52 protein-coding genes and 2 pseudogenes (1 of these 54 running past the window's edge) are annotated in these 56,531 nt (G+C 64.1%); 22 read left to right on the forward strand and 32 right to left on the reverse strand.

The annotated features are described in order from the left end of the window. Positions 1-119: 119 nt before the first annotated feature. From NKI96_RS25155 to NKI96_RS25190, 8 genes are all read right to left on the reverse strand, one after another. Entirely contained in the window at positions 120-1,064 is a 945-nt protein-coding gene (locus tag NKI96_RS25155; protein WP_023694455.1) for an ABC transporter permease, read from the reverse strand. After that, positions 1,061-2,116 (reverse strand): ABC transporter permease, encoded by a 1,056-nt coding sequence (locus NKI96_RS25160; RefSeq protein ID WP_023683937.1) that lies wholly within the window; start codon positions 2,114-2,116, stop codon positions 1,061-1,063. Before NKI96_RS25160 ends, NKI96_RS25155 begins: the two co-directional genes overlap by 4 nt. 281 nt (positions 2,117-2,397) lie before the next feature. Next, positions 2,398-3,909: an ABC transporter ATP-binding protein gene (locus NKI96_RS25165; RefSeq protein WP_352806777.1), complete on the reverse strand. Its 1,512-nt coding sequence runs from the start codon at positions 3,907-3,909 to the stop codon at positions 2,398-2,400. A gap of 173 nt (positions 3,910-4,082) precedes the next feature. Further along, positions 4,083-5,108 carry a BMP family protein gene (locus tag NKI96_RS25170; RefSeq protein WP_023694458.1) on the reverse strand — a complete coding sequence of 342 codons (1,026 nt, stop codon included), beginning with the start codon at positions 5,106-5,108 and terminating at the stop codon, positions 4,083-4,085. A gap of 128 nt (positions 5,109-5,236) precedes the next feature. After that, a complete protein-coding gene (locus NKI96_RS25175; protein WP_352806779.1) occupies positions 5,237-6,184 on the reverse strand; it encodes an ABC transporter permease in 948 nt (315 codons plus the stop codon). A 2-nt stretch (positions 6,185-6,186) separates the two neighbouring features. After that, positions 6,187-7,161, reverse strand: coding sequence for an ABC transporter permease (locus NKI96_RS25180; protein WP_352806782.1), 975 nt, complete (start codon positions 7,159-7,161; stop codon positions 6,187-6,189). Between the two features lies 1 nt (position 7,162). Then, entirely contained in the window at positions 7,163-8,680 is a 1,518-nt protein-coding gene (locus NKI96_RS25185; RefSeq protein ID WP_352806785.1) for a sugar ABC transporter ATP-binding protein, read from the reverse strand. A gap of 48 nt (positions 8,681-8,728) precedes the next feature. After that, on the reverse strand, positions 8,729-9,742 hold the full coding sequence (locus tag NKI96_RS25190) for an ABC transporter substrate-binding protein (RefSeq protein WP_023670464.1): 1,014 nt from the start codon (positions 9,740-9,742) through the stop codon (positions 8,729-8,731). Positions 9,743-9,946: 204 nt separating this feature from the next. On the opposite strand from NKI96_RS25190, the gene NKI96_RS25195 reads away from it, so the two are divergent. The 9 genes from NKI96_RS25195 to NKI96_RS25235 all read left to right on the forward strand — a co-directional run bounded on the left by NKI96_RS25195 (position 9,947) and on the right by NKI96_RS25235 (position 23,623). Further along, a complete protein-coding gene (locus tag NKI96_RS25195) occupies positions 9,947-12,367 on the forward strand; it encodes a glucan 1,4-alpha-glucosidase (protein ID WP_502900303.1) in 2,421 nt (806 codons plus the stop codon). A 42-nt stretch (positions 12,368-12,409) separates the two neighbouring features. Beyond that, the gene (gnd, locus tag NKI96_RS25200) at positions 12,410-13,423 is read left to right on the forward strand and encodes a phosphogluconate dehydrogenase (NAD(+)-dependent, decarboxylating) (protein WP_352806786.1); all 1,014 of its coding nucleotides are present in this window, start codon (positions 12,410-12,412) and stop codon (positions 13,421-13,423) included. Positions 13,424-13,446: 23 nt separating this feature from the next. Continuing rightward, a complete protein-coding gene (gene zwf, locus NKI96_RS25205; protein ID WP_352806789.1) occupies positions 13,447-14,820 on the forward strand; it encodes a glucose-6-phosphate dehydrogenase in 1,374 nt (457 codons plus the stop codon). Positions 14,821-14,937: 117 nt separating this feature from the next. Beyond that, positions 14,938-15,642, forward strand: coding sequence for an ROK family protein (locus NKI96_RS25210; protein ID WP_023737961.1), 705 nt, complete (start codon positions 14,938-14,940; stop codon positions 15,640-15,642). 214 nt (positions 15,643-15,856) lie between these two features. Next, on the forward strand, positions 15,857-16,321 hold the full coding sequence (locus NKI96_RS25215) for a Ros/MucR family transcriptional regulator (protein ID WP_023687743.1): 465 nt from the start codon (positions 15,857-15,859) through the stop codon (positions 16,319-16,321). A 133-nt stretch (positions 16,322-16,454) separates the two neighbouring features. Then, the gene (locus NKI96_RS25220) at positions 16,455-17,555 is read left to right on the forward strand and encodes an aminotransferase class I/II-fold pyridoxal phosphate-dependent enzyme (protein ID WP_023736801.1); all 1,101 of its coding nucleotides are present in this window, start codon (positions 16,455-16,457) and stop codon (positions 17,553-17,555) included. 158 nt (positions 17,556-17,713) lie between these two features. Then, positions 17,714-18,955 (forward strand): MFS transporter, encoded by a 1,242-nt coding sequence (locus NKI96_RS25225; RefSeq protein WP_023670472.1) that lies wholly within the window; start codon positions 17,714-17,716, stop codon positions 18,953-18,955. Between the two features lie 361 nt (positions 18,956-19,316). Next, positions 19,317-20,423 (forward strand): efflux RND transporter periplasmic adaptor subunit, encoded by a 1,107-nt coding sequence (locus NKI96_RS25230; protein ID WP_023687741.1) that lies wholly within the window; start codon positions 19,317-19,319, stop codon positions 20,421-20,423. Continuing rightward, on the forward strand, positions 20,420-23,623 hold the full coding sequence (locus NKI96_RS25235; RefSeq protein WP_352806791.1) for an efflux RND transporter permease subunit: 3,204 nt from the start codon (positions 20,420-20,422) through the stop codon (positions 23,621-23,623). The genes NKI96_RS25230 and NKI96_RS25235 overlap by 4 nt, the downstream gene beginning before the upstream one ends. 30 nt (positions 23,624-23,653) lie before the next feature. On the opposite strand, the pseudogene NKI96_RS25240 reads toward NKI96_RS25235, so the two are convergent. The 8 genes and pseudogenes from NKI96_RS25240 to hemC form a co-directional block, all read right to left on the reverse strand. Next, positions 23,654-24,288, reverse strand: a pseudogene (locus tag NKI96_RS25240) (LolA family protein). Positions 24,289-24,344: 56 nt separating this feature from the next. Next, positions 24,345-24,608, reverse strand: coding sequence for a YMGG-like glycine zipper-containing protein (locus tag NKI96_RS25245; RefSeq protein ID WP_023670477.1), 264 nt, complete (start codon positions 24,606-24,608; stop codon positions 24,345-24,347). 188 nt (positions 24,609-24,796) lie between these two features. Further along, on the reverse strand, positions 24,797-25,513 hold the full coding sequence (locus NKI96_RS25250) for a glutamine amidotransferase (RefSeq protein ID WP_023752685.1): 717 nt from the start codon (positions 25,511-25,513) through the stop codon (positions 24,797-24,799). Positions 25,514-25,527: 14 nt separating this feature from the next. Further along, positions 25,528-26,007 carry a tellurite resistance TerB family protein gene (locus NKI96_RS25255; RefSeq protein WP_023687738.1) on the reverse strand — a complete coding sequence of 160 codons (480 nt, stop codon included), beginning with the start codon at positions 26,005-26,007 and terminating at the stop codon, positions 25,528-25,530. Positions 26,008-26,082: 75 nt separating this feature from the next. Continuing rightward, complete coding sequence (locus NKI96_RS25260) at positions 26,083-27,684, reverse strand: heme biosynthesis protein HemY (protein WP_352806796.1); 1,602 nt, start codon at positions 27,682-27,684, stop codon at positions 26,083-26,085. 10 nt (positions 27,685-27,694) lie between these two features. Further along, entirely contained in the window at positions 27,695-29,185 is a 1,491-nt protein-coding gene (locus NKI96_RS25265; RefSeq protein WP_352806798.1) for a COG4223 family protein, read from the reverse strand. 112 nt (positions 29,186-29,297) lie between these two features. Then, complete coding sequence (locus tag NKI96_RS25270) at positions 29,298-30,011, reverse strand: uroporphyrinogen-III synthase (RefSeq protein ID WP_023687736.1); 714 nt, start codon at positions 30,009-30,011, stop codon at positions 29,298-29,300. 1 nt (position 30,012) lies between these two features. Beyond that, positions 30,013-30,936 carry a hydroxymethylbilane synthase gene (gene hemC, locus NKI96_RS25275; RefSeq protein ID WP_023694474.1) on the reverse strand — a complete coding sequence of 308 codons (924 nt, stop codon included), beginning with the start codon at positions 30,934-30,936 and terminating at the stop codon, positions 30,013-30,015. A gap of 118 nt (positions 30,937-31,054) precedes the next feature. On the opposite strand from hemC, the gene tsaD reads away from it, so the two are divergent. From tsaD to NKI96_RS25305, 6 genes are all read left to right on the forward strand, one after another. Beyond that, a complete protein-coding gene (gene tsaD / locus NKI96_RS25280; RefSeq protein WP_196814104.1) occupies positions 31,055-32,140 on the forward strand; it encodes a tRNA (adenosine(37)-N6)-threonylcarbamoyltransferase complex transferase subunit TsaD in 1,086 nt (361 codons plus the stop codon). Beyond that, on the forward strand, positions 32,137-33,153 hold the full coding sequence (locus NKI96_RS25285) for an NAD(P)H-dependent glycerol-3-phosphate dehydrogenase (protein WP_023694476.1): 1,017 nt from the start codon (positions 32,137-32,139) through the stop codon (positions 33,151-33,153). The genes tsaD and NKI96_RS25285 overlap by 4 nt, the downstream gene beginning before the upstream one ends. Positions 33,154-33,177: 24 nt before the next feature. After that, positions 33,178-33,474 (forward strand): YciI-like protein, encoded by a 297-nt coding sequence (locus NKI96_RS25290; RefSeq protein WP_023670486.1) that lies wholly within the window; start codon positions 33,178-33,180, stop codon positions 33,472-33,474. Between the two features lie 88 nt (positions 33,475-33,562). Then, positions 33,563-33,988 (forward strand): EVE domain-containing protein, encoded by a 426-nt coding sequence (locus NKI96_RS25295; protein WP_023683904.1) that lies wholly within the window; start codon positions 33,563-33,565, stop codon positions 33,986-33,988. After that, a complete protein-coding gene (locus tag NKI96_RS25300) occupies positions 33,943-34,641 on the forward strand; it encodes a class I SAM-dependent methyltransferase (RefSeq protein ID WP_023694477.1) in 699 nt (232 codons plus the stop codon). Before NKI96_RS25295 ends, NKI96_RS25300 begins: the two co-directional genes overlap by 46 nt. 105 nt (positions 34,642-34,746) lie before the next feature. Next, positions 34,747-35,166: a DUF1761 domain-containing protein gene (locus tag NKI96_RS25305; protein ID WP_023694478.1), complete on the forward strand. Its 420-nt coding sequence runs from the start codon at positions 34,747-34,749 to the stop codon at positions 35,164-35,166. Positions 35,167-35,181: 15 nt separating this feature from the next. Here the strand turns inward: NKI96_RS25305 and gcvA are convergent, their stop codons facing one another. Next, on the reverse strand, positions 35,182-36,102 hold the full coding sequence (gene gcvA / locus NKI96_RS25310) for a transcriptional regulator GcvA (protein ID WP_023694479.1): 921 nt from the start codon (positions 36,100-36,102) through the stop codon (positions 35,182-35,184). Positions 36,103-36,237: 135 nt separating this feature from the next. On the opposite strand from gcvA, the gene NKI96_RS25315 reads away from it, so the two are divergent. Next, on the forward strand, positions 36,238-36,477 hold the full coding sequence (locus NKI96_RS25315) for a hypothetical protein (RefSeq protein WP_023670491.1): 240 nt from the start codon (positions 36,238-36,240) through the stop codon (positions 36,475-36,477). Positions 36,478-36,597: 120 nt separating this feature from the next. Here the strand turns inward: NKI96_RS25315 and NKI96_RS25320 are convergent, their stop codons facing one another. Beyond that, entirely contained in the window at positions 36,598-37,134 is a 537-nt protein-coding gene (locus NKI96_RS25320) for a L,D-transpeptidase family protein (RefSeq protein WP_196813612.1), read from the reverse strand. A 145-nt stretch (positions 37,135-37,279) separates the two neighbouring features. On the opposite strand from NKI96_RS25320, the gene NKI96_RS25325 reads away from it, so the two are divergent. Both NKI96_RS25325 and NKI96_RS25330 read left to right on the forward strand, forming a co-directional pair. Next, positions 37,280-37,963, forward strand: coding sequence for a response regulator transcription factor (locus tag NKI96_RS25325; protein WP_023670493.1), 684 nt, complete (start codon positions 37,280-37,282; stop codon positions 37,961-37,963). Between the two features lie 177 nt (positions 37,964-38,140). Beyond that, complete coding sequence (locus NKI96_RS25330; RefSeq protein WP_023694482.1) at positions 38,141-38,596, forward strand: cyclic nucleotide-binding domain-containing protein; 456 nt, start codon at positions 38,141-38,143, stop codon at positions 38,594-38,596. A gap of 163 nt (positions 38,597-38,759) precedes the next feature. Here NKI96_RS25330 and xth read toward each other — a convergent pair whose 3' ends face one another. The 6 genes from xth to tesB form a co-directional block, all read right to left on the reverse strand. After that, a complete protein-coding gene (gene xth / locus NKI96_RS25335) occupies positions 38,760-39,566 on the reverse strand; it encodes an exodeoxyribonuclease III (protein WP_352806802.1) in 807 nt (268 codons plus the stop codon). A gap of 198 nt (positions 39,567-39,764) precedes the next feature. Next, positions 39,765-40,445 carry an outer-membrane lipoprotein carrier protein LolA gene (locus NKI96_RS25340; RefSeq protein WP_023670496.1) on the reverse strand — a complete coding sequence of 227 codons (681 nt, stop codon included), beginning with the start codon at positions 40,443-40,445 and terminating at the stop codon, positions 39,765-39,767. 138 nt (positions 40,446-40,583) lie between these two features. Further along, a complete protein-coding gene (locus NKI96_RS25345; protein ID WP_352806804.1) occupies positions 40,584-43,253 on the reverse strand; it encodes a DNA translocase FtsK in 2,670 nt (889 codons plus the stop codon). Between the two features lie 346 nt (positions 43,254-43,599). Then, positions 43,600-45,030 (reverse strand): ammonium transporter, encoded by a 1,431-nt coding sequence (locus NKI96_RS25350; RefSeq protein ID WP_023670498.1) that lies wholly within the window; start codon positions 45,028-45,030, stop codon positions 43,600-43,602. 31 nt (positions 45,031-45,061) lie between these two features. After that, on the reverse strand, positions 45,062-45,400 hold the full coding sequence (locus NKI96_RS25355; protein ID WP_023670499.1) for a P-II family nitrogen regulator: 339 nt from the start codon (positions 45,398-45,400) through the stop codon (positions 45,062-45,064). A gap of 218 nt (positions 45,401-45,618) precedes the next feature. Continuing rightward, positions 45,619-46,494, reverse strand: a complete 876-nt coding sequence (gene tesB, locus NKI96_RS25360; RefSeq protein ID WP_023687727.1) for an acyl-CoA thioesterase II — start codon at positions 46,492-46,494, stop codon at positions 45,619-45,621. Between the two features lie 112 nt (positions 46,495-46,606). Between tesB and NKI96_RS25365 the strand changes: the two genes are divergently transcribed. Continuing rightward, entirely contained in the window at positions 46,607-47,863 is a 1,257-nt protein-coding gene (locus tag NKI96_RS25365) for a ubiquinone biosynthesis hydroxylase (RefSeq protein ID WP_352806807.1), read from the forward strand. 22 nt (positions 47,864-47,885) lie between these two features. Here the strand turns inward: NKI96_RS25365 and plsY are convergent, their stop codons facing one another. Then, entirely contained in the window at positions 47,886-48,524 is a 639-nt protein-coding gene (gene plsY / locus NKI96_RS25370) for a glycerol-3-phosphate 1-O-acyltransferase PlsY (RefSeq protein ID WP_023670502.1), read from the reverse strand. Between the two features lie 16 nt (positions 48,525-48,540). Beyond that, positions 48,541-49,071 (reverse strand): hypothetical protein, encoded by a 531-nt coding sequence (locus NKI96_RS25375; protein WP_023670503.1) that lies wholly within the window; start codon positions 49,069-49,071, stop codon positions 48,541-48,543. 196 nt (positions 49,072-49,267) lie between these two features. Between NKI96_RS25375 and NKI96_RS25380 the strand changes: the two are divergent. Then, positions 49,268-49,858: pseudogene (locus NKI96_RS25380) on the forward strand (FGGY-family carbohydrate kinase); the annotation flags it as partial. Next, the gene (locus NKI96_RS25385) at positions 49,855-51,462 is read left to right on the forward strand and encodes a GMC family oxidoreductase (protein ID WP_023747371.1); all 1,608 of its coding nucleotides are present in this window, start codon (positions 49,855-49,857) and stop codon (positions 51,460-51,462) included. The pseudogene NKI96_RS25380 and the gene NKI96_RS25385, both read left to right, overlap by 4 nt. Positions 51,463-51,474: 12 nt before the next feature. Here NKI96_RS25385 and NKI96_RS25390 read toward each other — a convergent pair whose 3' ends face one another. Both NKI96_RS25390 and NKI96_RS25395 read right to left on the reverse strand, forming a co-directional pair. Continuing rightward, entirely contained in the window at positions 51,475-51,831 is a 357-nt protein-coding gene (locus tag NKI96_RS25390) for a YciI family protein (protein WP_023698373.1), read from the reverse strand. Then, a complete protein-coding gene (locus NKI96_RS25395; RefSeq protein WP_023698372.1) occupies positions 51,828-52,043 on the reverse strand; it encodes a hypothetical protein in 216 nt (71 codons plus the stop codon). The genes NKI96_RS25390 and NKI96_RS25395 overlap by 4 nt, the downstream gene beginning before the upstream one ends. Positions 52,044-52,262: 219 nt before the next feature. Between NKI96_RS25395 and NKI96_RS25400 the strand changes: the two genes are divergently transcribed. Beyond that, complete coding sequence (locus NKI96_RS25400; RefSeq protein WP_023670508.1) at positions 52,263-52,688, forward strand: OsmC family protein; 426 nt, start codon at positions 52,263-52,265, stop codon at positions 52,686-52,688. Positions 52,689-52,893: 205 nt separating this feature from the next. On the opposite strand, the gene NKI96_RS25405 is transcribed toward NKI96_RS25400, so the two are convergent. From NKI96_RS25405 to sdhA, 4 genes are all read right to left on the reverse strand, one after another. Beyond that, a complete protein-coding gene (locus tag NKI96_RS25405) occupies positions 52,894-53,526 on the reverse strand; it encodes a YceH family protein (protein WP_352741021.1) in 633 nt (210 codons plus the stop codon). After that, a complete protein-coding gene (locus NKI96_RS25410; RefSeq protein ID WP_023730237.1) occupies positions 53,523-54,269 on the reverse strand; it encodes a nucleotidyltransferase domain-containing protein in 747 nt (248 codons plus the stop codon). Before NKI96_RS25410 ends, NKI96_RS25405 begins: the two co-directional genes overlap by 4 nt. Positions 54,270-54,334: 65 nt before the next feature. After that, on the reverse strand, positions 54,335-55,114 hold the full coding sequence (locus NKI96_RS25415; RefSeq protein WP_023670510.1) for a succinate dehydrogenase iron-sulfur subunit: 780 nt from the start codon (positions 55,112-55,114) through the stop codon (positions 54,335-54,337). A 40-nt stretch (positions 55,115-55,154) separates the two neighbouring features. Then, positions 55,155-56,531, reverse strand: the 3' portion of a protein-coding gene (gene sdhA / locus NKI96_RS25420; RefSeq protein WP_352520158.1) for a succinate dehydrogenase flavoprotein subunit. The gene runs 453 nt beyond the window's last position; only the last 1,377 of its 1,830 coding nucleotides appear in the window; the start codon falls outside the window, past its right edge; it ends in the stop codon at positions 55,155-55,157.

Below are 56,531 nucleotides of genomic sequence, written 5' to 3' on the forward strand. Positions count from 1 at the left end.
GGTGGGTGGTTTTTTTTTTTTATATATAGTTTTTCTCGGTTTTTTTTACCCCCCGCGGGGGGCCCCCATCCCCCCCCCCGGTGGTGGGGTTCTGTTTTTGGGCGCCAAGTCCTACTCGCTTACCGCTCTTCTCGTCGAAACGGCTTCAGCAGCGCCGACGGCGCAACCGCGTTGCGTGACATCACGGCCATCGCGACGATGGTGAAAATGAACGGCAGCATCAAGAACGTCTCATAGGGAATATGCCCGAGGCCGCTCGCCTGCATGCGCAATTGTAGCGCATCGACGAAGGCGAACAGCAGCGCCGCGCCCGCAGAGCGCCACGGGTCCCAGCGGCCGAACACGACCAGCGCGATCGCCACCCAGCCACGGCCCGACACGACACCAAAGGTGAAGGCGTTGAACTGTGCCATGGTGAGGAAGGCGCCCGCAAGCCCCATCAGCGCACCGCCGAGGATGACCGCCTGGAAGCGCGTGGCGATGACGCTGACCCCAGCGGAATCAGCGGCGCGCGGGTTCTCGCCGACCATCCGCACCGACAGCCCCCAAGGCGTGCGGTAGAGCACGAAAGCAGCGAGCGGGATGGCAATGATTGCCAAGTAGACCAGCGCAAACTGGTTGAAAACCGCTGACCCCAGAACCGGAATATCCGACAGCAGCGGGATCGGCACCGTCTGAAAACCCTTGATGCTGGGCGGCACCGATTGCTGGCCGAAGGTCAGACGGTAGAGGAAATAGGCAAGGCCGGACGAGAACAAAGTAACGCCGATGCCGCAGACATGCTGGCTGAGGCCGAGCGCCACGGTGAACAGCGCATGCAGCGCACTCATCGCCATGCCGGTCAACACCGCGGCCAGCACGCCGAGCCACAGGCTGCCGCTGAGGCTGGCGGCGGTGAAGCCGGTCATCGCGCAGAGCAGCATGATGCCTTCGATACCGAGATTGAGCACGCCGGCCCGCTCGGAGAACATCTCGCCCAGCGTGGCAAATGCCAGCGGCGTGGCGATGCGGATAATGGCGGCGAGGAAGCCGACCTGAAAGATCTGTTCGAACACCGCGCTCATAAGGCGGCACCGACGCGGCGGATGCGATAGGCCGTGAACAGCAGCGCCACCAGCATGGCGAGCAGCGCCGTGCCCTGGATGACATCGCTGAGGAACGCCGGCACGCCGGTGGCGCGCGACATCGCTTCGGCGCCGGTCATCACGGCGGCCAGGAAGATCGCCGCCGGTACGACGCCGAGCGGATTGAGCCTGGCCAGCATGGCAACGACGATGCCGGAATAGCCATAGCCCGGCGAAATGTCGCTCATCACCTGGAAATGCACGCCGCCGACCTCGCCGACGCCGGCAAGCCCGGCCAGCGCGCCCGACAGCAGCGCCGTCGAGATCAGCACCCGCTCGACATGTATGCCGCCATAGCGGGCGGCTTCCGGGCTTTCGCCGGTGACCCTGATCCGGAAGCCGAGCGTGGTGCGCACGATCAGGAACCAGATCAACGGGGCCGCGATCAACGCGGCGATGACACCCAGATGCAGCCTTGTGCCTTCGAGCAGCACCGGGAAATTCGCCGAATCCTCGATCGGCGGCGAGATCGGATAGCCGCTGAACGAGTCCTTCCACGGCCCCTCGATCAGCGCCATCAGCGCATAGTAGATGACCGAGTTGAGCAGCAGCGAGCTGACGACGTCATCCACCTTGAATTTGACCCTGAGCGTCGCGGGCACCAGCGCTACCGCGGCACCGGCAGCAGCGCCCGCCAGCGCCATCGACAGGATCGCCAGCGCGCCCGGCATTGGGATGGCGCCGACGAAGCAGCTGGCCACGGCGCCGGCCAGCAATTGGCCCTCGGCGCCGATGTTCCAGAATTTGGCCCGGAAGGCGACGGCCACAGCCAGCCCGGTGAAGATCATCGGGGCGGCGCGCACCAGCGTTTCGGTGATGGCATAGCTGTCGCCGAACGAGGCCGACAGCATCACGCCATAGGCCTCAAGCACGCCGGCGCCTGCCAGCGCGATGAGGCCGCTGCACAGGACCAGCGCTGCGCCGATGGCCAGCAGCGGCAAAGCGAGATTGAACCAGGCGGGGGTGGAACTACGGGCTTCGAGGCGGAACATCAGCTATGCCCCTCCGCCGCCCAGACGGTCGCGCCGCCCTTCATCCGCCTGCCGGCACCTTCTCCCCGAATAGACACGGGGAGAAGGGATCCGGGCCCTATGCAACTCCCCTCTTGCAGCTGTGGTGATTGGCGAAACCATGGGTGAGAGCCCCTCTCCCCGTCTCTATACGGGGAGAGGATGCCGGCAGGCAGGTGAGGGGCAGCGCTGACGCTTAAAGTCAGCCAAAAGCGGGCAGTATTATTTGAGGTTTCTGCGAGGAACCGAGTGAGAAAGTCCATCTAGGCTCTGCCCTCCGCCCCGGTCATCAGCAGCCCAAGCCGCGCGATGGTCGCATCGGCGCTGTCCAGCGTGCCGGCGATGCGGCCCTCATACATCACCGCGATGCGGTCGCAGAGCACCAGCAGCTCTTCGAGATCCTCGCCGATGACGATGATCCCGCAGCCCTTGGCACGCATGTCGAGGAATTTTTCGTGGATGAAGCGGGCGGCACCGATGTCGAGGCCGCGCGTCGGCTGCGAGACGATCAGCACCTTCGGGTCGAAATCCAGTTCGCGCGCCAGCAGCGCCTTCTGCAGATTGCCGCCCGACAGCGCGCCGGCGCGGGTCATCGGCCCGGGGCACCTGATGTCATAGGCCTTGATCTGTTCTTCGGCGAAGGCGCGGATCGCATCTGGCTTGAGCAGGCCCCGGCTGCTGAAAGCCGCAGTACCAATGCGCGGCAACACCATGGAATCGGCGAGCGGCAGATTGGTGACCAGCCCGGTCGTCATACGGTCTTCCGGGATGCGGCCAAGGCCGAGCGCCTGCACCTCGCGCGGCGAGAACCGCGCAACAGGTTTGCCGGCTATCGTCATCGCGCCGGCGTCGGGCGCGCGCGTGCCGGAAATCACCTCGGCCAGCGCCCGCTGGCCATTGCCGGAGACCCCGGCAATGCCGAGGATTTCGCCCGCGCGAACGGCAAGCGATACGTCGCGCAGCGGCGTCCCCGAATGCCGTGAGGTGGAAATACCGTCGAGCGTCAGCACCGCCGCGCCTGGGGTCGAAGGTCCTCTTGCCGGCGGCACGATCTCATGGCCGCACATCAGCTGCGCCATTTCTGCCGATGTCGTGTTCGCCGGATCGTCGACACGGCCGGCGACGCGGCCATGCCGCAACACGGTGCAGCGATGGGTGAGCGCCCGCACCTCGTTCAATTTATGCGAGATGAAGATGATGCCGAGCCCCTGCGCCGCCATCGAGCGCAGCGCCGAAAACAGCCCGTCGACCTCGCTCGGCGCCAACACCGCCGTCGGCTCGTCGAGGATTAACAGCCTGGCGCCGCGAAACAGCGCCTTGACGATTTCGAGCCGCTGCTGCTCGCCGACCGACAGCGCGGAGACAGGCAGGTTGGGGTCCAGCGTCAGCCCATGCTGACGGCTGATGTCGGACAACCGGGCAAGTCCGCCGGCGCGGTCGATGCGGCCGGATTTGCCGGGAATGCCAATCAGAAGGTTTTCCAGGACCGTCAGCCTTGGCGCCAAATGAAAATGCTGGTGCACCATGCCGATGCCGGCGGCCAGCGCATCGGCCGAACTGGTGATCCGCACGGTCTTGCCCTGGATAAGAATTTCGCCGGCATCCGGCGCATAGGCGCCGAACAGCACATTCATCAGCGTCGTCTTGCCGGCGCCGTTTTCGCCCAGCAGGCCGAGGATCTCACCTGGGGCGACGCTTAGATCGACAGCCTCATTCGCCTTGACGGCGCCGAAGCTCTTGGTAATGGCGCGCATTTCGATGAGAGGGGCGGACAAAGGTGCTCCTGCGGAGATACCCCTCCCCCTCGAGGGGAGGGTGCCGAGCGAACCGAGGCGGGTGGGGTCACCTCAACTGCCTCAACCCATGACTTAGCAGGATGGAGCACTTCGCGGAGGACCCCACCCGGCCCTGCGGGCCACCCTCCCTCAAGGGGGAGGGGTACGCCGAGCTAATCCGAAACCGGCGTGTTCTCATCCACATCCACCCGGAAATTGCCTTCCAGGATCTCGGCCTTCTTCTTCTCGACCAGATCCTTCACATCCGCCGGCAGCGTCTTGTCGAATTTATGGTAGGGCGCCAGGAACGACCCGCCCTTGGCCATGCGCGAGAAATCGCCATAATCCTGCGCGGTGAAGACACCGGCCTTGACCAGCTTGATCGCCTGCTCGACCGTCGGATACATGTCCCAGACCGGCCCGGTTATGACCGTGTCGGGGCCGAGGCTCGACTGGTCGGACATATTGGAGATGGCGAGTATCTTCTTGTCCACCGCTGCCTCGATGACGCCGAAGCGCTCCGCATAGATGACATCGACGCCGGCATCGATCTGGGCGACCGCCGCTTCCTTGGCCTTGGGCGGATCGAAGAACGAGCCAATGAAGGCGACCTTCTTCTTGATGTTGGGATTGACCTCCTTGGCGCCGGCAAAGAAGGCGTTGACCAGCCGGTTCACTTCCGGAATGCCCATGGCCGCCACCGCGCCGATCGTGCCCGACTTCGACATCTTGCCGGCGATCATGCCGGAGAGATAGGCCGGCTCGTGGATCCAGTTGTCGAAGACGCCGAAATTGGGCTCGGCCGGGCCGGCGCCCGAGCCGAACAGCCATGCCGTCTTCGGGAACTGCTTTGCCGTGCGGCGCGATTCACGCTCGGCGGCGAAGGCGTCGCCCAGCACCAGCTGGTACCCGCCTTGCGCATATTCGCGCATGACGCGGCTGAAATCGGCGGTCTGCACCTTTTCCGACCATTTGTATTCGATACCGAGTTCCTTCTCGGCCTTCTGCAGGGCGACGTGGATCTGGTTGTCCCACGGCTCCTCGATCGGCGTGGCGAAGATCGCCGCCACCTTCAGCTTCTTGTCCTTGGCGAGGGCTGCACCCGGCAGCATGGCTGCGGCCAGGCCAAGTGCGCCGAGTTCCAGCACGTCGCGCCGCGACAGGCCGGTCGATTGCGATTTGTTTTTCCGGTTTTCCATCTAGTGCCCCTCTGTTTGACAGCCGTGTCGAGCCGACTGTTCCGAAATCAGACGCGGAACTATGGAACGGGTGCGGACTTTTGTCCACATGGTCAAATTTGGCGGGACTGCTGCCGGGCTCACGCCTTTTAGCGCAGCGCTTTCTCGCCGCCGGCTACGGTGATGACGCCGACGATGATCAGCCCGGTCAGCAACAGCCGAACGCCGGCGCTGACGCCGAACGTGTTGAGCATGGTCAGAAGCAGTACCAGGAACAGCGCCGCGCCCCAGACACCGGGAACATTGGCCTTGCCGCCGGCGACCGAGGTGCCGCCGATGACGACGACGGCGATCGAGGCCAGCAGGTACTCGTTGCCGATATCGACATTGGCGCCGCGGAAATAGCCGGCGAGCAGCGCCCCGTCCATGCCGCCGAGCGCGCCCGACAGCGTGTAAGTGAGGAAGCGGGTGCGGCCGACATTGACGCCGGCAAGCCACGCGGCGCGGATGTTCTGGCCGATCGCCAGCACCGAGCGGCCATAGATCATGCGCTGCAAGGCGATGGCCGCACCGATGGTGAACAATACGGCAAGGATCGCCAGCACTGGAATGCCCAGGATTTGCCAGTTGGCAAAATCGGCAAAGCCGGGCGGCGGCTTGATCTGCAGGCCACGCCCATAGCTGATGTCGATCGACTGGATGATGAAGCTGGCCGACAGAGTGGCGATGATCGGCGGGATCCTCAGCGCCCAGATCAGGAGATAGTTGACGGCACCGATGGCAGCGCCGCAGGCGAGCGCGGCGAGCAGCCCGACCACGATCATGGAATCGCTGCCGCCCATGACCTTCATGGCGACGGCGCTGGCGAGCCCGATATTGGCCGGCAGCGACAGGTCGACATTGCCTGGCCCGAGCGTGATGACGAACATTTGGCCGACGCCGACGATGACGGTGAACACGGCAAGCGAAAGTGCCGCCGTGATCATGCCGCCGCCGCCATAGCCGCCGGTGAAAGCGATGGTCGCCAGCCAGACGAACATCGCGCCGATAAACGACCAGATCCAGGGTTTGGCGACAAGCGATTTAACCAATGTCATCGCTACCTCTCCCTGCGGCTGATCAGGACGCGGGCCGCCAGCACGATGATCAGGATGGCGCCGTTGGCCGCGACCTGCCAATCCGGCGGGATGTGCATGAAGGTGAGCAGAGGCGATGCCGCCAGCGCCAGTGTCAGCGCGCCGAGCACGGCCCCTATGGGCGACACCCGGCCGCCGACGAACTCGCCACCGCCGAGGATGACGCCGGCGATCGCCAGCAGCGTGTAGCCATTGCCGATATTGGCGTCGGCCGAGGTGGTGATGCCGATCAGCGCCATGCCGGACAGAACGCCGAACAGGCCGGTCAGCGCAAACAGCACGATCTTGGTTCGAAGCAGCGACCAGCCAGCGCGCCTGAGCGCCGCCGGATTGCCGCCGGATCCCCGCAGGATGACGCCATAGGAGGTGCGCATCAGCCCAAAATGCACCACCGCTGCGATCGCCAGCGCGGCGATGATAGGGAACGGAATGAAGGGCGGCTTGAAGGCCATCAGCGACAAGAGCCAGTCCGGCGCCTTGCCACCGGGCTTGGGCAGCACCAGAATGGCAAGCCCCTGCCAGACGAAGCTCATGCCCAGCGTCACCACGATCGACGGCAGATTGCGCAGATGGATCAGTGCGCCGAGCAGCGCATAAACGCCTATGGAGCCGAGCAGGATGATCACGCCAAGCAGCGGCGCATCCTTCAGCCATGTGGCGGTGACGCAGCCGACAAAGCCGACGAATGTGCCGATCGACAGATCGAGCTCGTTGCCGGCGATGACGAACATCTGGGCGATCGTCGCCAGCGCGATCGGGATCGCCAGATTGAGCATCAGGCTGAAGCCGAAATAGCTGATGGCTCGCGGGTTGAGCCAGGCGATGGCGAGCAGCACCAGAGCCAGCGACAGCGCAGGTAACAGGCTGCGCAGCATACGGGCGCGGGCCGCGGCATTGCTGCGCGACGAGGAACTTGGGCCGGGAGCGATTGCCGTCATCTCAGGCCGCATCGCCGAATGAGGACTGGATGATCTTTTCCTCCGTCAGCTCGTCGCGCGTGAGATTGGCGACGATGCGGCCGTTCTTGAAGACATGGATGTAGTCGCAATTGTCGAGTTCTTCAGTCTCGGTGGTGTACCAGAGGAAGGTCCGGCCCTTGGCCGCCTCCTCGCGCACGAGATCGTAGACCTCGAGCTTGGTGCCGATGTCCACGCCGCGCATCGGATCGTCCATCAGCACGATCTGCGCATCGGAGCCGAGGGCGCGGGCAAACAGCGCTTTCTGCTGGTTGCCGCCGGACAGCGAGAAGATGTTGTTGGTCATGTCGGGCGTGCGGATGCCGATCTTCTGCTTCCAGAACTCGGCAAGCTCAGCCTCGCGCTGCGGCGAGATCAGCAGCCCTTTGCGCAGCCGCGCCAGTGAGCGGATGCCGATGTTTTCGGCAATAGACCATTGCGGGAAAATGCCGTCCGATTGGCGGTCTCCGGCCACCAGCGCCACCGGGGCGGTCACCTCGATATCAAGCCTTCTACGCGTCGCGGCGGCAAAGATCGCCAGTAACAGGTCGGTCTGGCCATGGCCGGCAAGCCCGGCAAGCCCGATGATCTCGCCGGCGCGGGCGACAAGCTCCTTGCCGTCCTGCTGCCGCTCGGGCCGCGCCCGCACCCTGAGCGGGCCCGCCGCCGGCCTGGCGGCGATCTCCGCCGCGATCTTCTCGCGCGCTTCCGCGCCGCCCATCGTCGTCACCAGCCGGTCGCGGTCGAACGCTTTTGCCACGTCCGTGGCGACCACCTTGCCGTCGCGCATCACCACGATGCGGTCAGCATTCTGCAGCACCTCGCCCAGCACATGCGAGATCAGGATGCAGCTGCCCCCGGTGGCTACGAAACGGCGCACGAAGGCAAGCAGCTGGCCCGCAGTATGCGCGTCCAGCGAAGAGGTCGGCTCGTCGAGAATGACCAGGTCGAGCGGATCGCGCGTCACCGTGAAGGCGCGCGCCACCTCGACCATCTGCCGCCGGCCGATGGAGAGATCGCCGGCAATGTCGTCTGCCGAGATGCCGTGATCCGGAAAGATTTCGTCCAGCTTGGCGGCAATGAGAGCAGCCGCCTTGCGTCGCCAGCCGAAGCCGGTGAGCGCCGGATGGTTGATGCGCGTATTCTCCGCGATACTGAGGTTAGGGCAGAGCGACAGTTCCTGGAACACGCAGCGTATGCCGAGTTTCAGCGCGCGCGCCACCGAGTAGTCGGTTTCGGCATTGCCACGCACCGCGATCTCACCGCCATCGGGCTGCAGCGTACCGGCCACCATATGCATCAGCGTCGATTTGCCGGCTCCGTTGTGGCCGACCAGCCCGACGCATTCGCCTGATACAACATGGAAGTCGACGCCGTTAAGCGCCCGAACGGCGCCGAAATGTTTTTCGGCGCCGTTCAGCCTGATGATGTCCAAATGGGCGGCGCCGAAATGTTTTTCGGCGCCGCCCAGTCTGATGATGTCCGTATTGGCCTCAGGCATGCTCAACGATATCCGGTCGGTCATGCCGCTGGCAATGAATGCAATGCATCACTTGATATTGGCTTTGATCGCCGCGATTGCGTCTTCCTGGCTGTATTCGTGGGTGGCGACGCCGCCCTCCTTGATTTTCGGCAGCTCGGTCTCGAAATTGTCCTGGGTAAAGGCGAGATACGGCACCAAAAGGTCATGCGGAATGTCCGTGCGGCCGTCGAGCACCTGCTGCGCCACCCAGAAGGCCAGCGACGACACGCCGGGCGCGATCGAGGCCGACCAGGTCTGGTAGCCGTCCTTGTCCTTCTGCTCCTTCCACCATTTCAGCTCGTCCTGGCGGTTGCCCATGATGATGGTCGGACGCGGCTTGCCTGCGGCGGCAAAGGCTTGTGCCGCGCCATAACCGTCACCGCCCTGGTCGACGATGCCGACGATGTCGGGCAACGACGGCAGGATCGTCGCGACCGCCTTCTGCGCCGTCGTCTGGTCCCAGTCGCCGGTCACCGAACCGACGATCTTGAACTCGGGATGGGCGGCGACGCCTTCGAGGATGCCGGCATGGATGGCATCGTCGATCGAGGTGCCGGCAAGGCCGCGGATTTCCAGCAAATTGCCGCCCTTGGGCTGGAATTTGGCCATCTGCTCGACTTCCTGCTTGCCCATGTCCTTGAAGTCGACGACGACGCGGTAGGCGCAAGGTTCGGTGACGGTCCCGTCGAAGGAGACGACGACGATGCCGGCATCGCAGGCCTGCTTGATGGCGCCGTTCAGCGCATCCGGCGAGGCGGCGTTGATGACGATGGCGTCATAGCCCTGCAGGATCAGGTTCTGCACCTGGGCAGCCTGGGTCGGCACTTCCTTGTCGGCGGTGGTGAAGATGTCGGCGGCGCCGACGATCTTATCCTCCACCGCCTTCTTGGTGACGATGCCGTAGCTGTCGAGCATCGCCTGGCGCCACGAATTGCCGGCGTAATTGTTGGAGAAGGCGATCTTCTTGCCGCTGGTGTCGGCAAGCGCCGTGCCCGAGGCGAGCATCGCCGCCAGAGCGCTCAGGACGAGCAGTGTCTTCATGTCATAATCCTCCCATGGATTGTCGGCCCCGCCGACTGTTGCAGATGGTTTTGGCGTTGTCTGCCTGTTTTTTATCTATTGTCAGACAAATTCAGATACGCCCGCTTGTCAACTGCGATCGATCACGCTTGGACGATCAACTTCAGGTGCGGCGGTTGAAAAGCCTTCGCGTGCTGGTCTAGGGAAGGGTCCAGGAGACCATGCATGGCAGCGATGCCGCCGACCCTTCCCCCCAGTGCACCCAAAAGAATGGGCGCCCCCGGAATTCCGGCGCGCTGGACGTCAAGCGCCAAGAGCGGCGTAGGTGCCGCGCTTTCGCCGGCGAGCCGCGTCTGGTTCACGCTCAGCCATGGCATCGTCAACGAGGTCTATTATCCCGGCCTCGACAGTGCCTGCACGCGCGACATGGGACTGCTGGTCACCGGTCCCGGCGGCTGGTTCTCCGAGGAGAAGCGTGACGCCACGCATGCCATCGAGCCGTTCGAGGACGGAGTGCCCGCCTATCGGCTGATCAACGCGACGGCGCGTTACCAGATCGAAAAGCGCATCCTGGCGGATCCGGCGCGCCCGGCCTTGCTGCAGGAAACCAGCTTCACGGCACTCGAGGGCGTGGCCACGGACTACCGCGTCTACGCCCTGCTGGCGCCGCATCTGTTCAATGCCGGCATGGGCAACACCGCCTGGATCGGCGAGCACAAGGGCAAGCCGATGCTGTTTGCGTCCGGGCACGGCGCCTGCTTGGCGCTTGCCTCCTCGCTGCCCTGGGGCGACTGCTCGGCCGGCTATGCAGGCTTTTCCGACGGCTGGCAGCAACTCAGCCGCGCCGGCCGGCTCGATCCGACCTGCCAAAGAGCGGAGGACGGCAATGTCGCGCTGACCGGCGAGATCGGCTTTTCTTTAGCCAACAGCGAAGCCTTGCTTGCGCTTGGGTTTGGGGCAACGCCGGATGAAGCGGCCGAAAACGCCGCCGCCAGCCTGAAACGCGGTTTTGAGCCGGCGGCAAAGGCCTATGTCGCGAAATGGCGGAAATGGCAGGCAGGCCTGACGCAGCTCGACCACCATGATGCATCCGGGCTCAACACCTACCGCGTCAGCACAGCGGTGCTGGCGACGCACCTGTCGCTGGCGAGGCCCGGTGCGGCCGTTGCCAGCCTGTCGATCCCCTGGGGAGCGAGCAAGGGCGACGACGACCTCGGCGGCTATCATCTGGTCTGGCCGCGCGACCTCGTCGAAACCGCGGGCGGCTTCCTCGCCGCCGGCGATCCGGCGCAGGCGCTTGAGATCCTCGCCTATCTCCGTTCCATCCAGCAGCCGGACGGCCACTGGCCACAAAATGTGTGGCTCGACGGCTCGCTCTATTGGCCGGGCATCCAGATGGACGAATGCGCCTTCCCGCTGCTGCTTGCCGATGGGCTGCACCGCGCCGGCCACCTGCCGCGCGCCAAGCTCGCCGCCTTCATGCCGATGATCGAGAAGGCCGTGTCCTATGTCGTGCGCAATGGTCCCGTCACCGGGCAGGACCGCTGGGAAGAGGATGCCGGCTACAGCCCATTCACGCTCGCCGTCGAAATATCGGCACTGCTTGGCGCCGCCGATCTGTTCGACGTCAACGGCAAACCCGAGCCGGCTAACTATTTGCGCGAGGTCGCGGATTGCTGGAACGACCAGATCGAGCGCTGGACCTATGTCAGCGGCACACCGGAGTGCCACGAGGCTGGCGTCGACGGCTACTACATCCGCATCGCGCCGGCCGACGCTTCAGGCGCCGCATCGCCGAAGGACGGCTTCGTACCGATCAAGAACCGTCCGCCGGGCGATACCGACAAGCCGGCCGAAGCGATTGTCAGCCCGGACGCGCTGGCGCTGGTCCGCTTCGGCCTCAGGGCCGCGGATGATCCGCGCATCGTCGGCACGGTCAAGATCATCGACGCGCAACTGCGCTGCGACCTGCCGCAAGGGCCTCTATGGTACCGCTACACCAGCGACGGTTATGGCGAACACGCCGACGGCGCCCCCTTCGACGGCAACGGCCAGGGCCGGCCCTGGCCGTTGCTGGCCGGCGAACGCGCCCACTACGAGCTGGCCGCCGGTAACAAGGACAAGGCGGCAAGCCTGCTCAGGACATTCGAGGCTTCGGCTGGCGTGGGCGGTCTGCTGCCGGAACAGGTCTGGGACGGCGCCGACATACCGGAGCGCGAATTGTGGCTGGGCAGGCCGTCGGGCAGCGCCATGCCGCTGGTCTGGGCGCATTCGGAACACATCAAGCTGTTGCGCTCGCTCCGCGACGGCGCCGTCTTCGACATGCCGCCGCAAGGCGTCAAGCGCTATGTCAGGGACAAGACCGGCTCGCCGCTGAGGATATGGCGCTTCAACAACAGGCTGCGCACCATGGAAGCCGGCAAGACGCTGCGGGTTGAACTGCTGCAGCCGGCACTGATCCGCTGGAGCGGCGACCAGTGGCAGACCAGCCATGAAATCAACACGTCCGTGAATGTCTTTGGCGTCCATCTGGCGGATCTGCCGGTGGCCGATATTCCGCGAGGTAATACGATCGTCTTCACTTTTTTCTGGCCCGACGGCGACCGTTGGGAGAATGTCGACTTCACCGTCGGCATTGAGAACTAACTCGCCCACAATTTTCTTTCCTCAAGCGACTAGGACAAGACCATGCAGATCGGAATGATGGGACTGGGCAGGATGGGCGCCAACATGGTGCGCCGCCTGATGCGCGACGGCCATGAATGCGTCGTCTACGACATCAACCCGGCAAGCGTTGCCGCCCTGGTTGCCGATGGCGCCATCGGCGCCGCATCGATGGAGGAGTTCGTCGGCAAGCTTTCCAAGCCGCGCAGCGCCTGGCTGATGCTGCCGGCGGCGATCACCGGCAAGATCGCCGACCAGGTGGCAGCATTGATGGAGCCCGGCGACATCATCATCGACGGCGGCAATTCCTATTATCACGACGCTGTCGACCAGGCGGCCGAGCTTGCGGCCAAGGGCCTGCACTATGTCGATGTCGGCACCAGCGGCGGCGTCTGGGGCTTGGAGCGCGGCTATTGCCTGATGATCGGCGGCCCCGATACGGCGGTCAAACACCTCGATCCGGTCTTCGCCACGCTGGCGCCCGGCGCCGATGCCGGCGCCACGCCCGACAAGGCGGGCGGGACCGCACCCTTTGGCTACCTGCATTGCGGACCGAGCGGCGCCGGTCATTTCGTCAAGATGATCCACAACGGCATCGAATATGGCGTCATGGCCGCCTACGCCGAAGGCATGAACATCCTGAAATCGGCCAATGCCGGCAAAAGACAGCGCACGGCGGACGCCGAGACCAGCCCTTTGGAAAACCCGCAATACTATCAGTTCGACATCAACCTGCCGCAAGTGGCCGAGGTCTGGCGCCATGGCAGTGTGATCGGCTCGTGGCTGCTCGACCTCACCGCCGGCGCACTGAAGAGCGACCCGGCATTGGCCCAGTTCGGCGGCCGCGTCTCCGATTCCGGCGAAGGACGCTGGACGCTGAAGGCGGCGATCGACACCGGTGTGCCGGCGCCGGTTCTGTCCTCGGCTTTGTTCGACCGCTTCTCCTCGCAGGGCGAATCCGAATTCGCCGACAAGCTGCTGTCGGCCATGCGCTATGCCTTTGGCGGCCATGTCGAAAAGCCGAAGGCCGGCAAGTGAAGGCCGCAGGGGAGACGCGCAAGATGAGCCCGGAACGGTCCGACACGCTGGTGCTCTTCGGAGCAACCGGCGACCTTGCCCACAAGAAGATATTTCCGGCCCTCTACCAGATGGTAGCCAAGGGGACGCTGACCGAGCCGGTGATCGGCGTCGCCTTCGATGCCTGGGACATCAACCAATTGCAGGCGCGGGCCCGCGACGGCATCGTCAACGCTGTCGGCAAGATCGACGAAAAGATCTTCGCCAAATTCGCCAATCTGCTGCGCTATGTCAGCGGCGACTACCGCGACGGCGCGACCTTCGAGAAGCTGAAGACGGCGCTCGGCTCGGCGCAGCGGCCGCTTCACTATATGGCGGTGCCGCCGACCATGTTCGAGACCGTCGTCCAGGGGCTGGAGCAATCCGGTACCGCGCATGGCGCGCGGCTGATGGTGGAAAAGCCGTTCGGCCACGATCTCCAATCGGCGCGCTGGCTGAACCGCGTGCTGCATCTGGTGTTCGAAGAGCAGTCGATCTTCCGCATCGACCACTATCTCGGCAAGGAGGCGATCCAGAACCTGCTCTATTTCCGCTTTGCCAATTCCTTTCTCGAGCCGATCTGGAACCGCAACTTCGTCGAAAGCGTACAGATCACCATGGCCGAGGACTTCGGCGTCGAAGGCCGTGGCAAATTCTATGACGATGTCGGCGCTATCCGCGATGTGATCGAGAACCATCTGCTCAACATCCTTTTGCTGCTCGCCATGGAACCGCCGGTCGGCCGCTCGGCCGACGATCTGATCGACGAGAAGGTGCAGGTGCTGCGCGCCATCCGCACGCTGACCAAGGACGACGTCGTGCGCGGCCAGTTCACCGGCTACCTCGCTGAACCCGGCGTGAAGCCGAACTCGCCGGTCGAAACCTTTGCTGCCGTGCGCTTCATGGTCGACACCTGGCGCTGGCAGGACGTGCCGTTCTTCATCCGCACCGGCAAGAACATGCCGGTGCATGTGACCGAAGTGATCGTGCGGCTGAAGCGGCCGCCGCTCGACGTCTTCGATCCGATCAAGCCCAGCGACGCAAATTACGTGCGCTTCCGCATCGACCCGCAGGTGGCGATCTCGATCGGCGCGCAACGCAAGGCGCCCGGCGACGATATGGTCGGCGAGCAGGTCGAGCTCACCGCGCTCGACGATTCGAAGGGCGACATGCCGCCCTATGAGCGGCTGATCGGCGATGCCATGAACGGCAATGGCCAATTGTTCACCCGCCAGGATGCCAGCGAGCTTGCCTGGCGCATTGTCGGCCCGGTGCTGGGCGACACCACGCCGCCGCATATGTATGAGCCGAAGACCTGGGGGCCTGCCGACGCCATGGCCAGCTTCGGGCCGCCCAACGGCTGGATCAATCCGACTTGAGCAATTCCAGGAAAGTGCGAGCGGTTTTTCCGTCCGGAATTGCGTAAAAACAAAGAGTTGGAGCATTCCCCCGTTTCCCTGAAACGGGGAACGCGCCAAGTGAGCGGAGGAAACGACATGGCCAAGGCAGCCAGGCCCGCGAAGGCCAAGGCGGAACCGATCGTGCTGACGATCGATGTCGGCGGCTCGCACGTAAAAATCCTCACCAGCGCAGGCGGCGAGATGCGCCGGGCCGATTCCGGACCGGATCTGACGCCGCAGCAGATGGTCGCCACGGTGAAGACGCTGGCCGAAGGGCTGCCCTATGACGTGATCTCGATGGGCTATCCCGGCCCGGTCAGGCACAACAGGCCTTCGCTCGATCCCGCCAATCTCGGCAAGGGCTGGGACGGCTACGATTTTGCCGCCGCCTTCGGCAAGCCGGTCAAGGTCGTCAACGACGCGCTGCTGCAGGCGATCGGCAGCTACGATGGCGGGCGCATGCTGTTCCTCGGCCTCGGCACCGGCCTGGGCGCGGCGATGATCCTCAACAATGTCGGCCAGCCGATGGAACTGGCGCATCTGCCGTACCGCAAGGGCGGCAGTTTCGAAGATTATGTCGGCGAGCGCGGCCTGGAGAAATACGGCAAGAAGAAATGGCGCAAATACGTTTTCGACGTCGTCGGGCGGCTGCGTGCGGCGCTGCAGCCGGATTATGTCGTGATCGGCGGCGGCAATGTCGACAGACTGGATGAATTGCCCGCCACATCCAGGCGCGGCGACAATACGCGCGCTTTCGAGGGCGGTTTTCGACTATGGCGCGACAGGGCGCTCATCGTCTGATAGTATTAAAATTCAGTATAGTTGTTCAAAATGACGTGTGGCGCGATACGAAGTCATTGCGTTACGCAGATTTGGCGATTAGATCGGTGGCACCGGATGGAATCATCTGGCGCAACCGCACATATGCGGCAAGACAAATGACTAGAGCGGATTTCCGGCTCCGCTGGGACCACTCTGGGAGTTTCCGCCACCCCCCTAGCGACGGAGAGATAAATTGGCCGACGACAGCAACGACTCTGACAAGGACATCGACCTGCTCGAGCTTACCGCCCATATCGTGTCCGCTTACGTCGAGAAGAACCGCTTGCCCGTTGCCGGCCTGAGCGATCTCATCGCCAGCGTTGCGGCGTCGATCGGCGGGCTCAGCCAGCCGCCGGCCCCAGTGGCGGCGCCGCAGATCCCGGCCGTCAATCCCAAGCGGTCGGTGACGCCGGACTACATCATCTGCCTCGAGGACGGCAAAAAATTCAAATCGCTGAAGCGCCATCTCGGCGTCCATTTCAACCTGACGCCGGAAGCCTATCGTACCAAATGGGGCCTGCCGGCCGACTATCCGATGGTCGCCCCCAACTACGCGGCGTCGCGCTCCGAGCTGGCCAAGTCGATCGGCCTCGGCCGCAAGGCTGCAGTGGCCGCGCCGGCGAAAGCCAAGGGTCGGAAGGCCAAAGTTCCGGCCTGAGTGGGATCAGCGCCTCGGCCCTGAGCCAATCGTTTGGACGACTGGAACAGAAGCCTGCCGGCGAATGAGCCTTGGCAGGCTTCGTGCTTTTGTGGCTTGGATACACCACAGAGATTGCTTTGGGGGAGCAGCGATGAACTACGCCAGAATGGTGATCGAGAAAGAGGCGCCGGAGGAATACGGCTACGATCGCATTCGGTTCAATCTCTCCGAAAGCTCGATCGCCGATCAGAAACTCTCCGACGTCGGCCTGTCGCTGCCGGATCTCACGCTGTTCTACGGCGAGCATCGCGGCGACAAGGAGTTGCGGGCGCTGATCGCGGCGCAAGACAAAGGCATCTCCGCTGACGATGTTCTGGTGACCGCCGGTGCGGCGGGCGCGCTCTTCATCATTTCGACCTCGCTTCTGTCGGAGCGCGACCATCTTGTCGTCGTCCGGCCGAACTACGCCACCAACATCGAGACCCCCAAGGCGATCGGCTGCGCCATCTCCTATGTCGATCTCGATTTCGACGCAGGCTTTGCCATCGATTTCGGCCGCGTCGCCGCCAGCATGCAACCGAACACCAAGCTGATCAGCGTCACCTGCCCGCACAACCCGACCGGCACGATGATGGGCCGGGCCGATCTCGACGCGCTGATTGCGCTGGCCGAAGCGAGCGGCTGCCATCTGCTGGTCGACGAGACCTATCGCGACCTCTCCTATGGACAGCGCCTGCCGGCGGCGGCTTCTCTCAGCCCCAAAGCGATCAGCGTCTCGTCGCTGTCGAAAGCCTTCGGCATTCCCGGCATCCGCATTGGCTGGCTGATCACCAGCGATGCCGAACTGCAGGAGCGCTTCCTCGCCGCCAAGGAGCAGATCGGCATTTGCGGCAGCGTCATCGACGAAGGCATTGCGCGCGGCATGCTGGGGCGCCGCGACGCTTTCTTGGGCGCGCTGCTGCCCGAGATGGCGAAACGCCGCGACATCGTGCAAGACTGGATCGACCGCGAGCCGCTGGTCGACTGGGTGCGGCCACAAGGCGGCGTCGTCGGATTTCCAAGGCTCAATGTCAGTCCAGACTTCGACCTCGACCGTTTCTACGTCAATCTCTTGGAAAACCACGGCACCTATGTCGGTCCCGGCCACTGGTTCGATATGCCCAAGCGCTTCTTCCGCGTCGGTTTCGGCTGGCCGAAAGAGGCGGAATTACAGGGCGGCCTCGACGCCATCACCGCCGCGCTGAGGCAGTAACGTCCGCGTGCAATCGGGCGAGCGGCTGGAAAACCACTTGATCCAGGCCCGATTTTCACGCATACGCGCCCCGAACTTTGATAAGTTTCATTGGCCGGAACAGCGCCCATTTCCGGGAAGTGCCCCGCCGGCCAATGCAAGCAACGGGGCCTGTATCCATGACATCCCATTCCCATACACCGCCTGACCGGCGTTACGCCGCCTTCCGCCATCGCTCCTTCCTGAGCTATTGGGCGGCGCGTTTCCTGACCACCTTCGCCACTATGATCGTGTCCGTCGCCGTCGGCTGGCAGATCTATGATCTGACGCGCGATCCCTTCGATCTCGGCATTGTCGGCATCGTCCAGTTCCTGCCGTCGCTGCTGCTGGTGCTGGTCACCGGCGTTGTCGCCGACCGTTTCGGCCGCCGCCTGATCATGGCGCTGGCGACGGTAGTCGAGGCAGGTTGTGCGCTTGTCCTGTTGTACTTCACGCTGCGCGGTCTCGTCAGCCCGCTGCCGATCTTCATCGTGCTGGCTATGTTCGGCCTGGCGCGCGCTTTTTATGGGCCGGCCTCGTCGTCGCTGTTCGCCAACCTTGTTCCGCCGGAAGATTTCGGCAATGCGATCGCCTGGAACTCGTCCGCCTGGCAAACGGCGACCATTGTCGGCCCGGTCGCCGGCGGCCTGCTCTATGGCGTCTCGGCCGAAGCCGCTTACGCCGTTGCCTCCGTGCTGATGCTGGTGGCCGGTCTGCTGATCTTCACCATTCCGAAACCGGCCCAGCAGAGCGCCACCGACAAGCCGACGATGGAGACGCTGTTTGCCGGCTTCCGATACATCTGGAGCGAGAAGATCGTCCTGGGCGCCATCTCGCTCGACCTCTTCGCCGTGCTTCTGTCCGGTGCCTCGGCGCTGCTGCCGGTCTATGCCCGCGATATTCTGGAACTCGGCCCGTGGGGCCTCGGCCTGCTGCGCTCGGCGCCCGGCATCGGCGCCATCTGTGTCGCGGTCTGGCTTGCCGGGCATCCGCTGCGCGACAGTGCCGGCAAGATCATGCTCGGCTTCGTCGCCGGGTTCGGCGCCTTCACCGTGCTGTTCGGCGTCTCGACCATCACCTGGCTGTCGATCCTGGCCCTTGCCGGCCTCGGCGCCACCGACATGTTCAGCGTCTATATCAGGGAGACGCTGATCCAGCTGTGGACACCCGACGAGGTGCGCGGCCGCGTCAACGCCGTCAACCAGGTCTTCGTCGGCGCCTCCAACGAAGTCGGCGAGTTCCGCGCCGGCACCATGGCGGCGCTGATCGGCACCGTGCCGGCGGTGGTGATCGGCGGCGTCGGTGCGATTGCCGTCGCCGGACTGTGGGCGGTGCTGTTTCCGCAACTGCGAAGGGTGCGGCATCTCAACAGCCGCAACTGATCGAGTAAGCCGCAGGATCCGGCGCTCGGTCCAAATCAGCTTGCGCCGATGACGGCTGAGATGGGCCGGAAGCGGATGGGCCGGTTCTGGGCGAACTAGCCAGATGGCGGGGCAGCCACAGGGTGGACATTTCAGTCCATATGGAAAATGATTATGTTGCCATGCACAATACTGCAGTGCTCTGGTCTCGACGAGAAACCTTAAATATAGAAGAGAACCACCCGACCTCCGGGTCCAGCTAGCGGGGACGCAAATGGACACTTCAGGGAATCGGCAATCGCATCGCGACGCAAGCGGGCGACCCAGCCGATCGGCCGGCTGGCTGGCCCGCTCCGCCGTCCCAGTGGCATTCCTGCTCGGCATGGCTTTCAGCAGCAACGCGTTTGCGCAGGACCAGCAACTGCCGGTGGTGACGGCGGCCAAGCCGGTGGTGCGTGAAATCGTCGAAGACGATGAGTTCGTCGGGCGCTTCGAAGCCGTCGACGAGGTCGCCATCCGTTCGCGCGTCAGCGGCTATCTGGACAAGATCAGCTTCCAGGACGGCGCACTGGTCAACAAGGGCGACCTGCTCTTCACCATCGACCAGCGTCCGTACCAGGCGGCCTACGATGCCGCCAAGTCGCAAGTAGACGTCGCCAAGTCCCTGCTCGAATTCTCCAAGATGCAGCTGGATCGCGCCGATGAACTCGCCAAGACCGGCAATATCTCGGCCGCGACGGTCGACGACCGTCGGCGGGAATACCTTTCGGCGCAGGCGCAGATGCAAGGCGCGACGGCTGCGCTGACGACGGCCAACCTGAACCTGGAGTTCACCGAGATCAAGGCGCCCTTGTCCGGCCGCATCGACCGCCGGCTGGTGTCGGTCGGCAACCTCGTGCAGCCGGATTCCACCTTGCTGACGACCATCGTCACGCGCGATCCGATCGACTTCTATTTCGACGTCGATGAGCGCCTGTATTTCAGCTACGCCCGCGACGCGAAGGAGCGCGGCGGCAGCATGCAGGAAGGCGCCGGCGGGCTCGAGGTGGTGGTTCGCGTCGCCGACCGCGCGGAGGCGGTATTCAAGGGCAAGCTCGATTTTGCCGAGAACCGGATCGACAACGCGACCGGCACCATGCGGGTGCGTGCAAGGTTTGCCAACGCCGACGGCGTTCTCCAGCCAGGCATGTTCGGGCGCATCAACGTGCCGGGGTCGCTGCCGCATAGCGGCGTCCTGGTGCCCGACGAGGCGGTCGGCGCCGATCAGGATCGCCGCATCGTGTACCTGGTGGATGAGGCCGGGATGGTGTCGGCGAAGCCCGTGCGCACCGGCCCGCTTCTCGACGGCTACCGGGTGATCCGCGCGGGCCTGACCGGCGACGAGACGATCATCGTCAACGGGCTGATGCACGCCAGGCCCGGCACCAAGGTGAAAGTCGAGATGGTGACGTTGCCGCCCAAGGTCGAGACCGCCGGGTTGCAGCAATGAGGTTCGCCCATTTCTTCGTCGACCGTCCGATCTTCGCATCGGTGGTTTCGATCGTCCTCCTGATCCTCGGCGGGATTGCTTATACCCAGCTGCCGATCGCGCAATATCCCGAGATCGCGCCGCCGACCATCGTCGTTCGCGCCCAGTACCCGGGCGCCGACGCCGAGACGGTCGCAGCGACGGTGGCAACGCCGATCGAGCAGGAGATCAACGGCGTCGAGGGCATGCTTTACATGTCGTCCTATTCGTCCGGCGACGGGGCGATGGCGCTGACCATCACCTTCAAGCTAGGCACCGATCTCGACCAGGCGCAGGTGCTGGTACAGAACCGCGTGTCGGTCGCCGAGCCGCGCCTGCCCGAAGAAGTCCGCCGCCTCGGCATCACCACCATCAAGAGCTCGCCCGACCTGATGATGGTCGTGCACATGCTGTCGCCCGACAATACCTACGACCAGCTCTACGTCTCGAACTACGCCCGCTCGCGGGTGCGCGACATACTGCTCAGGTTGGACGGCGTCGGCGACCTCATCATCTTTGGCGAACGCGAATATTCGCTGCGCATCTGGCTCGATCCGGAAAAACTGTCCGCCCTGGGGATGACCTCGGGCGATGTGGTGCAGGCGCTGCGCGACCAGAACGTCCAGGTGTCGGGCGGCTCCATCGGCGCGCCGCCGACCAATACCGGCACGGCGTTCCAGTACACGGTCACCACGCAAGGCCGCTTCAACGACGCACGCGACTTCCGATACGTGATCGTCAAATCGGCCGAAGACGGCCGCCTGATCCAGCTGCAGGACGTGGCGCGCATCGAGCTCGGCGCCAAGGATTACGTCACCAACTCCTATCTCAACGGCAAACCGGCGGTGGCGCTCGCCATCTTCCAGCGGCCAGGCACCAATGCGCTCGCCGCAGCCGCGGAGATCCAGGACAAGATGAAGGAGCTTTCCCAGGACTTCCCGAAGGGATTGAGCTACGACATCGTCTACAATCCGACCGAGTTCGTCGCCGAGTCGATCCAGGAGGTCTACAAGACGATCCTCGAGGCGATGGTTCTGGTCATCATCGTCATCATCGTCTTCCTGCAATCGTGGCGCATGGCGATCGTGCCGATCGTGGCGATCCCCGTGTCGCTGATCGGCACGCTGGCGGTGCTTTACGCCGCCGGCTTCTCCCTCAACATGCTGACGCTGTTCGGCCTCGTGCTGGCCATCGGCATCGTCGTCGACGATGCGATCGTCGTGGTCGAGAACGTCGAGCGAAATATCGCCAGCGGGCTGGCGCCCAATCCGGCGTCGCATCTGACCATGGACGAAGTCGGAACGGCGGTCATCGCGATCTCGCTGGTGCTGATAGCGGTGTTCGTGCCGACAGCCTTCATTCCCGGCATTTCCGGGCAGTTCTACCTGCAGTTTGCGATCACCATCGCGGTGTCGACGGCAATCTCGGCATTCAATTCGCTGACGCTCTCGCCGGCCTTGGCCGCGCTGCTGTTCAAGCCGCACCACACTGCTGCGGCGCCGCCGCGCTTTTTCCTGGCGCGGTTCGGACGGGCGCTCGCCGACGGCTTCAATCGCGGCTTCGAAAAGGTCGCCCATTGGTATTCGAGCATCGTGCGCGTGTTGGTCGGCTCGCGGATAGCGATCGCCGCCACGCTGGCCGTTTTCGCGGCCCTCATCTACGCCACGGTCTATATGGTTCAGACGGTGCCGCGCGGTTTCATTCCGTCGCTCGACCAGGGCTATGCGATCGTCGTCGTCCAGTTGCCGGACGGCGCCTCGCTATCGCGGACCGATGCCGTCATCCAGCAGGCGTCGCAGATCATCCAGAAAACGCCGGGCGTCGACTACGCGGTCGCCTTCGCCGGCTTCTCCGGTGCCACCTTTACCAATGCCAGCAACGCGGGCGTGATCTTCGCCAGGTTCAAGCCGTTTGACGAGCGACTGGAAGCCGGCCAGTCCGCGACCCAGGTCATCGGCAATTTGTTCGGCAGCCTGCAAAGCATCAAGGAAGCCTTCATTATCGCACTGCCGCCGCCGCCGATCCGCGGCGTCGGCAATGCCGGCGGCTTCAAGCTGCAGATCCAGGAGCGCAACAGCGCCGACATGCGGCAGATCCTGGCGCTTGCCTATGAAATTGCCGGCAAGGCCAACAAGACGGCGGGGCTGACCGGCGTGTTCACCACCTTCTCCGCGTCCAGCCCGCAATTCTTCCTGGCGATCGATCGCGACAAGGCGCGCATCCTGAACGTGCCGATCCCCAACATCTTCGAGACGCTGTCGATCAATCTGGGCACCGCCTACGTCAACGACTTCAACGCATTCGGGCGCGTCTACCAGGTGCGCGCGCAGGCCGACCAGGCGTTCCGCCTCGATCGCGCCGACATCTTGAAACTGAAGGTGCGCTCGGCGACCGGCGCGCTGGTTCCGCTGGGCACGTTGATCGAGATCCGCGACGTCACCGGCCCGGCGCTGGTCCAGCGCTACAACATGTACGTCTCCGTGCCGCTGCAGGGCAACGCCGCGCCCGGTGTTTCCACCGGCGATGCGCTTGCCAAGATGGAAGAGATCACGGCACAGACGTTGCCGGCCGGTACCTCCTACGAATGGACCGAACTCGCCTATCAGGAGCGCAACACCGGCAATGCCGCTGTCTATATCTTCGGACTGTCGGTGCTGTTCGTGTTCCTGGCGCTGGCGGCGCAATATGAAAGCTGGGTGCTGCCGTTCGCCATCGTGCTGGTGGTGCCGCTCGGCGTGCTCGCGGCGTTGCTCGGCGTGTCGTTCCGAGGGCTGGACAACAACATCCTCGTGCAGATCGGCCTCATCGTGCTGATCGGACTTGCCGCCAAGAACGCGATCCTGATCGTCGAATTCGCGCGGCAGGCGCAGGAACGCGGCCTGTCGGCCGCCGAGGCTGCCGTCGAAGCCTGCCGGCTCAGGCTGCGGCCGATCCTGATGACCGCCTTCTCGTTCATCCTCGGCGTCGTGCCGCTGATGATCGCGACGGGCCCGGGCGCGGAAATGCGCCAGTCGCTCGGCACCGCGGTGTTCTCCGGCATGCTGGGCGTCACTTTCGTCGGCCTGTTCCTGACGCCGGTGTTCTACGTCACGCTAAGGTCGCTGTTTTCACGGCGCAAGCCGCATGCGGAGGCCGAGCCTTCGGCACCAGCAGAGGTGCCGTCGGAGACGGCCGCCGAGTAGTGTTACACGGGCAGTTCGTGGCGCTGCCGACTATTTCGTTTTGGTGTTGAATTCACGGTTTGCGGCATAGTCGATAGTGAAGGTGCCCGCAGGAGCGCGAACGCCCTGCTTCACGTTGGATATGGTGACTGTCGAGGTAAGGCCCCTCTCGTCAGTCAGGGTCCATCTGCGTAGTCGAGCGATTCCCTGTCAAACACCATAGTGATATTCGAATTGCCGAAGGCCGACTTGTCGGCCAGCCTGATGATCACCTGGGCGCCATCGTCCTTGATACTTTTGAGGCGATTGCCGGAAAAGTTGACCTGATTGTCGAGGAGCAGCTTGAGCGGCGTCTTCGAGAGAGCATAAAGCCGCGATGTCTTGAGCTTCTTGTTATAGACCACCAAGGATTTTCCATCTGCAATTACGCTGACCCCTGATTGGCCTGCATAGTTGAACCGGATCTTGCCCGGCCGCTGGAGGAAAAATTTCCCTTTGGTCCTTTCCGCTCTTGGGCCCGACTGGACAAAGTCCTCGGACATGGACTTTACCGATGAGAAGTGATCGGCAATCGTCTTCGCTTCTACAGGTGCGGCCAAGGCCGCGGTCGAAAGTTCGGCGTTTATCGCGACAGCGCTGACAACGGCGAACCAGAAAGCCCGCAGTCTTTTGCTGTTATATGCCATTCAGTTATCCTACCCCGAAAAGACGCGTGATCGAAAGAGATCACGCGTCTTTGAGATCAGTAGCCGTCCGGGCACTGAGCAACGTAAACTCGACCGTTCCGACCGCGATATCTGCACTGGCCGGCTTCGCTGGCGTGCCCGATGACCGCCCCGGCCAGCGCTCCGACCGCCCCGCCAACAACCGCCCCTTTTACCGGGTCGCCGGCCACTGCTGCGCCTACAGCTGCGCCACCCAAACCACCGACGGCAGCGCCTTGTTCGGTGCGGGAGCATGCCGCGAGCGGAATGAGTAGGCTCAAAATGAGCAGCGTCTTCTTCATTGGTTCTCTCCTGGGGCCGTTATTAGCCGAAGCTTAAATGCGCCACGGAGTTTTTCGATCCATCGGAGTGTTTGGGGCGCAATCCAAATCTGCGGGAACGGGCTAAGGTCCCGGATCCATCGTACACGCCTCCCAGAGGTAAGTCGTCTTTGGGCAAGCTCGGCCGTTCAGAGTAGTTGGATTTTGCTCTATCCCTCAGTAGGCTTGCCGAAGATCAGGCTCAAAAATTCGCTCAGCCAGCGCTTGAGGTGCATATCCCAGATCAGCCGGCCGCCGAGATGGTCGCGGCCGGGCTGCGCGCCGGGCAATTCGAAACGGTGCGCGCCGCGCACCACCCAGCGCTGCATCATCAACCGGGTCAGTTCGCCATGGAACTGGATGCCCCAGGCATTGTCGCCATAGCGAAAAGCCTGGTTGGGGTAGGTTTCCGCAGTCGCCAGCAGCGTCGCATCCCTGGGCAGCGAAAAGCCTTCGCGGTGAAACTGGTAGACCATGTCGGGCCAAGGCAGCAGCTTCTTGCCGGCTTCGGTCGGCTTCAGCGGATACCAGCCGATCTCGACCAGCCCCTCGCCATGCCCCTCGACCTTGCCGCCGAGATGATTGGCCAGCATCTGCGCGCCAAGGCAGATGCCGAGGAAGGGCCGGTTCTCCTTTAGCGGAACATTGAGCCAGTTGGTCTCGCGGCGGACGAACTCATCTTCGTCATTGGCGCTCATCGGCCCGCCGAACACCACGGCGCCGGCGTGTCCCTCCAGCGTCTCCGGCAGGCTGTCGCCGAGAGGCGGCCGGCGGATGTCGAGGTCGAAACCTTCCTCGAGCAGCATGTGGCCAACCCGGCCGGGGCTCGAAGTCTCCTGATGCAGCACGATCAGGACTTTTGGTTTCGAGCTCGGTCTGGGCGGCATGGAAAGGCGGAATCCTATTCGTCGCTCGACGTTCCGCTGGCGTCGGGCGCGGCGGCCGCCGCCTTGCGGCGCGCCTCGACGCGATCCTGGCGCTCGACGCCGATCAGTTCGGCAACGCGCCAGACGGTGTTGTCCTCCAGTTCATGCAGTTCGCCGTCGGCATAGACGATTTCCCACATCAGGCCGATGAAAGCCTTGCGCGCCTCGGCGTCGAGATGGCGCTTCAAGACGCTGGTGAAGGCATAGAGGTCGATCGCCTCATTGTCGGCGCGCTCGCCGGCGGCAGCCAGTGCATCGAGCTCGTCGCCGCTGATCGAATAGCTCTGCGCCAGCACCTGCTTGAACCGCTCCCACTCGACATCCTGGCGCACGCCGTCGGCATTCATCACATGATAGAGCAAAGCCGACGCCGCAACGCGCGGATCGTCCGCATTCGCGCGAGCCCCAGCCCCGGAGGGCAGGTCTTTCAGAAAGGCCAGGACGCGTTCGAACATGGTGCTCACTTACTTCATTGGAGCATGATCTTTTCCAAAAACTGATATCCACTTTTTGGGATCATGCTTCAGGGATCAAAACAGGCGGAAGCGGCGCGGTGACTTCTCCGCTTCGTCGTCGGGGTCGACGCCAGGGTCGTCGGGCAGCCGAGCCAGTTCCTCGGCAGGTTCGACGGGTTCGGCGTCGTTTGGTATTGCGGCGAAAGCGGCGGCGGTGACCGGCGTGATCTGGTCGTCGCCCACAGCAGGCTTCGGCTCGGTCGGCGCCTCGCTGATCGTCTTGGCGACGGCGGGATGATCGATCACTTCGGCTTCCTTTGCCGGCTTGGCAGGTGCCGCGAGCACAGGAACATCGGCTTCGTCTTCATGGCTGTCGATGAGCTGGCCCAGCCGCTCCATCGGCGCGCGCCAGGCGAAAGCGTCGAGCTTGCCGCTGACCGGCGATACCGGCGCCCAGCGTTCGGAGACGACGCCGTCGGCGACCCAGGCCGGATCGCGCGGCGCGCGGACCGCCTTGGACAGCAATTGCCTGATCTTGCCCTGGTCGCCGGTCTCTGCCTCCTCGATATCGGCCAGCAGCAGGTAAGCGCCTTCCCGGCGATCCATGCGGATCGCCGCTTCCGCCTCCCGGCGGGCGGTGGAAAAATCCTGCGCATCGAGCGCGGCTCGCGCCACCGTCATCGACGATTCGGCATTGTTGCGCTTCAGCTCCTGCAGCTTCTTCGCCCGGTTGAGACGATCGACCACGGCATCTCCCGGCCTTGCATGGGTGTAGAGCTCGGCGATCTCGGGATGCGGCTCCGCCTTCCAGGCTGCCTCAAGGATCTTCGAGCCTTTGCGCACATCGTTCTGTTTGAACAGAAGATTGGCGGCTGCAACCGCAGCCGGCGCGAAATCGGGCGCGAGCTTGTTGGCCTCGAGAGCGGCTGCCTTGGCTGCATTGGGGTCGCTGTCGGTCAGCGCCTGCGCCTTGGCGGTCAACAGCACAGCGCGGCGGCGATTGGCGGCGTCGCGTTCGATCTGCCTGGTCGACTTCTGCGCCTCCACCAGCTTCAGCGCGCCGTCCCAGTCGCCGCGCCCGGTCAGATCCTCCAGCGTCGATTCGGCGGCCCAAGCCAGTTGCGGCGCGACGGAAGCGGCGCGGCCGGCATAGTGACGCGCCGCGTTGCGGTCGCCGAGCCGTTCGGCTTCGAGATAGAGCCCGCGCAGGCCAAGCAGCCGCATTTCGGGGTCGTCGAGCATGGCCTCGAATTTTTCGCGCGCGCCCTCATGGTCGCCTTCGAGCAGCGAGGCTTGCGCTTCGAGCAGCTGGATCAGCGGCTCCTGGTCGGAGCGGATCAGTTTGGCGGCTTCCTTGGACTTCTTGCGGGCCAGCGCGCCGTCGCCGGCGCCGGCTGCGATCATGCCGGTCGACAGCGCCTGGTAGCCGCGGTCGCGGCGGCGGACGCGGAAATAGCGCGAGATCGTGTATGGGCTGTTCCACAGCGACTTGATCAGCCACCAGACGATCATCACCGCTGCGACGACGGCAACGATCGCCACCGCCGCCACCATCAGGCTGACCTGGTATTGGTAACCGTTGAAGGTAACGACCATCTCGCCGGGACGATCGGCCAGCCAGGCAAAGCCCAGACCGAGGGCGAAGACGGCGGCGAGAAAGATGAGAATGCGGATCATCGTGTCGTCCTCATGCCTTCATCGCACCTGCAATCAGCGCGTCGACCTGCGTCTCGACGTCGATGCGCGCCTTCAGTTTGCCGGCAAAGTCGGCGCCGGCAGCCTTGACCGCATCCGGCAGCGTTGCGTATTCGCTGAGCGCCTTGGCGTAGTCGCCCTGATTGACCGCCACTTCGATGCGCGCCACGGTTTCCGGCGCGCCGGCGCCTTCGACGGCGCCGATCGGCCGGACCTTGACCAGCGATTCGGCGCTCGACAAAAGGTTCTGGAAGAAGCCGGCATTTTCATCGACCGGCGTCGCCGCCGCGACCATCGCATTGGCCGCGGCGTCGGCCTCGCCGGCGATCTCGGTGCGGGTCGGGACGCCCTTTTCAGCGTAGGGGCGCAGCGCTGCAATCTGCGGTGCAGCGGGCGAGATCGCCGCGAAGGTCTCCAACTCGGCGGCGAACGGCGCGCCGCGGTCAAGCGCCGCCTTCAAGGCCGAAGCGGCGATGGCCATCGCGATCTTTGGCTGCGAGGCCTGCGCATCGACCTTGCCGGCGAGCTGCGTCACCGACTGCTCCAGCGCGGCGATCTTGCCTTCCTGCGTCTTGGCTGCCTCACCGGCCGATTTCACCAGTGCGTCGAGGCCCGCCAGTCTTTCATTGAGCGGCGCGAGATCGACGGGCGCTGCACCACCGGCTTGGCCAAGGGCGGCGACCGCGGTCTCGATCTGCTTGACCTTGTCGCCAAGCGAGGTAAGCCCGGCATTGTCGCCGGGGCCGCCCCTTTCGACCGCCGATTTCAGCGATGCGACATCGGCCTTGACCTGATCCAGCGCCGAAGACAGCCCGTCGACCTTGGCCGTTGCGGCGCCATTGCCGCTGGCTTCCCTGAGGTCGGCGATTTCGCGCTTCAGCGAAGCGATCTCGCCATTGACGCCGTCGAGCGAGACCGTGCCCGCCCCTGAGCCCGGAGCGCCAAGCACGCCGGCAAACTGCAGCCCGCCGGCGGCAGCCAGCGCGATGACACCGCCGATGATGCCGGCGGCAATGCCGCTCGTGCGCTTCGGTTGCGCGGCCATGGGCTGGTTCCCGGCTGTCCTTGGGGTTTCCTTGGGTGCACCCGGCTTGGGCGAGGCATCCTCGAAACTGTAGTCGGAGGTTCTGGCGCGCGGTGGCGCATCCGAAGCGGTGGGGTAAGGCTGCTCCGCCTGGGTGGACGCCTTGGCATCGGCGCTTTCGGGAGCGGCCTGCGCCGCGGCGTCGGAGTGCTCCCACGGCTCGAGATCGGCTTGATCGGCATGAACGGGCTCGTCAGGCGTCTCCGGCTGCGCATTGGCCATGGCAGCGGCATCCTCAGCCGCAACCGACCCTGCCGGGGCCTCGACGTCGTCCGAGTTGGCGACATCCGTCTTGGCGGCATCCGCATCGGCAATGCGCGAGACAGCGCCGGGTTCGAGTTCGATGGTCACCGGCTCGCGGCGGCTTTTCGAATGTCGCATCTTCGGCGTCTTGACCATGCCTGGGCTCCGCAATCCTGCTTCGTCTGGGCGCCCGACGGCGCGTGATGGTTTGAAAAATGGTCTAGCACATCATCATCAGGTGAAAAGGGGCGGCGTGATGACACGGCGCTCAGTCGCCGCGGTGCAACAGCTCAAGCAGCGCCTCCTCCTGCGGTTCCCGCGCAATGCGTATTTTTTTGCCGGCGGCATTGTCAAACGCCGCTGCCACGCGCTCGGAGAGCGCAAAAGCCTGCATGTTTTCAAAGAGATCGCGCAGTTCCGCCCGGCTGGCCAAGGCCTGCAACGCTGCCGCCGCCTTGGCTGAATAGAGCAGCACCGCGTCGACCGCCTGATCGGACAGGCGTGTACGGATTTCAGCATCGGAATAATCGAGCGAAATCGTGTCGTAGGTTTCGACGGTGCGGACCTCGACGCCGGCCTTTCGCAGCCGCGCCTCGAATGCCGGAAACCGCACGCGCCCTGTGAGATAGACGACCGCCTTGCCGGAAAGGCCGGCAGCAATCGCCTCGGCCAGCCGCTCGGCGTCGCCCGCCCCTTCACTGACCGACAAGAACCCTGTCGAACGTGCCGCTTCAGCCGTCCTGCGTCCGACGGCATGGCAAGGCAAGGCGGCGAGCGCACGAATGAGTTCTTTCGGCGCATGCCGCACCGCATTTGCGCTGGTCACAGCGACGGCCACGGCATTGTCGCTCGCAGCATCGGCGCCAACCCGCAGTGTCACCGTTTCGGTCAGCGGCAGAAGGAGCGGCTCAAATCCCAATTCCTGCAGCCGCCGCATGGTTCGCGACGCCCCAGGTTGCGGCCGCGTCACCAGGACACGCATATCAGACCCAGCCGTCGAAGAAGGTTTCGCCCGCTTTGACCCGCACCATCCTGGCCGCGTCCGTGCCGATGTCAGCGGCATCCAGCGCCAAGCCTTCGGCCTTGACCTCATGCGATTGCGTGCCATCGGGCGAAATGATCAGCCCGGCGAAAACCAGCCTGCCGCCCGATATCGTCGCATAGCCGGCGATCGGCGTGCGGCAGGAGCCATCGAGCGCCGCCAGGAAGGCGCGCTCACAGGCCAGCGCCTGGCCTGTCGGCACATCATGGATGGCCACCAGCATCTTTTCGACCTCGCTGTCGCCGATGCGGGTTTCGATGCCGATTGCGCCTTGTCCCGGCGCCGGCGGAAAAGCATCGAGCGGCATCAGATCGGTGACGACATGGCCGAGCCCGAGCCGCTTCAGCCCGGCATAAGCGAGGATCGTGCCTTCGGCGACGCCTTCCTCCAGCTTGCGCAGCCTGGTCTGCACATTGCCGCGGAACATGACCACGTCTAGGTCCGGCCGCATGCGCCGGATCAGCGCCTGGCGCCTGAGCGAAGACGACCCGACCTTGGCGCCTTGCGGCAAATCAACAATGCGCTTCACCGCCTTGCCGATGAAGGCGTCCCGCGCATCCTCGCGCGGCAGGAAGGCGGACAGCTCCAGCCCGACCGGCAGCACTGTCGGCATGTCCTTGGAGGAATGCACGGCGATATCGATCGTGCCGGCCAGCAGCGCCTCTTCGATTTCCTTGGTGAACAGCCCCTTGCCGCCGGCTTCCGACAGCGGCCGGTCCTGGATGCGGTCGCCGCTGGTCGAAATGACGACGACCTCGAAGGCTTCCGCCGGCATGCCATGCGCTTCCATCAGCCGCGCCTGCGTCTCATGCGCCTGGGCGAGCGCCAGCGGGCTGCCGCGTGTTCCTATTTTCAAAGTTTGCATGGCGCGCGGTCCGTGATAACCCCCGGCTGGCTTTGCGTTTCCGGCGCTCTCTAACGAGGCCCGCCTCTACTAACTAGGAAAGTCCGGCGACACAATCTCTGGAGACAGCGACGAATTGATCCGCGTTCTGGGCATTGAGACGAGTTGCGACGAGACCGCCGCCAGCGTGGTGACGCTGGACGGCGATTCCGTGCCGGTGATTGCGTCCAACATCGTGCTCAGCCAGATCGAGGAGCACGCCGCCTTCGGCGGCGTCGTGCCGGAGATCGCCGCGCGTGCCCATGTCGAGGCGCTGGACGGCATTGTCGAGGCCGCTCTTGCGGATTCGGGCGTAGCCCTGGCCGACATCGACGCCATTGCCGCCACTACGGGCCCCGGCCTGGTCGGCGGACTGATCGTCGGCCTGATGACGGCCAAGGCGATTGCAGCGGCCGCCGGCAAGCCGCTGATCGCCATCAACCATCTCGAAGGCCACGCATTGACCGCAAGGCTGACCGACGGGCTCGACTTTCCCTATTTGCTGCTGCTGGTTTCCGGCGGCCACACCCAGATCGTCGCCGTGCGCGGCGTCGGCGACTACCAGCGCTGGGCGACGACCATCGACGACGCGCTCGGCGAAGCTTTCGACAAGACGGCCAAAATGCTCGGCCTGCCCTATCCCGGCGGCCCGAACGTCGAAAAGGCGGCAATGTCGGGCGATGCGACGCGCTTTGCCTTTCCGCGGCCGATGAGGGGCTCGGCGCAGCCCGATTTCTCCTTCTCCGGCCTCAAGACCGCCGTGCGCCAGGCGGCGACCGCCATCCAGCCGCTAAGCGAGCAGGATGTCGCCGACATCTGCGCCTCGTTCCAGGCGGCGGTAGCCGACGCACTTGGCGACCGCGTGGCCCGCGCGCTGGCCCGCTTCCGCGACGAATTTCCGGACAAGGCCGAGCCGGCGCTGGTCGTTGCCGGTGGCGTCGCCGCCAACAGAGCGATCAAGGCGACGCTGCAGAAGCAGTGCGCCGAGGCCGGCTTCGCCTTTGTCGCGCCGCCGCTGAAGCTTTGCACCGACAATGCGGCGATGATCGCCTGGGCCGGGATCGAGCGGTTGCGGGCAGGCCTGTCGCAAGAGAACGGCTTCGATTTCGTGCCGCGTTCGCGCTGGCCGCTGGACAGCATTTCGGCCCCGATGGTCGGCTCCGGCCGGCGCGGAGCAAAAGCATGAGCGCCGGCAACACAAGCGGCAGGGACAGAACCGGCTGGCGCGTCGCCGTGCTCGGCGGCGGCGCCTGGGGCACGGCGCTGGCGCTGGCGATGCTGCGCGCCGGTCACGATGTCCGGCTCTACGCCCGCGACGAAGAGACGGTTTCCGCGATCCGCCGCGGCGAGAACTCGCGTTATCTCCCCGGCATCGCCATTGAAACAGGCATTGCGGCGACGAGCGATATCGGCACGGCCCTGACCGATGCCGATTGCGCGCTGGCCGTGGCGCCGGCGCAGGCGCTGCGCGCCATGCTGACGACGGCAAAGCCCCATATGCCGAAAGGCATCCCGCTGGTTCTCTGCGCCAAAGGCATTGAGCGCGACACCGGCGCGCTGCTGTCGGCGATCGTTGAGGAGATTCTGCCCGAAACTCCGGTTTCGGCCCTGTCCGGTCCCAGCTTTGCCGCCGACGTCGCCAGGGGTCTGCCGACCGCTGTCGTGGTTGCTGCACGCGACGACGCCTTGGCGGCCGAGCTTGCCTCGCGCTTTTCGGCGCAGAATCTGCGCTGCTATTCCAGCGACGATTTGATCGGCGTCGAGATCGGCGGTGCTTTGAAGAATGTGTTCGCCATTGCCGCTGGCGCCGTCACCGGCGCTGGGCTCGGCGCCAGCGCGCAGGCCGCCATGGTGACACGCGGCTTCGTCGAACTGCGCCGCATCGGCGCATCCTTCGGCGCCAAGCCGGAGACGCTGATGGGGCTTTCCGGCCTCGGCGACCTTTTGCTCACCTGCTCTTCGGCCCAGTCGCGCAATTTCGCCTATGGGCTGGCGCTGGGGCAAGGCAAGCCCTTGGCGGGACTGCCGCTCGCCGAAGGCGTGCCGACGGCGGCGATCGCCGCCCGCATCGCCACCGAGCGCGACATCGACGCGCCGATCATCGCTGCGGTGTCGGCGATACTGGACGGCACGATCACCATTCGGCAGGCTGTCACGGCATTGATGACCCGGCCGCTGAAGACCGAAACCGACCTCTGATCCCCTAACAAACCGGAGTTTAACATGCTGTTTGCGTTGATTTGCAAGGACAAGCCCGGCAGCCTGCAGGTGCGGGTCGACACGCGGCCGGTCCACGTCGCCTTTCTCGAAGGCCTGAACGCCGACAACAAACTGGCCTTTGCCGGCCCGTTCCTCGACGCCGAGGGCAAGCCCAATGGCAGCCTCGTCGTCGTCGAAGCGCCCGATCTCGCCGGTGCGCAGGCGCTGTCGGCTGCCGACCCCTATGCCAAGGCCGGGCTGTTCGAAAGTGTCGAAATCCGCCAGTGGAACTGGACCTTCAACAAGCCGGCGGCTAGTTAGTTCCGACGGCGCCTAGAGCGATCCCAGGAAAAGTGTGGAACGGTTTTCCGTCCGGAATTGCGCAAAAAATAGTAGTTGGAGCAAAGACATGAACTACTGGCTGTTCAAATCCGAACCTTCGGTCTTCTCCTTCGAGGCGCTGAAGGCCAAGGGCAAGGCCGGCACGCAGTGGGACGGCGTGCGCAACTATGCAGCGCGCAACAACATGAAGGCGATGCAGATCGGCGATCTCGGCTTCTTCTATCACTCCAATGAAGGGCTGAACGTCGTCGGCATTGCCGAAGTCTGCGGGCTTGCCCATCCCGACAGCACCACCGACGATCCGCGCTGGGAATGCGTCGACATCCGCGCCTTCAAGGACGTGCCGAACCCGCCGACGCTGGAGCAGGTCAAGGCAAATCCGAAGCTTGCCGAGATGGCGCTGGTGCGGCTTGGACGGCTTTCCGTACAGCCGGTGACGCCGGCCGAATGGAAGGAAGTCTGCCGCATGGGCGGCCTGACGCCGGCTCCGTGACGGTCCTCACGCCGAACAGCGCGAAAAAGTTCATTCTCGACAACACGGCGCTTATGTCGCCGCCGCATGTGCCGGAGATTGTCCTCAATCTTGCCGACGAAGCGCATGACCTCTGGCAGCGCACGGAGAACGAGCTGATTGAAATCGGCCTGCCGCCGCCGTTCTGGGCCTTTGCCTGGGCCGGCGGTCAGGGCCTTGCCCGTTACGTGCTGGACAATCCGTCGGATGTGCGGGGCAAACGCGTGCTCGACTTCGCCTCCGGCTCCGGCCTTGTCGCCATCGCCGCCGCCAAGGCGGGTGCGGCGCACGTGATCGCCGCCGACATCGACCCGTTCTGCGAAACGGCGATCCGCCTCAACGCAGAGGCCAATGGCGTTGCCATCGACTTTTGCGGCACGGACTGCATCGGCACCGACGCCGGCTGGGACGTGGTGCTGGCCGGCGACGTCTTCTACGACAAATCCTTCGCCGACACGCTGATGCCGTGGTTTTCGACACTGAAGGCGCGCGGCGCTGACATCCTCGTCGGCGATCCGGGCCGCTCCTACATGCCGAAGGCGGGACTGGAGCCGCTCGCCGTCTACGAAGTGGCGGTGACGCGGGCGCTGGAGGACGCCGTGGTCAAGCGCACCACGGTGTGGCGCCTCGCTTGACGGCATTGCCGAACAGGCGTTCCATCGCGCATTGATTTGAAGAATACGCATGTCGTTATCCCAGAACCGTCAGGCTTTGGGCGGCATGCTTGAGGGGAGGGCTTTATGGATTTTTCAGTGGTGAACTGGCTGGCGGTGGTTGTTGCGGCCGTCGCGGCGTGGCTGTTTGGCGCGGTCTGGTACACGGTCCTCAGCAAGCCTTGGATGAGGGCGGCCAGGATCGATCCGTCAACGTCAAAGAAATCAATATTGCCCTTCATCATCTCCTTCATCGCCGAGCTGATCATGGCGCTGGTCTTGGCCTTGGTCGTCGGCGCGATGACGGGCGGCGAGCCGGTCCTTGTCGCAGGGCTGGTCTTCGGCTTCGTCCTCTGGCTGGGTTTCGTCGCCACGACGCTGACGGCCAACCATCGCTATGAGAATTTCGGCTGGGACCTGACCCTGATCGACGGCGGCCACTGGCTCGGCGTGCTGTTGATCATCGGCGCGGTGATCGGCTGGTTCGGGACGCCGGTCGCCGGCTGAGGCCTGCAGAAGTCGTCAGGTCTGCGTCCTGGCGACTTCGTCGAGGATCCATTCGCGGAAAGCGATGATGCGCGGATCGTTGGCAGTGCTCTCGGGATAGACCAGGAAGTAGCCGAACTCCGGCCCCACGCGCAGACCGAGTTCAAAGGGCTGCACCAGCCTTCCCTGGGAAAGGTCGTTTGCCACCATGGCGAACTCGGCGAGCGCCACGGCATTGCCGTCGAGCGCCGCCTGCACGGCATCGGTAGAGGTTTCAAACACGATAGTCCGGCTGTCGTCGAAATCGTTGATGCCGGCCGCCGCCATCCACATGCGCCAGTTCGGCCATGTCACGCCTTGGCGCGACCATTCGATATGGGCAAGCGTGTGGTTGAAGAGGTCGCGCGGTTCGCGCAGCGGCGGGCCGGAGGTCAGCAGGCTCGGGCTGCACACCGGAATGAGGATGTTGTCGAACAGGCGATGGGCGCGAAGCCCCGGATACTTGCCGACCCCGAACCGGATGCCGACATCGACGTCGTCGAGTTCGAAATCGCGCACTTCGTAGCCGATGTCGAACCTCAGCTCGATACTGGGCTGAAGTTTGCGAAAATCGTCGACGCGCCGCATCAGCCATTTTGACGCGAACTGCGCGTCGAGCGTTACCTTCAGCAATGCCGTGCCGCGCGTCAGCTTGCGCGCCCGCGACACCGCCCGGTTGAGCAGGTCGAGCGCATCGATCGAGGCCTCGAACAGCACCGTACCTGCCTCGGTCAACCGGATGGTACGACTGGTTCGCGTGAACAGCACCAGCCCGAGCTGATCCTCGATTTCCTTGATCTGGTGGCTGACCGCCGCCGGCGTCAGCCCGAGCTCGTCGGCAGCGCGGGTGAAATTGAGGTGGCGGGCGGCGGCTTCCAGAGTCCTCAGCGCGCGCGTTCCGGGCAACAGACGGGACATCAACGTATCCTCAAATAAAACTTGACGATCCGAAAAGAACTACTCGTTTCTCTCATGTATTTCAATGCGGCATGATGCATCCATCGAAACACCATCAAGCCGGATTTGATATCCGGCGGAACACGGGAGCGCATCATGTCCATCTTCGTTTTGAACTCGCCAGCAGCTCGCTCGAACTGGTTGCATGCCGTAACGGACTGGCTTCGCCAGGCGAAAGTCGCCATCAACCTGCCGCGCCAGGACGTGGAGGATCTGTCGGATCGCCAGTTGCGCGACGTCGGCGCGCAGCGCAAGGACGTGACGCGGGCCGTGGACCGGGAACTCGGCCGGCTTGGATTGCTGGACACTGGGTGGCAGAAGCCGAGAAGGCGTTAGGCAATGGTGAGTAGTGAGTAGTGAGTAGTGAGTAGTGAAGGATTGAAACGACGCCGAGACCATCCTACTCCCTACTCCCTACTCCCTACTCCCTACTCCCTACTCCCTACTCCCTACTCCCTACCTCACCACCCTCACCACCGTCCGGTCCGACACCAGCGGCAACAGCCGCGCCATTGTCCGCGCTGTCACCGCCACGCAGCCTTGCGTCGGTGTGAAGCCTGGGCGCGCCAGATGGAAGAAGATGGCGCTGCCACGGCCGCGCCGGCGCGGCGCCATGTTCCAGTCGAGCACCAGGCAGGCGTCATAGAGGCGGTCGTCGCGCCGCATTCGCTCATGGCTGGCGCCATAGGGGATTTTCACCGGCCGGTTGTAGTTGCGGTCGTCCGGCACCTCGCACCAGCCGAGATCGGCGCCGATCGGCGCCATCGCCAGCCGGGTTTTGCGGCCGGCCGCGAAATGATCGCCCCGAAAATATCCTGACAAAATCCGCATCTCGCCAAGCGGCGTCGCACCGTCGCCTTCGCGCTTGTTGGCCGAGATGCCGCCGCGTCCGAGCGCGCAGGCAAACACCTTGCTGCCGGCCTGCAATATCCCCTGGCTGGGGTTGCCCGGCCTCGCCCGAACCACCAGCACACGCAGCCCTTTCGGCAAAATTGCGCCGGCTGCATTGCGATCGCGTTTTTTCTTGTATGATCGTGTCACGGAACAAATCACTGTGATCGGACTGTTGCGCCGGTCAGCTTCCGCATAAATGGGGGGCGGTCAACTGAAAATTCTTTTCAAAACAATGGATTGATCCATGACATCACGTACCATTCTGATCGTTGACGACGATGACGACCTGCGCGGAACCCTCGTCGAGCAACTGGCCCTTTACGAAGAATTCGACGTCTTGCAGGAAGCGACCGCCGCCAAAGGCGTCGCCGCGGCGCGCGGCGGGCTCATCGACCTGCTCATCATGGACGTCGGGCTGCCCGACATGGATGGCCGCGAGGCGGTGAAGATCCTGCGCAAGGGCGGCTACAAGGCGCCGATCATCATGCTGACCGGCCACGATACCGATTCCGACACAATTCTGGGCCTCGAGGCCGGCGCCAACGACTATGTCACCAAGCCGTTCCGCTTCGCCGTGCTGCTCGCCCGCATACGCGCACAACTGCGCCAGCACGAGCAGAGCGAAGACGCCACCTTTTCGGTCGGGCCCTACACGTTCAAGCCCAGCCAGAAGCTTCTGATCGACCAGCGCGGCGGCAAGGTGCGGCTGACCGAGAAGGAAGCCTCGATCATCAAATATCTCTATCGAGCCGACCAGAAGGTGGTGACGCGCGACGTCCTGCTCGAGGAAGTGTGGGGCTACAATTCCGGCGTCACCACGCACACGCTGGAAACTCACGTCTACCGGCTGCGCCAGAAGATCGAGCGCGATCCTTCCAATGCTGAAATTCTTGTGACAGAAAGCGGCGGCTACAAGCTGGTTCCTTAAACTTTTCATTGTTCAATAAGCGGTCGGGGCGGGACTGTTTCGGGGAGGATCCGGCTGGGGGAGCCTGGATCGGCCCGCTGCGCAGATTGAAGTGTTAGAGCGTCCTTTGCGCGTTCAATTGGACACGCGGCGCTCTAAGGGAGGGATTGGACTGACCGTTCGGGGACGCAGCTAGAGATGGCGCTGGATGACGACATCCGCATCCTGTCCGCCGTGAAGCTCTTTGAGGGTTTCACGCAGGAACAGCTGCGCCTGCTCGCCTTCGGCGCCGAAGCCACCCATCTGCAGGCCGACCGCAAGCTGTACCGCGAGGATGACGAAGCCGACTCGGCCTATATCGTGGTCAGTGGCCGCATCGTGCTCTACCGGGAGCAGGGTGGCGGCCGCATCCCGATCGGCACCGCCGGCCCCGGCACGATCCTCAGCGAACTGGCGCTGATCGCCGACTCAAGACGGCTGACCAGCGCCTCGGCCGAGACCGATTCGGAAGTGATAAGGTTGAGCCGCAAGATGTTTCGCCGCATCCTGGAGGAATATCCCGAAGTGGCGGTGAAACTGCACCAGCGCATCCTCGATGATTTTCAGGCGATGATCGCCCGCATCGAGAAGTTGGCCCCAAGGTTTGGCGGGTAGGTCCCCGCGACCGCGCTCACGCTTGGGTGTGTCGAGATTCAGGTCAGGCCGAGTCGAAAATGGCTGATACCGAGAACCGGAGCGGAGCGTACTCAAAGTACGCGAGCACCGGAAGCGCAGGTATCGGCCATTGGAGGCCGGCCTCACCTGAATATCGACACGCCTAATCCAGGTCGAACCGCGCAATCACCGGCACATGGTCCGAGGGCCGCTCCCAGCCACGCGCCTCTCGCAGGATCTCATAGCCGGCAAAGCTCGGCACCAGGTTCGGTGACGACCAGACATGGTCGAGCCGGCGGCCGCGGTTCGAGGCTTCCCAGTCCCGCGCGCGATAGCTCCACCAGGTGTAGAGCTTCTGCTCTGGCGGCACGTCGAGCCGCATCAGGTCGACCCAGTCGCCGGCGATCCGCATCGCGTCGAAATTTTGCGTCTCGACCGGCGTGTGGCTGACGACGTTGAGCAATTGCTTGTGCGACCAGACATCGTGCTCCTGCGGCGCGATGTTGAGGTCGCCGACCAGGATCGAAGCCGACACCTCGTCATGCGCGGCGTGGATGGCGTTCATCTCGGCAACGAAATCGAGCTTGTGGCGGAACTTGCGGTTGATCTCCGGATCGGGCTCGTCGCCGCCGGCCGGCACGTAGAAATTGTGGACCAGGATTGCCTTGCCGCCGGCCTGCACCTTGACCGACAGATGCCGGCTGTCATCGATCTCGCAGAAGCGCCGTTTCTCGACAATCTCGATCGGCCGCCGCGCCACCGTCGCAACGCCGTGATAGCCCTTCTGGCCATGGAATGCGATGTGCTCGTAGCCGGCCTTGCGGAGCACCTTTTCCGGAAACAGCTCGTCGGGAACCTTCGTCTCCTGCAGGCAAAGCACATCGGGCGCCTGCTCCGTCAGCAGCCGCTCGACGATCGGCATGCGCAGGCGCACGGAATTGATGTTCCAGGTGGCGATGGAGAAGGGCATGCGGCGATCCGAACAAGGTCGCCGATCTACTGCCAGCCGAGCGCCACAAACACAAGCCAGCCTTTGCGGGCGGCGGCCCTGATTCAGGTCAGGCCGAGTCGAAAATGGTGGTCTCCGAGAACCGGAGCGGAGCGTACTTAAACCACGTGAGCGCCGGAAGCGCAGGAGATCGCCATTTGCAGGCCGGCCTCACCGCATCTAGCGCTGGTTGGTGTTCAGCTCGCGGTTCGCCGCATAGTCGATGGCAAAGGTGTCCGCAGGGAAGCTGACGCCTTCCTTGGTGTTGTAGATCATCACCGTGGTGTCCTTGCCCTGCGCGTCGGTGATGGTCCACTGGCGCAGATCATAGGATTTCGGATCGAACATCATAGTGATCTTCGAATTGCCGAACACCGACTTGTCGGCAAGCTGGATGGTGGTGAGGTCGCTCTCTTCCTTGATCGATTTCACGCGGCCCCCCGAGAGGTCGATCTTGGTGTCGAGCAACAGCTTCAGCGGCGTCTTCGACAACGGATAGAGATCGGACGTTTTCAGCCGCTTGTTGAGGATGACCACCGACTTGCCGTCGGAAATCACCCGGAAATTCGACTTGCCGTCATAGTTGAAGCGAATCTTGCCTGGCCGCTCAAGGAAGAACTTGCCGCCGGTCTGCTGGTTGTTGGGGCCGAACTGGACGAACTCGCCGCTCATCGATTTGACCGAGGAGAAATGGTCGGCGATCTTTTGCGCCGTCGGCGGCACCGCCGCCTGCGCCGAGGCCAGGAGCTGGAACCCCGGCACGACGTTGATGGCCGCGGCGCCGGCAAGCATCAGGCCAAGGCCGAGCAACTGGCGACGGTTTGGAGCGAAATCGCTGATCGCGGAAAGATCGTTTTTCATGCCGGTCACTCTCGTGTGGTGTGTGTCTCGTTGCAGTCCGTGGACCCCCAGTTAGACTTAAGTTTGGCGGGCCGGACAGCGCTCAGTCGCTGTAACGCGCCAAAAGGTTCAAGGTTGCCGCCGGGCCGTATCGGCTGATCAGAACTTGTCGTCCTCGGTCGGCACCAGAATTTCGCGTTTGCCGGCATGGTTGGCCGGGCCGACAATGCCTTCCTTCTCCATCTTCTCGATGATCGAGGCGGCGCGGTTGTAGCCGATGCCGAGCCGGCGCTGGATATAGCTGGTCGACGCCTTGCCGTCGCGCAGCACGACCGAGACCGCCTGGTCGTAGGGATCGTCGGAATCCTCGAAATTGCTGTTGCCGCCACCACCAGCGCCGCCCTTGCCCGACGGCTCGTCATCGTCCTCGCCGTCATCCTCGGTGATGGCGTCGAGATATTCGGGCACGCCCTGCAGCTTCAGATGGGCGACGATCTTCTCGACCTCGTCGTCGGCGACGAACGGGCCGTGCACGCGCTGGATGCGGCCGCCGCCGGCCATGTACAGCATGTCGCCCATGCCGAGCAGCTGCTCGGCGCCCTGCTCGCCCAGAATGGTGCGGCTGTCGATCTTCGACGTCACCTGAAAGGAGATACGGGTCGGGAAATTGGCCTTGATGGTGCCGGTGATGACGTCGACCGACGGACGCTGCGTCGCCATGATGACATGGATGCCGGCCGCGCGCGCCATCTGTGCCAGGCGCTGCACCGCGCCTTCGATGTCCTTGCCGGCGACCATCATCAAATCGGCCATCTCGTCGATGATGACGACGATGTAGGGCATCGGCTCGAGATCGAGGTTCTCGGTCTCGTAGATCGCCTCGCCGGTCTGGCGGTCGAAGCCGGTCTGCACGGTGCGCGAGATTTTTTCGCCCTTCTTTTCAGCCAACTGCACGCGCGCGTTGAAGCCGTCGATGTTGCGCACGCCGACCTTGGACATCTTGCGGTAGCGGTCCTCCATCTCGCGCACCGTCCACTTCAACGCCACCACGGCCTTCTTCGGGTCGGTGACCACCGGGGTCAGCAGGTGCGGGATGCCGTCATAGACGGAGAGTTCGAGCATCTTCGGGTCGATCATGATCAGCCGGCAGTCCTGCGGCGTCAGCTTGTAGAGCAGCGACAGGATCATGGTGTTGATGGCGACGGACTTGCCGGAGCCGGTGGTGCCGGCGACCAGCACATGCGGCATCTTGGCGATGTCGACGATCACCGCCTCGCCATTGATGGTCTTGCCCAGCGCCAGCGCCAGCTTGGACTTGGTCGTCTCGAAATCGCGGCTGGCCAGGATCTCCCGGAGATAGACGGTCTCGCGCTTGGCATTCGGCAATTCGATGCCGATGGCGTTGCGGCCGGGCACCACGGCGACGCGGCAGGCAATCGCGCTCATCGAGCGGGCGATGTCGTCGGACAGGCCGATGACGCGCGACGATTTGATGCCGGGCGCCGGCTCCAACTCATAGAGCGTGACCACCGGGCCGGGCCGTACCGCGATAATCTCGCCCTTGACGCCGAAATCCTCCAGAACGCCTTCGAGCAGGCGCGCATTCTGCTCCAGTGCGTCCTTGGACAGGCTGGCGTCGCGCACCACGTTCTTCGGCTCCGACAGGAAATGCAGCGACGGCATTTCGAATGTTTCCGAGCCGATCAGCGAGGTCTGCGCCTCGCGCTGGACGCGCGCGCCGGGAGCGGGACGCGGCGCAGGTGCGGCGACGCGGGTCGCTGCATCGGAGCGGAAGTTCTGCACCTTGGCGTTCGTCGCGGCACGGCGCTGGACCGGCTCGTCGTCGAGTTCGACCTCCTCGTCGCCATTGTCGAAACCGGCATCGAGGACGTCGTCATCGTCCGGATCGACGGAAACGCTGCGGTCATTGACCATGGCGGCGAAGAACTCCGGCTCGACGCGGGCGCGGCCATCCGGGCTCATCCGCGCTTCGGCGAATTCCGCCGATTCGACCCGTTCGGCGGCGCGGCGCCATGCGGTGGAGCGCTGCTCCATCTCCGGCTCGAACTCGTCGCGCTCCTGCTGGCGGCGCACAGCCCGGCGATGCATCCAGGCGCGGAAAGACAGCCACCAGTGGGTAACGGCGCCGAGCGCCAGTATCCCCTCGTCGCCCTCGTCCTCGTCTTCGTCGAAGAGCAGGTCGTCCTCTCGGGGATCGGGCTCCGCGGTGCGCTCCATGACGGCAAAGCCGTTCTTGCGCGCAATCAGCGCCGAGCCATAGGTAAACAGCCACAGCGCCGGCGCAATGAGCACCATGGCAATGATGCTGGCAACGATGCCGGTCGGGTAGCCGCCAATGACCAGGCCCGGAATATTGAGCACCATGTCGCCGAACACACCGCCGAGGCCGGTCGGCAACGGCCACGTCTTGGGCGGCACCACGCAGCCGGCCATCGCCGCCGCGAGCAGCGCGAAGCCGAACCAGGCAAGGCCGCGCTTCGGCAGCCTGTCGACGCCGCGCGCCGAAAACAGGAGAAAGCCCCAGATCACCGCCGGCACCAGGGCGGCAACCGCGGCAAGGCCGAAGAACTGCATGGCGAGGTCGGAGAATACCGCGCCCGCATAGCCCATGGCGTTGGTGACGATGTTGTCGGTGGCGTGCGAGAAGCTGGGATCGGCGACGTTCCAGGTCGCCAGCGCCGCGACGCCAAAGGCGACCAGCGCAAACAGGCCGGCGCCGACCAGCCGCCCGACCTGGCGCCGCGCGAATGCCTGGATGCCGTGCCCCGTATCGGTCAGCGCGAGCGGTGCTGAAGCCCCTGAACGCATGCTTCGTTCCCCGTCTGTCATGGACTGGCCGGGCGCATGACGCACTCCGGCAGATTCGGATGTCAGACTATCGGGGGGAAGGTTAAGGCCGCATTAACTATACGCACCCAGAGCCACGATCTTGCTCACTCCACTGTAGGCAGTCTCAACAGTTCGGAACCAATCCGGTCGACGTCTCCCCGCCGGCGGCCATCACTAGAACGTGATTGCGCAGGGACCGAGGCCTGCCAGCACGGTTGCCAAAAAGAGAGGCCCGGAATGACCCGGGCCTCAAAGCGTGAACTCCTTTCGGGAGCGTCACGACGGGATGGGAGAATGCGGGGCGGCCGAGGCCGCCCCGCAAGGCTTACGAGTGGTAGGCCGCTTCGCCATGCGAAGTCAGGTCGAGGCCTTCGCGCTCGGCGTCGGCTGTCGGACGCAGACCGATGATCAAGTCGACGACCTTGTAGAGGATTGCGCTGCCGATGCCCGACCACAGCAGGGTTACCAGGACGCCTTTGCCCTGCGCCAGGAGCTGCGTGGCCGTGCCGGCATAGCCGGCGGCGAAGTCGGCCGTCGAATAGTCGACGATGCCGGCGCCGCCGAGGGCGGGATTGACCAGAATGCCAGTGCCTAGCGCACCGATGATGCCACCGACGCAGTGGACGCCGAAGACATCGAGGCTGTCATCATAGTCGAACGTGTTCTTCACCACCGAGACGAAGAAGTAGCAGACGAAGGTGGCGACGATGCCAAGCACGATAGCGCCCATCGGGCCGGCAAAACCTGCAGCCGGCGTAATCGCGACGAGGCCGGTGACCGCGCCCGAAACAGCGCCGAGCATGGAGGCTTTGCCGCGCAGCAGCGATTCAAGCACGATCCAGGCCACTGCCGCCGCCGCCGTGGCGACGAAGGTGTTGATCATCGCCAGCACCGCATAGGCGTTCGCTTCGAGGTTCGAACCGGCGTTGAAGCCGAACCAGCCGACCCACAGCAATGAAGCGCCGACCATGGTCAGCGTCATCGAGTGCGGCGCCATGATGTCCTTCTTGTAGCCGATGCGCTTGCCGATCATCAGCGCGCCGACGAGACCGGCAATGCCCGCATTGATGTGAACGACCGTGCCGCCGGCGAAGTCGATGGCGCCGAAGCTGAAGATCAGGCCGGACGGGTCGGCATAGGCGCTCGGGCCGCCCCAGAACCAGACCATGTGCGCGATCGGGAAGTAGATTAACGTCACCCATAGGATAACGAAAAGGATCAAGGCGGAGAATTTGACGCGTTCGGCGAATGCGCCGACGATCAGGGCGGGCGTGATGCAGGCGAAGGTCATCTGGAAGACGACGAACACCAGTTCAGGAATGGCGACGCCCTTGCTGAAGGTTTCCGAAAGCGTCGATACGTTGACGCCGGAGAGAAACATCTTCGAAAGGCCGCCGACGAAGGCGTTGCCCGGGGTGAAGGCGAGGCTGTAGCCGTAGAAGACCCAGATGATCATGACCACGCTGGTGATGGTGAAGACCTGCATCAGCACCGACAGCATGTTCTTGGTACGAACCAGGCCGCCGTAGAAAAGCGCAAGGCCGGGAATGGTCATCAACAGCACCAGCACGGTGGAAATCATCATCCACGTGGTGTCGCCCTTGTCGACGGTAAAAGCCGGCGCTGCTGGCGCTGCCGCCGCGACGGCGGGAGCCGCCTCCTGCGCGAAGGCAGCAACCGTGCCCAATGCTCCGAGCGCTAAGGAGCCCAGCAGCGCGGAGCGCGCCACTGACTTCAAGGTGGAAGGTATATTCATTGAACTCTCCATTGGAATACGTGTTCGCCGCTCAAAGTGCGTCGGTGTCTGTTTCGCCGGTACGGATGCGCACCGCCTGATCGATGCCGAAGACGAAGATCTTGCCGTCGCCGATCTGGCCGGTCTTGGCCGCCGCCGTGATGGCTTCGACGGCCTTGTCGACCAGATCTGTGCTAACCGCGACTTCGATCTTGATTTTCGGCAGGAAACTGACCGCGTATTCCGCCCCGCGATAGATTTCCGTGTGTCCCTTCTGACGCCCGTAGCCTTTGACTTCGGTGACGGTCAGGCCCTGGATGCCGACGGCGGTGAGTGCTTCGCGCACCTCGTCGAGCTTGAACGGCTTGATGATTGCCATCACGATTTTCATAAGGTTTCACCCTTTGCTGTTGCGGTCCCCCGCGTTTGCACACCTTCACCGATCCCAAAAAGCCCGGAGAGTGCCCAACAGGATTCAAGCTCCGTGCCAGTTGCCGAAGCAGGGTGTTAACTCATTGTAAATAAACGGATCGCTCGAGTCGCGGCGGCACGATGGGCACTGTCAACGGACAGTCACTGATTAAAAAGTAGGCAATTTTTCGAAAATGCCTATTCGGCAGGCGGCCGCTTCAGCCGGATCAAGCCTTCCTGGGCAACCGAGGCGATCAGCGTGCCGTCGCGGGCAAACAGCGAGCCGCGGGTGAAGCCGCGCGACCCCTGCGTCGACGGGCTGTCCTGCGTGTACAGGATCCAGTCATCGAGCGGATGGCTGCGATGGAACCACATCGCATGGTCGAGGCTCGCCGCCTGGATGTCGCGGTCGAAAATGGCGCGGCCGTGCGCAAAGGTCGAGGTGTCGAGCAGCGTCATGTCGGAGAGGTAGGCAAGCACCGCCGCCTGGATGCCGCGGTCGGCCGGCACCGGGCCGGTGGTGCGGATCCAGATGTTCTGCTGCGGCTCCAGCTTTTCGCGGCTGGTGTAATGCTTCAGCATCACCGGCTTCATCTCGATCGGCCGGTCACGCTCCCAGTAGCGCTTGATGCCGTCCGGCACCGCCTCGCCGAACTTGCCCAGCAATTCGCGCTGCGACAACAGGCTGTCGGGCGGCGGCACGTCGCGCGGCATCGGCAGCTGATGCTCAAGGCCAACCTCGTCCTGCTGGAACGAGGCTTCCAGCGAAAAGATCGCCTGGCCGTGCTGGATCGCCACCACGCGCCGCGTGGTGAAGGAGCCGCCATCGCGGATGCGGTCGACCTCGTAGACGATCGGCACCTTGGTGTCGCCGGGCCGCATGAAATAGCCGTGCAGCGAATGCACGTGGCGCTCGGGCTCGACGGTGCGCTGCGCGGCGACCAGCGCCTGGGCGATGGTCTGGCCGCCGAAAACGCGCTGCCAGTCGAGCTTGGGGCTGCGACCACGGTAAAGATTGTGTTCCAGCTGCTCGAGGTCGAGAATGCTGAGAAGCTCGTCCATGGCCGCCGTCATGCTTCGTGACCTCGCCGTAAGATGCTATGGCGGTTTCCGACAGGAATGGCGGGCAGTCAAGGCCGGAATGCCCCAGTGGGCGGGGATGGTCGAGACTTCGAAAGGAATTGACATGGCGAACCGCAACCCGGACGCAAAAACCCCGCTCGACGTGCTGGTCGCTGGCGCCGGCTATGTCGGCCTCGCGGCCGCCGTGTCGCTGAAACAGGCGCGGCCGGGCCTCGCCGTGGCGGTCGTTGATGCTGCCCCCGCCGGCGTCTGGCAGAAGGACCGCCGCGCCTCGGCGATCGCCGCCGCCGCCTGCCGCATGCTCGACCAGCTCGGCGTCTGGCAGGAAATCGTCGGGCAATCGCAGGCGATCACCGAGATGATCGTCACCGATTCGCGCACCGCCGATCCGGTGCGTCCGGTGTTTCTCACCTTCGATGGCGAGGTCGCGCCGGGCGAACCGTTCGCCCACATGGTCGCCAACAAGGACCTGAACAGCGCCTTGCGCCGCCGCGCGCAAAAGCTCGGCATCGACATCATCGAAGGTGTCGCGGTCGCATCGTTCGACGGCAATGGCGCCGGCATCACCGTGCATCTGGCCGACGGCGTGGCGATTGAGGCGCGGCTGCTGGTCGCCGCCGACGGCGTCAATTCCAAATTGCGCGACATGGCCGGCATCAAGACGGTGAAATGGGAATATGGCCAGTCCGGCATCGTCTGCACGGTGGCGCATGAGCGCCCGCACAATGGCCGCGCCGAAGAGCATTTTCTGCCGGCCGGCCCGTTTGCAACGCTGCCGCTCAAGCCGACCGAGGACGGCACCAACCGTTCGTCGCTGGTCTGGGTCGAACGTTCCGAGGATGCCGAAAAGCTGGTCTCGGGCGACGACCTCGTCTTCGAGCAGGAGCTTGAATCGCGCTTCGGCCTGAAGCTCGGCGAAATCCGCGTCACCGACAAGCCGCGCGCCTGGCCGCTCGGCCTGACCATCGCGCGCGCCTTCGTCGCCCCGCGCGTAGCACTTGCCGGCGACGCCGCGCACGGCATCCACCCGATCGCCGGCCAGGGCCTCAATCTCGGCTTCAAGGATGTGGCGGCCCTTGCCGAAGTGGTGGTCGAGGCCGATCGCTTGGGACAGGATATCGGCGCGCTCGCCGTGCTCGAGCGCTACCAGCAATGGCGCCGCTTCGACACGGTGCAGATGGGCGTCACCACAGATGTGCTGAACCGGCTGTTTTCCAACGACATCGGCCCGCTGCGCCAGCTCCGCGACATAGGCCTCGGCCTTGTCGAACGGATGCCCAGGCTGAAGGAGTTCTTCATCCGCCAGGCGTCGGGGTTGTCCAACGGCACACCACGGCTGCTCAAGGGTGAGGCGATTTAGGCCGGGAATGAGTGCCGCTTTGTCATAGACGCGGCTCGGCTCCTGACATCAGCCGCGCAATGTTGGCGCGGTGGCGCACGATCACGTAGATGCCGCCGGCGATGACCAGCAACCGGTAGGGCAATGGTTGTTCCATGCCGCCGACGAGGGCGATCGCGGTGAGCGCCGCCAGCATCGAACTCAGGGACACAATTCGGGAAACTGCCAACACCACGGCAAATGCCGTCGCCGCGCCTAGACCCACAGGCCAGGACATCGCCAACAAAACACCCAACCCCGTCGCAGCCGATTTGCCGCCGGTGAAATTCAGCCAGATCGAACGGCTATGCCCAAGCAAAACAGCGAGTCCGGCCAAGCATACAACCCAAGGAGCCCAAACGGGCATATCAGATATTGCCGACGGCGGCGTTGCGGAAGACCAGAAACAAAACCAACGGGCAAAGATGACCGCTGCCGCCCCTTTCAGCACGTCCACCAGAAGCACCACCAATGCTGGCCATTTCCCGAGTGTGCGCAATACATTTGTCGCACCGGTGGACTTGGAGCCGTGCTCCCGGATATCGATGCCCTTAAGCAGTTTCCCCGCCAGATAGCCGGCAGGCGTAGAGCCGATAAGGTAAGCGGCAGCCGATCCTACCACGCTCGCTATCCAGAATGACATGCGCCCGGGCTGTTTCTCAGTTGACCTCAAACCCCAGCTTCTGCCGCAGTCGCAGCATGCGTTGGTCGGCGACCTTGAAACTCTGCTCGCCGCTCTTGGCAACACGATCCAGCATCTGCAGCAGGTCTTCGCGCTCATGCGGATCGAGGCGCTCGCGCAGGAAGGGCGCCAGCTTGTCGATGACGATCGTCGTGTCGTCGATCTGCGCCGCGGCCCATTTGGCGTAGACGACGGCTTCATCGGTCTTCTTCTGGTTGTCCGCAATCTGCGAGATCACCTCGCGGATGACCGTTTCACGCTTCGGCAGGATCGGGCCGTGCTCCGCTGCCAGTGCGGTGATCAGCGTTGCCGCCGCCACCACCGGATCGTCGATCGCCGTCAGCGGCGACAGCGCCGCTTGCTTGCGCAGCTTCTTGCGCCTTATGTTGCCCTGGACGCGGCCGACGACGTCGGCGACCTCGCGCGCGGCTTCGTTCATGGCCTTCATGCGATACCACCAGAACGCCCCGGCTCCCAGCACGCCGAGAATAGCAATCAGGAAAGGCATGTCGAATTCCCCCGAAAATGCGGCGACGATAGGAGAACTCCGGCGTTGCTTCAACACGCAAGAATTGTATCTGATGAGAAAACAGAGCTGGCCCCCTAATCATCCAGACGCCGAGATCGGGCGTCCTGGGTTCAGGTCGCTCGTCACGGGCACTAATGATGCAACCGCTTAGCGATAACGCTGACTTCGCATCGAGCGCGGTGCCCATCATGACGATCCGTTCGGCCACTGCAACGCGGCTGTCGGCGCGGTGACGCCAACCTGGGACGATCCGATGTTCCACCCGTTTCTCTACGGGTCGGGACAAGGGGCGGAGTTCCGCGCCGGCTTCTACGGCCTCGCCGGCTGGCATAGGGAAGGCCATATGCTGCGCGCGCTGTTCGAGGGCGTGATGTTCGAGCACCGGCGCCACATCAATGTTCTGAAGGACGCCGGTGTCAGCTTCGACAAAGCGGTCCTGTCCGGCGGCGGTTCGCGCAGCGAGCACTGGCCGCAGATCTTCGCCGACGGGCTTGGCGTGCCGATCACCGTCCCTGAAGCACGCGAGACCGGCGCACTTGGTGCGGCGATCGGCGCCGGGGTCGCGGCCGGCCTGTTCGCCGACTATGAGGCCGGCGTCGACGCCATGACCCGGTCAAGCGCCGCCTACCGTCCGAACCCGGCCATGCAGGACCATTACAACAGGCGTTATCGCGCCTATTGCGGCCTTGCCGATACGCTGCGATCGTTCTGGGCCGAACACGCCGCAGAACCGAGTAGAACACCGCCGAGTAAACCACCGCAATGACCCAACGGCTCGATGGCGACTACGACTACATCATTGTCGGCGCAGGCACCGCCGGCTGCGTGCTGGCCAATCGCCTGAGCGAAAACCCGGCGACGCGCGTGCTGCTGCTCGAGGCCGGCGGCAGCGACAATTATCACTGGGTGCATATCCCGGTCGGCTATCTCTATTGCATCGGCAATCCGCGCACCGACTGGATGATGAAGACTGCCCCCGAAGCCGGCCTGAACGGCCGCTCGCTGGTCTATCCCCGCGGCAAGGTGCTGGGCGGCTGCACCTCGGTCAACGGCATGATCTACATGCGGGGACAGGCGGCGGACTACGATGGCTGGCGGCAGATGGGCAATGTCGGCTGGGGCTGGGACGATGTGCTGCCCTACTTCCTCAAATCCGAGGACCATCATGGCGGCAAGACCGAGCTGCATGGCTCCCGCGGCGAATGGAAAGTGGCGCGGCAACGCCTGTCGTGGCCGATCCTGAACACCGTGCAGGAGGCGGCCAAGGAATTCGGCATCATGCCGCGCGAGGATTTTAACGACGGCGACAATGAGGGGTCCGGCTTCTTCGAAGTCAACCAGAGCAAGGGCGTGCGCTGGAACACAGCCAAGGCATTCTTGCGCCCGGCGCTGCGGCGGCCGAACCTCAGGCTGGTCGTCAACGCGCATGTCGAGACGGTGTTGTTCGAGGGCAAGCGTGCTATCGGCGTTTGTTATCGCGTCGGCGGCCAAACCATCGAGGCAAAGGCCAGGAGCGAGGTGCTGCTGACCGCCGGCTCGATCAACACGCCGAAACTGCTGGAGCTTTCCGGGGTCGGCGAGCCGGATCGCCTCGCCGCGCTCGGCATCGATGTGGTTCACGCCAGCCCCGATGTCGGCGAGAACCTTCAGGACCATCTGCAGATCCGCACTGTCTACAAAGTGTCGTCGGCGCTGACGCTCAACACGCTAGCCAACAGCCTGAGCGGCAAGGCGAAGATCGCGCTGCAATATGCCTTTGGCCGCTCGGGACCGATGTCGATGGCGCCGAGCCAGTTCGGCATGTTCTCGAAATCCGATCCGTCGATGGCGACGCCGGACCTGGAGTACCACGTCCAGCCCTTGTCTACCGACCGGCTGGGCGACCCGCTGCACCCGTTCCCGGCAATCACCATGTCGGTCTGCAATCTGCGGCCCGAGAGCGTCGGCTCGGTGCACGCTACGACGCGCGAGCTGGCCGTGCAGCCGGAGATCCGGCTGAACTACCTCTCTACGGCGCGCGACCGCGAGATCGCGCTGCGTTCGGTGCGCCAGGCGCGCAGCATCATGACCGCCAAGGCTCTTGCCGGCTTCCATCCGGAAGAAATCCTGCCTGGTCTCGCCCACCAGTCGGACGAGGACCTGCTGCACCAGATCGGCTCGATCGCGACGACCATCTTCCACCCGGTCGGCACCTGTAGGATGGGTGTCGACGGCCGCGCCGTCGTCAGCCCGGACCTGCGCGTGACCGGTATCGAGGGGCTGCGGATCATCGACGCGTCGATCATGCCGCGCATCGTCTCCGGCAACACCGCCTCGCCAGTGGTGATGATCGCCGAGAAGGCGGCGGATATGATCCGCCGGCCTGCATGACGTCGCCGCCGCCTATGACCCCGGCACGTCGTAGATCGCCCTGACTTCGACGGTGCCGATTTCAGCCAGCGGAATTTTGCCGGCGATCTCCAGCGCCTTGTCGAGAGTGTCGGCTTCGATCATGACGAAACCAAGCAACTGCTCCTTGGTTTCGGCAAACGGACCGTCAGTGATCAGCCGCTTGCCTTGGCGCCGCCGCACCGTCTTCGACGTCTTCACCGATTGCAGCGCCTGCGCGATGATCAGCTTGCCTTGCTGGTCCAATGACCGGTCATAGGCCATCGAATCGGCGTCGAGCTTGGCCAGACGCTCAGGCGTCATGGCATGGAGGTCCTTTTCCTCGCCGTAGACCAGACAGACATATTTCATTTCCAGCTCCCTTGCTGTGACGAACCATAGGTGATCACGGCGCCGGCGGCATCCTTGCCGGCAGCAGCGTGGTCGAGCACGCAGACCGCAATGCCGATCACGGCGACCGCAGCAAGCAGCCGGCCGAAGCCGGAAGGTCGCGAGCACTCGATCTCGTGTAGACGCGCGCTTTTGTCGGCGTCGTTCCAATGGGCAGAAAACAGATTGTTCATCTTGGATCTCCATCCGCCACGAGAATCCGTGGACGCTCGCAGGACGGCCGGCGCCGATGCAAGTCGACATTTTTGCACGCACATTTTTTCAGAAAAATTTGCAGGGCACGCCGGCGTCGCATCCGGCCGAAACAGCGCGGTGGTCTTCCCCTGCCGCCGCGCTATAGTTGGAGGGAACGCCGCGTGGCCGGCGCTGTCGCTGTAATCAAGGAGAATTCTATGGACCGTACCGCAAACGCCGTCTGGAAAGGCAATCTGAAGGAGGGCACGGGCACGCTCGACAGCCAGAGCGGCACCTTGAAGGGCACGCCCTATTCGTTCAAGGCTCGCTTCGAGGACGAGAGCGGCAAATCCGGCACCAATCCCGAAGAGTTGATCGCGGCGGCACACGCCGGATGCTACGCCATGCAGCTGTCGCATTTCCTGGCCGAGAACGGCACGCCCGCCACCGAGCTCGACGCCAAGGCGGTGGTGACGCTGGTCCCCGGCACCGGCATCACCGGCAGCGCCATCACCCTGATCGGCAAGGTACCGGGCATCGATGCGGCGAAGTTCAAGGAATTGGCCGAGAAGGCCAAGGCCGAATGCCCGGTTTCGAAGGCGCTCGGCGCCATCAAAGTGTCGCTCGACGCGAAACTGGGGTGATCCGCCGATTTTGCCCGGGGTAGCGATTCTTCGCGCCCCCCTCTGCCCTGCCGGGCATCTCCCGGGGAAATTGGAAGCTCGGTAGCTGGCACTCTTCTTTCGACGTTCGTAATTGGCGAAGGCCGGCGTGACATCTGATCTCCCCACTTGAGGGGGAGATGGCCGGCAGGCCAGAGGGGGTGCTGTCCCGCCGACGTCTCGGTTACTATTGGGCGCCCAGCGCATCAAGCCGGGCGCGAAGGGCTACGACTTCCTGCTCCAGAGCCTCCAATCTCGCTTCCAGGTCGGAAGCAGGCAAGGCCGGCGCGCTCCGCTGCACCGATAACGCCGCGACGTCCACCGGTCCTGCGAGCAGATGCATAAAACGGTCCTCGCGCTGCCCCGGCCCGCGCGGTATTTCCTGGACGAGCGGCGGGCGGCGGCCGATCAGCATGTCGAGTTCGCCACGCAGGTCCTCGACGGACGAAAACCGCGCCATGCGCTCAGCTCGCGCCAGCAACTCATGCGCCGTCTGCGGCCCGCGCAGCAAAAGCAGGCCGATCACCGCGGTCTGCGGCGTGGTCAGCGAGAAGCGCTGCGCCATCTGATGCTCATAGCGCTCGACGCGCGAGCCGAACATCTGACGCACCAGCCCCTTCTGCTCGAGCAGCTTGAGAGTCCGATGCACCTCCGTCTGCTCCAGCGCCATGACAGGCTCGCGCGCCGTCTTCTGGTTGGCGGCTGCAAGTGCTGCATTCAGCGTCAGCGGGTAGACATCCGGCGTCAGCTCCTTCTTCTCGATCAGGCAGCCGAGCACACGGGCTTCGACGGGATTGAGAATGGGAAGGTCATCGCTCATTGAAGTTCAGCCTCCCGGCGGTAAAATTCGGTTGCAAGGGCATGTTTGCGCGCTTGGCCGGCTTTGTCCCTGACGGGGCCGACTAGGTTCATTTCGTGGTGACCATAGCGGGCTTCGAGATAGCGCGCGATTGCGGTCGGGATGAGGCCCGAGCCCATCTCCCGCGTCCGGCTTTTGCGCTCGATCAGGCCGCGGATTTCGTCGCTGGCTTGAGCCGGTATCTCGGTCTGATCGAGGCATTCGCCAAGGTTCATCGGCGGCAGGCTGGCAAAGCCGCGCTGTTCCATCCAGTCGAGCGCCACGAGCGGGCGGATCAGATAGAACAGCTTCTTCAGCTTCACCTCGCCGGAGAAACTGCCGATCTTGGCGACATGCGAACGCGCAAGGCCGAGATAGTGGTGCGATACCTTCGCCGGATCGACGATCTCGGCCAGCAAATCGAGAAGGCGCTGGCGAAACCCCGAAACCTCCTCATAGACGATCGGCGACTTCGCCCATTCGACTATGACGGCATTGCCGCCAAGCGCCAGCAGCAACGCCTTGCGCAGATCCCAGCCGCCGGCATCGATCTCGCCTTCGATCGGAAACTCGATCACATCGCGCGCCTGCTGCAGCACGAGGTGATCGGTTACCGGTCTGATATAGACAAAGCGGCAGTCATAATCGCTGTCGGGAGACGGAAACCCCCAGGCGCGGCTGCCGCTTTCGATGGCAAACAGGATTTTTACAGGCTGGCTTCGCACCAGATCGAGGCGGGCGCGCAGCGCCGCGACGGCGTCCGGCGAAAAGTCGGCGGGTAGCGGCGGCGTCAGACTCTGCGCTCCACCATCATCTTCTTGATCTCGGCAATCGCCTTGGCCGGGTTGAGCCCCTTCGGGCAGGTCTGCGCGCAGTTCATGATGGTGTGGCAGCGGTAGAGCCGGAATGGGTCTTCGAGATCGTCGAGCCGTTCGCCCGTGGCTTCGTCGCGGCTGTCGATCAGCCAGCGATAGGCCTGCAGCAGCGTCGCCGGGCCGAGATAGCGGTCGCCGTTCCACCAATAGCTCGGGCACGAGGTCGAGCAGCAGGCGCATAGGATGCACTCGTAGAGCCCATCGAGCTTCTCGCGGTCTTCATGGCTCTGCAGCCATTCCTTGGCCGGCTCCGGCGACACTGTCTTCAGCCATGGCTGGATCGAGGCGTGCTGGGCGTAGAAATTGGTGAGGTCGGGCACCAGATCCTTGACCACCTGCATATGCGGCAGCGGGTAGACTTTTACCGCGCCGGAAATGTCGTCGCAGCCCTTGGTGCAGGCCAGCGTGTTGGAGCCATCGATGTTCATGGCGCAGGAGCCGCAAATGCCTTCGCGGCAGGAGCGGCGCAACGCCAGCGTCGGGTCGATCTTGTTCTTGATCCAGAGCAGCGCATCGAGCACCATCGGCCCACAATCGTCCATGTCGACGAAATAGGTGTCGATGCGCGGGTTCTCGTCATCGTCGGGCGACCAGCGGTAGATGCGGTATTCCCGCAGGTTGGTGGCGCCCTCCGGCTTCGGCCAGGTCTTGCCCGGCTGCACCTTGGAGTTCTTGGGAAGCGTGAGTTCGACCATTACCTCAGGTCCTTTCGGATGACGAGCTTCGGCACCATGGTCAGTACACCCTGGCCTTGGGCGCGATCTTGGCGAGGCTGATGCCGCCGTCCTTTTCCGCCACCAACGGTTCGGTGTGCACCGGACGATAGCTGAGGCTCACTTGGCCGTCCTCGCTTAGCCGGGCCAGCGTATGCTTGCGCCAGATAGTGTCGTCGCGGGCCGAGAAATCTTCGCGCGCATGCGCGCCGCGGCTCTCCTTGCGCGCCTCGGCGCCGTAGACCGTGGTGATGGCGTTGGCCATCAGATTTTCCAGCTCCAGCGTCTCGACCAGATCGGAATTCCAGATCATCGAACGGTCGGAGACTTTCAGGTCCTTGAGCTCGGTCCATATCTGCGAAATGCGCTTGCAGCCGTTTTCGAGCGACTCCTGTGTGCGGAACACGGCGGCGTCTTCCTGCATCGCCTTCTGCATTTTCTCACGCAGAACAGCGGTTGGCGTCGAGCCATTGGCGTGGCGCAGCCGGTCGAAGCGGTCCATGATGTTTTCGACCGAGGCTTCGTTGGGCGAAGGGATCGCCGAATTACGGTCGATGACCTGGCCGGCGCGGATTGCGGCGGCGCGGCCGAACACCACCAGATCGATCAGCGAGTTCGAGCCCAGCCGGTTGGCGCCGTGCACGGAGGCACAGCCGGCCTCGCCGACCGCCATCAGCCCGGGTGACACCCGGTCAGGATTCTCGACAGTCGGGTTCAGCACCTCGCCCCAGTAATTGGTCGGCACGCCGCCCATATTGTAGTGCACCGTCGGCAGCACGGGGATCGGCTCCTTGGTCAGGTCGACGCCGGCGAAAATCCTGGCCGATTCCGAAATGCCCGGCAGCCGCTCATGCAGCACGGCCGGATCGAGATGGTCGAGATGCAGGAAAATATGGTCCTTGTTCTTGCCGACCCCGCGGCCTTCGCGGATCTCCAGCGTCATGCAACGCGAGACGACGTCGCGCGAGGCCAGGTCCTTGGCCGACGGCGCGTAGCGTTCCATGAAGCGCTCGCCCTCGGAATTGACGAGATAGCCGCCCTCGCCGCGCGCGCCTTCGGTGATCAGGCAGCCGGCGCCGTATATGCCTGTCGGATGGAACTGCACGAACTCCATGTCCTGCAGCGGGAAGCCCGCCCGTGCCGCCATGCCGCCGCCGTCGCCTGTACAGGTGTGCGCCGACGTCGCCGAGAAATAGGCGCGGCCATATCCGCCGGTCGCCAGCACCACCATCTTGGCGGAGAAGCGATGGATGGTGCCGTCGTCGAGGTTCCAGGCGACGACGCCGGTGCAGGTGCCGTCCGGTTCCATGATCAGGTCGAGCGCAAAATACTCGATGAAGAACTGTGCATTGTTCTTCAGCGACTGGCCGTAGAGCGTGTGCAGGATGGCGTGACCGGT

Origin of the sequence: Mesorhizobium sp. M0292 (genome assembly GCF_040321695.1) — a bacterium.
In the GTDB taxonomy this organism is placed as follows: domain Bacteria; phylum Pseudomonadota; class Alphaproteobacteria; order Rhizobiales; family Rhizobiaceae; genus Mesorhizobium.

Bases quoted from the DNA above. Each gene is read 5' to 3' on its own strand.
- NKI96_RS25155 (WP_023694455.1), bottom strand. From the start codon at position 1,064: ATGAGCGCGGTGTTCGAACAGATCTTTCAGGTCGGCTTCCTCGCCGCC.
- NKI96_RS25160 (WP_023683937.1), bottom strand. From the start codon at position 2,116: ATGTTCCGCCTCGAAGCCCGTAGTTCCACCCCCGCCTGGTTCAATCTC.
- NKI96_RS25170 (WP_023694458.1), bottom strand. From the start codon at position 5,108: ATGGAAAACCGGAAAAACAAATCGCAATCGACCGGCCTGTCGCGGCGC.
- NKI96_RS25175 (WP_352806779.1), bottom strand. From the start codon at position 6,184: ATGACATTGGTTAAATCGCTTGTCGCCAAACCCTGGATCTGGTCGTTT.
- NKI96_RS25180 (WP_352806782.1), bottom strand. From the start codon at position 7,161: ATGACGGCAATCGCTCCCGGCCCAAGTTCCTCGTCGCGCAGCAATGCC.
- NKI96_RS25185 (WP_352806785.1), bottom strand. From the start codon at position 8,680: ATGCCTGAGGCCAATACGGACATCATCAGACTGGGCGGCGCCGAAAAA.
- NKI96_RS25190 (WP_023670464.1), bottom strand. From the start codon at position 9,742: ATGAAGACACTGCTCGTCCTGAGCGCTCTGGCGGCGATGCTCGCCTCG.
- NKI96_RS25195 (WP_502900303.1), top strand. From the start codon at position 9,947: ATGGCAGCGATGCCGCCGACCCTTCCCCCCAGTGCACCCAAAAGAATG.
- gnd (WP_352806786.1), top strand. From the start codon at position 12,410: ATGCAGATCGGAATGATGGGACTGGGCAGGATGGGCGCCAACATGGTG.
- zwf (WP_352806789.1), top strand. From the start codon at position 13,447: ATGAGCCCGGAACGGTCCGACACGCTGGTGCTCTTCGGAGCAACCGGC.
- NKI96_RS25210 (WP_023737961.1), top strand. From the start codon at position 14,938: ATGGCCAAGGCAGCCAGGCCCGCGAAGGCCAAGGCGGAACCGATCGTG.
- NKI96_RS25220 (WP_023736801.1), top strand. From the start codon at position 16,455: ATGAACTACGCCAGAATGGTGATCGAGAAAGAGGCGCCGGAGGAATAC.
- NKI96_RS25225 (WP_023670472.1), top strand. From the start codon at position 17,714: ATGACATCCCATTCCCATACACCGCCTGACCGGCGTTACGCCGCCTTC.
- NKI96_RS25230 (WP_023687741.1), top strand. From the start codon at position 19,317: ATGGCTTTCAGCAGCAACGCGTTTGCGCAGGACCAGCAACTGCCGGTG.
- NKI96_RS25235 (WP_352806791.1), top strand. From the start codon at position 20,420: ATGAGGTTCGCCCATTTCTTCGTCGACCGTCCGATCTTCGCATCGGTG.
- NKI96_RS25245 (WP_023670477.1), bottom strand. From the start codon at position 24,608: ATGAAGAAGACGCTGCTCATTTTGAGCCTACTCATTCCGCTCGCGGCA.
- NKI96_RS25250 (WP_023752685.1), bottom strand. From the start codon at position 25,513: ATGCCGCCCAGACCGAGCTCGAAACCAAAAGTCCTGATCGTGCTGCAT.
- NKI96_RS25255 (WP_023687738.1), bottom strand. From the start codon at position 26,007: ATGTTCGAACGCGTCCTGGCCTTTCTGAAAGACCTGCCCTCCGGGGCT.
- NKI96_RS25260 (WP_352806796.1), bottom strand. From the start codon at position 27,684: ATGATCCGCATTCTCATCTTTCTCGCCGCCGTCTTCGCCCTCGGTCTG.
- NKI96_RS25265 (WP_352806798.1), bottom strand. From the start codon at position 29,185: ATGGTCAAGACGCCGAAGATGCGACATTCGAAAAGCCGCCGCGAGCCG.
- NKI96_RS25270 (WP_023687736.1), bottom strand. From the start codon at position 30,011: ATGCGTGTCCTGGTGACGCGGCCGCAACCTGGGGCGTCGCGAACCATG.
- hemC (WP_023694474.1), bottom strand. From the start codon at position 30,936: ATGCAAACTTTGAAAATAGGAACACGCGGCAGCCCGCTGGCGCTCGCC.
- NKI96_RS25285 (WP_023694476.1), top strand. From the start codon at position 32,137: ATGAGCGCCGGCAACACAAGCGGCAGGGACAGAACCGGCTGGCGCGTC.
- NKI96_RS25290 (WP_023670486.1), top strand. From the start codon at position 33,178: ATGCTGTTTGCGTTGATTTGCAAGGACAAGCCCGGCAGCCTGCAGGTG.
- NKI96_RS25295 (WP_023683904.1), top strand. From the start codon at position 33,563: ATGAACTACTGGCTGTTCAAATCCGAACCTTCGGTCTTCTCCTTCGAG.
- NKI96_RS25300 (WP_023694477.1), top strand. From the start codon at position 33,943: ATGGAAGGAAGTCTGCCGCATGGGCGGCCTGACGCCGGCTCCGTGACG.
- NKI96_RS25305 (WP_023694478.1), top strand. From the start codon at position 34,747: ATGGATTTTTCAGTGGTGAACTGGCTGGCGGTGGTTGTTGCGGCCGTC.
- gcvA (WP_023694479.1), bottom strand. From the start codon at position 36,102: ATGTCCCGTCTGTTGCCCGGAACGCGCGCGCTGAGGACTCTGGAAGCC.
- NKI96_RS25315 (WP_023670491.1), top strand. From the start codon at position 36,238: ATGTCCATCTTCGTTTTGAACTCGCCAGCAGCTCGCTCGAACTGGTTG.
- NKI96_RS25325 (WP_023670493.1), top strand. From the start codon at position 37,280: ATGACATCACGTACCATTCTGATCGTTGACGACGATGACGACCTGCGC.
- NKI96_RS25330 (WP_023694482.1), top strand. From the start codon at position 38,141: ATGGCGCTGGATGACGACATCCGCATCCTGTCCGCCGTGAAGCTCTTT.
- xth (WP_352806802.1), bottom strand. From the start codon at position 39,566: ATGCCCTTCTCCATCGCCACCTGGAACATCAATTCCGTGCGCCTGCGC.
- NKI96_RS25340 (WP_023670496.1), bottom strand. From the start codon at position 40,445: ATGAAAAACGATCTTTCCGCGATCAGCGATTTCGCTCCAAACCGTCGC.
- NKI96_RS25345 (WP_352806804.1), bottom strand. From the start codon at position 43,253: ATGCGTTCAGGGGCTTCAGCACCGCTCGCGCTGACCGATACGGGGCAC.
- NKI96_RS25350 (WP_023670498.1), bottom strand. From the start codon at position 45,030: ATGAATATACCTTCCACCTTGAAGTCAGTGGCGCGCTCCGCGCTGCTG.
- NKI96_RS25355 (WP_023670499.1), bottom strand. From the start codon at position 45,400: ATGAAAATCGTGATGGCAATCATCAAGCCGTTCAAGCTCGACGAGGTG.
- tesB (WP_023687727.1), bottom strand. From the start codon at position 46,494: ATGACGGCGGCCATGGACGAGCTTCTCAGCATTCTCGACCTCGAGCAG.
- NKI96_RS25365 (WP_352806807.1), top strand. From the start codon at position 46,607: ATGGCGAACCGCAACCCGGACGCAAAAACCCCGCTCGACGTGCTGGTC.
- plsY (WP_023670502.1), bottom strand. From the start codon at position 48,524: ATGTCATTCTGGATAGCGAGCGTGGTAGGATCGGCTGCCGCTTACCTT.
- NKI96_RS25375 (WP_023670503.1), bottom strand. From the start codon at position 49,071: ATGCCTTTCCTGATTGCTATTCTCGGCGTGCTGGGAGCCGGGGCGTTC.
- NKI96_RS25385 (WP_023747371.1), top strand. From the start codon at position 49,855: ATGACCCAACGGCTCGATGGCGACTACGACTACATCATTGTCGGCGCA.
- NKI96_RS25390 (WP_023698373.1), bottom strand. From the start codon at position 51,831: ATGAAATATGTCTGTCTGGTCTACGGCGAGGAAAAGGACCTCCATGCC.
- NKI96_RS25395 (WP_023698372.1), bottom strand. From the start codon at position 52,043: ATGAACAATCTGTTTTCTGCCCATTGGAACGACGCCGACAAAAGCGCG.
- NKI96_RS25400 (WP_023670508.1), top strand. From the start codon at position 52,263: ATGGACCGTACCGCAAACGCCGTCTGGAAAGGCAATCTGAAGGAGGGC.
- NKI96_RS25405 (WP_352741021.1), bottom strand. From the start codon at position 53,526: ATGAGCGATGACCTTCCCATTCTCAATCCCGTCGAAGCCCGTGTGCTC.
- NKI96_RS25415 (WP_023670510.1), bottom strand. From the start codon at position 55,114: ATGGTCGAACTCACGCTTCCCAAGAACTCCAAGGTGCAGCCGGGCAAG.